The following is a 57,671-nucleotide window of genomic DNA, read 5'->3' as shown; positions in this document are numbered from 1 at the left end:
AAAAATCCTTGTTCAATAAATCTTCAAAAATTTCTAATCCTTACAGTAACAAAGAATTTAATGATATTTCAATAGACGAAAGTTTGACACATCAAAGCCAAAAGATTATTCTTAGCGAGGCAACAACTTTTATGCAGAGGGAGAAAAATGGATAATCCACTTCAACTTGTCGTAATTGCAATACTTGCAGTTGGCGTTCTTTTTCTTGGAAGTGCAATATTAAAATCAATCATAAAGCCAAAAAAATTGGATTCCATCACAAAACTTATAAAATCAGGAAAGTACAGTGCTGCCGAAAAATTGGCAAAGGCTGTGATAGCACGAGAGCCTAGAAATTATTTGGCTCACTATTATTTAGGAAAAGCGTATATCGCAGACAAAAAAAATGAACTCGCTCTTATGGAATACAAAGTTGTAAATCAGAATGCAATTTTTGACGCTAAAATTCCAGAAACAGAGTTTAGAAAGCAGCTTTCGCAGTTGTATCTAAAATTCAATCAAAACGACGAGGCTTTAAAAGAGTTTTTACTCTTGACAAAACTCGAACCTACAAACGCAGAAAATTATTACAACTGCGGAAAAATCTACGAACAAAAAAGCAGAGCGGATTCTGCCTTGGGATTTTATCAAAAAGCGATTCAATTAAATCGCCGCCACGTAAAAGCACACGCTGCAATGGGTTTACTCTTATTCCGTGCAAAGCAGTTTGCAGAAGCAAAAAAAGAAATCGACCTTGCAATATCTTTAAGTCCACAAACTTATTCTTCATACTACTATCTTGGAAAAATATTAAAAGAAAACAAAGATTATCCAGGAGCGGTAAACGCATTCGAAAAAGCACTTAGAGATCCAGAATTTAAACAGAGAGCGCTTTTAGAAAGAGGCTCCTGTTATATGATGGCAAAATCTTTTGACAATGCATTGGCAGAATTTGACAGAGCTGTAAAAGCTTCAAAAGACGAAAAAGCTCAGGAAACTTTGTATGCAAGATATTTTCTTGCTTCCTGCTACGAAAGAAATAGAGATATAGACAAGGCAATAGAGCAGTGGCAAATAATTTATCAGCACAACCATTCATTTAGAGATGTTGCTGCAAAACTTTCTGAATATCGCGATTTGCAGTCAAACGACTCGTTAAAAGAGTTTTTAACCTGCTCACAGGAAGAATTTGTAGAAATCTGTAAAAAAGTTGCTATGAGTGGTTTTTCTATGGCTGCACAAAAAATAGATTCAAAAAAATGGGGCTGCATAATGACATGCACTGAACAAAAAAGCGACGACTGGATGAATGTAAGAAAACAGACCTATCTTTTGATTTTTAGCCGAGATACCGATGCCATTGAAGATTCTGCAATAAGAAAATTCTTGGATATGAGCAAACAGGCAAATTGCACTAAAGTTATAGTCTTTGCTTCTGCGGGTTTTACAAGTTCCGCATCTGGCTTTGCAGAAAACCGCCCGATTGAACTTGTGGGGAAAGAAAAACTCGAGCGAATTTTAGATAAAGCAGGAATTTAAACGATATATGAAAATTCTCTGCGTTTCAGATCAGATAGACCCGTTAGTATACAGCTCATTAGCAAAGGAAAGATTTTCAGACTGTGTTGCTGTTCTTAGTGCAGGTGATTTGCCGTCTGACTACATAGATTTTATAGTTTCAACCCTGAACAAGCCGACTTTTTTTATATTTGGCAACCACAATCTTTCGGAATTTGGCTACTATCACACCTTAAAAAAACGGAACAAGGGTCCACATCCAACAATTCAACCTGGAAGCAATCCTTTGGATATGAATGGAAGTTTTGGCGGAATCTATGTAGGATTTAAAAATATTCGCTACAAAAAGTTGATGATAACAGACCCAGACACAGGAAAAAGACGTCCGCTTCTAATATCTGGAATTTCTGGCTCTAAAAAATACAACAACGGCTTAAACCAATACAGCGAATTCCAGATGAAAATCGCCCTTATCAAAATGATTCCAGGTCTTTTATACAACAAAATGCGCTATGGAAAATATCTCGACATATTTTTAACTCACGCATCTCCTCGTCATATTCACGACAAAGAAGATGCCTGCCATCAGGGTTTTGAATGTTTTAATTCCTTTATAAAAAGATTCAGCCCATCCTATCTTATCCATGGGCATATTCACCTTTATGACGCAAACGAGCAACGAATTACCGCAGTAAAAAATCGAGCAGACAAAGAAACTTTGGTAATAAATGCATACAGCCACATAATTTTAAATCTTTTTGCAGATAAAAATGATGTAATTGGAGAAGCAAATGTCTGAATCGCTCTTATCGACAGAAACCAACGAAGACTTTGCAAAGGCTCGCAACAAAGCGCTTTTTAATGAAATTCAGCATTTTTTAAATCCAGAAGAAGCGACTTTGATTTCGTTTTCTGACATAAAAAAAATGTTAAAACCAGATAACGAAACCTATCTTGGAATGAAAACCGTTCCTGTAAAATATATTGTAGGAAGTGAATCTCGCTATTTGGATTTTGACAATAGATTTTTTCCAAAAAGAGCACACTTAAAAACAAGATGGGAGCATATAGATATGGCTAACATCAAAGATATAAACCTTCCGCCAATAAAACTCTACGAACTTGGTGGACTGTATTTTGTTCGCGATGGAAATCACAGAGTTTCTGTAGCAAAGGCAAAAGGAATTGAGTTTATAGATGCAGAAGTTGTAAGCCTTCAAAGTGAAATTCGCTTAACTCCTGGAGATTCATTTCAAAAGATGACAAAACAGGTTATCGCTTACGAAAAACGAATTTTTTACGGAAAAACAGGGTTTGGCGATGTAACAGATTACTGGTGCTTAGATTTTTCTGTTCCAGGTCAATACGACGTAATTTACAACCACATTTTGACGCACAAATATTACATCAATATGAACCGAACAGAAGAAATTGGAATGGACGAGGCTATTTTATCGTGGTTTAGAACAGTTTATCTTCCAGTTATAAAAGTCATAGACCGGCATAGGACTATGCGATTTTTTAAGGGCAGAACAAAAAGCGACATCTATGTATATATCATAAAATACTGGGATGAAATAAAAGAAAAATTTGGCAACGACTATAGCATAGACGAAGCAGCAGATTCGTTCACGCTAAAATTTGGCAGTAATTTTCGGAAGAGAATCTTAAACAAAATAAAAAAAATCATACTAAAAAAAGAAATTGAAAACTTCTTAGGTTGACGGGAGTTTTTCTCAATATTACAATGACGGTATTACATGTATAGTAAAACTGTTTTATCAAAAACGGAGAATTAAAAATTGTTCAATTCTGATGCAATAGCCTACATTCCTCTATTTATAACTGCTGGTTTATGTGCAGTGTTTTTTATCTTTCTTGCTATAATCAAAATTCGAAAAACAGCAAAGGTAAGTTTACTTTCATTTCTTTCAATCACTATCATCATAGCGGACTGCATTTACACTGCTTTAAATCCTAGCATTATGCGTTTCGTCGTAGTACTCCTTCTAGCCTCATTGATAATCCTTCCATATCTGATAATGCTTTCGTTTGGGAAACCTCGCAAAGAAACTCATAAAAAAGTTGTAGAAGAACAAAAAGAAGATAAAAAAGAAATTATAATTGAAGATGTGCGCCCAGAAGAGATAAACATCGTAGAAAAAGGTCGCTCATTTGCTCAATTAGCTTCCGATGCCTTTGGCAAAAAAGAAGGATTTCAGAATTTACTGGATACTATAAACAGGAGTTGCATAGAAGTAACAGGAGCAGATGGTGGAGCCATTTTAATGGTAGACGATTTTGAAGATTCCATAAACGTAAAATCATTTGTGGGAAACTTCCCTCCTCCTTATAAACTTCCAGATGAAATTCCACACAAGGAATTGAGAGTTTCAACAAGTTTTAAATTTGCAGCGTTTCCGCTTCGCGACAATATATTTGGCGAAGTTGCAAGTTCTGGTAAAGCAGAAATGATAAATGAACCTAAGACAGACTCCAGAATTTTTGAAAACCGGCCAGAAGAATTCTTAAAACTTGGCTCATACATTTTTATTCCAATTCACCTTAGGGGAAAAGGAATTGTAATAGGGCTTTTGGCTCTTTCTAAAAATTTAGGGAAAACTTTTACACAGCAGGAATTTGACCGTGCTTTGTTGTTAGCAAGTTTTGCAGAAGTAGCATTAAAAACTACTACAGATTTTGCAGAATTCTATGAAAAAAATGAAATTTCGAAAGAAAGCAAAATAGTTGAAGATTTACAAAATATTCTTCTTCCAAAAAAAACCGGTCAACTAGAAGGAATTTCTTTTGGGTCTTTTACAGAACACACAGAAGGTGTTTGTTCCGATGTATATGATGTATTGCAGGCAAGAAAGGATAGAATTTCATTTATCTTGATGGATGTTGCAGGAAAAGGAAAAAACTCATTTCTCGTGATGTCTATGATTCGTTCTATGGTTCGCCTATTGGTCAATACTCCGCAAAGTTCAGGGACAATATTAACTCTTGCAAACAAAGAAATCTGTGGCGAAACAAATTTTGAGCACTTTTCTTCGATTGCTCTGATAAATTACAATCCTGCAAGTAAAACCGTTCAATTTTCATCGGCAGGAACAACAGGTGTTTATCTTTATTCAAAAGAAAAAGGCAGTGTAGAAAGAAAATCTGCTTCTAATGAACCACTCGGCGTAGAAAAAACAACGACTTACAAGGATATTCAGTTTACAGTTTCTCAAGGGGATATTATAATTACATTCACTGACGGCTTGATTGAAGCGTTGGATTCTTCTGGAAAGCAATATTCCATGAGTCGTCTTTCAAATCTTATAAAAACAAACAATGCTTTATCGGGAACACTATTGGCGGACTTGATAAAGACTGATATGAAGAAGTTTGTCGGTTCACAAATGCTGTACGACGATCAGACACTTCTAATTATAAAAATTCAGTAAATAAAAAAGGAGTTTTTCTTATGGAACTGAAGATTCGTAAAAATGGAGAGGTTTATATCATTGATGTAAACGGTGAGATGGATCTTTACAATTCGTATAAATTAAAAGAACTAGTTATGAAAATGCTGGAAAAGAATGTAAAAAATTTCATCATAAATCTTGAACAGGTAGACTATATCGATTCATCAGGAATTGGCGCACTTATATACATCTGCTCTACAATAAAGAAGATGAATTTAAAATTGGCAATTTCAAACATTCACGGTTCTGTAAAAAAGGTTATCGAATTGACAAAGTTGATGGGGTATTTCCCAATCGCTAACAGCATCGAAGAAGCACTTTTGATGGTAAACGAATAGAGAGTTTGTAGAAAATACAAAATGGAGTAATAAGATGGAACTTTACAAAGAGTTACGCTCGGATGAAAATGACCCGCTTTTCGATACAACAAATATGCTTTACAAGGAATTTCCTTCCGATTTTCGCCAGATTCGTTATTTTACACTCTTGATAGTACAGTCGGCGCCTCTTGAAATAAAGGAAATAAACCTTCTTGAACAGCAAATTTCAGAAGTGATAAAAAATGCTGTAAAACACGGCAATAATTGCGACATCAACAAAAAAGTTAGAGTTTGGTATTCGTTCAGTCCGTCGCATGCACACCTGATTGTAAAAGATGAAGGAGAAGGCTTTAAAGAGCTTGAAAACTGGAACGAATTTAACAGAAAGCGAATAGATTGTTTGCAAAATCACAAATTTGAAGAACTTGCAAACTACGTTTCTTTTAGAACAAAAAAATCTGACGACCAGGATGGCGGAAACGCTTTGTTTGCAGCACTAGAATACTGGGACGGCGGTTACGTTTACAACGGAAAGAGAAATGGCGTTGCTATGTTAAAGAGATTTCAGCAAAAGCATCATGGCGTCGCTGTTGATGAAGAATAAATAATTTTTTTATATTAGAACACGAAGCCGAGTTTTGAGATTTGAACAAAATTCGGCTTTTTTATTTTGCAACGCTTTTTAAAACCTCAATAGTTTTTTCTGCAGTTTTATCCCAACTAAATCGCTTTGTCCACTCAATGCCACTAGCCTTCAATTTTTTTCGTAAAGCGGAGTCTACTGCCAGCAACTCTATAGCTTTTGCCATTTCTTCTATATCGTCGCTGTTAAAATAGAGTGCATTGTCGCCTGCAATTTCTGGGAGAGAGCCGGCATTTGAACAAGCAACAGGAATTCCAGTCGCAAGTGCTTCTAAAACAGGAAGCCCAACGCCTTCATTTATCGAAGGAAAAAGGCAGCCCTCTGAATTTGAATACAAAAGCGGAAAACTTTCGTGCGGGAAAAACCCCACAATAAAAATATCTTCTCTAAATTTTGATTTTAGAATTTCATTTTTTACATCTTGAGTAACATTTCCTTCTTTGCCTGTTAAAACTAGGCGGTGTCCAAGATGAGTTCTCTCTTTAAACAGATTGAATGCCCTTATCAATTCTACATGTTTTTTTGTTGCAGCAGACATTTGAGACGGATAAATAAAATAAGGTTTTTTTACAGAAAAAGGTTTTATATCCATCAATTCTGGCTCTAAATCTTCTCTTGGATAAAATTCAGAATGATTTATTCCGTTATAGACAACAACGATTTTTTCGTCTTTTACACCAAGTTTTATCAAATCGCGGCGGATAAAATGGCTTACTGCAATTATTTTGGAAGCATTTTTGAGGGAAAATATCACCCTAGCCTTTCTTCTTTCAGAACCGCCAGAAAGATAAAGTTCTGATACAACATCGTGCACAACCGCAACGCCAGGAATGCTGTAAAAAAAAGGAAGATAGCGAGCGCCAGCGGTATATAAAACAGCCGAATAATGCCTGCGTTTTGCAAAAAAATTCGCAAAAGCATAGTGCCAAAAAATTTCTGCGCGTTCGCTGTCTGGGAGTTTTACAGAAAAAAAGTTGAGTCCAGTTTCGCTACCGTAGGTGTATCTGTCGATTTCTGAACCAAAAAGTTCAAATTTGTTTTTATCGGTATTTTTTAACTGTGCAGAAAGTGAAGAAAGATATGAACCTAAACCTGTTTTTCCATGACCGCAGCCAAAAGTATCAATGCCGATATTCATGATGGTAAAAATTATAGCAAACATAATTTTTCTATGCTATAGTCTACGCATGGCTCAAGAAATCACTTTTCATTCCTTAAATATTTTAGAAGAACTCACAAAAAAACTCGAAGAAAATAACATAACAGTTCCAACAAAAGTTCAAATACAGGCGATTCCGCTTATACAAAACGGAACATCCATTCTTTTTCAAAGCGAAACAGGAACTGGAAAAACCTATGCATATCTTTTGCCTCTCCTGACAAAAATTCTTAGCGAAGAAGAATCAAAAGACATAAAATTGATGATTATTGCGCCAACTTTTGAACTTGCAAGCCAAATAAAAGCTCAAATTCAAAAAATCTCTTCAATAAAGACGGCACTTTTAATCGGTGGCGCTCCTATAAAACGGCAGATAGAAAATTTAAAGGAAAAACCCAATGTGATAATTGGCACTCCTGCAAGACTTTATGAACTTTTCAGCCTAAAAAAAATAAAACTTGAAAATCTCTGCGCAGTCGTTTTAGACGAAGTTGACCGATTGCTTGCTCCAGAGTTGAAAGATGAAACCCTTGCTCTTTTAAAATCGCCAAAAAAAAATGTGCAGATGATTGCATTGAGTGCAACTATAACAAAGTCCACTCAAAAAATTCTTTCCGACACAAAATTGCGTTCTGACGGAAATTTAGAACACAAGGTTGAAACGCTTTTTCTTCCGCCAGAAGATGTTTTAAAAAAACGAATAACTCATCTGGCGGTATTTGCGGAAAATCGCGATAAAATCGAAACTTTAAGAAAAATTTTGGTTGCAGAAAATCCTTCAAAATGTCTGATTTTTACGAGTAAACTCGATCAGGTGGAAAATATAGTTTCAAAATTGCGATATAAAGGAATTGATTGCTCTTATGTGCATGCAAAAATGGACAAAGTCGAGCGAAAATCAAATATTGACAGATTCAAAAGTGGAAAGATAAAAATTCTAGTTACAAGCGACTTATCTAGCCGAGGTTTAGATATTTTAGAAATCTCGCACATAATTCAGATGGATTTGCCTTCAAACGAGGATTTTTTTATTCACCGTGCAGGAAGAACTGCAAGAGCTGGAAAAACAGGAATAAACATAGTTATTGGCGATGTATTTGAAATGAAAAAATACGCTCAATTAGAAAAAAAACTCGGTATCATTGTATATCCCAAAATACTTTATAAAGGAAAACTTATTTCCCCAAACGGAATTGAAGAAGTCTAGGCCAACCTTTGCTTTTAATTGAAACGCAATTCTTTTATCGTTATAATTTGTAGGATATTTCAATTAAAATTATCTCGGAGTCTAAAAAGTGTTTCTAAAAAGTTTGGATATCTTCGGTTTTAAATCATTTGCCGACAGAACTCACATTGAATTTGCAGACGGAATAACAGCCTTGCTAGGTCCTAATGGGTGTGGAAAAAGCAATGTCGTAGATGCTGTAAAATGGGTTCTTGCAGAAAATAAGGCAAAAAATCTCCGAGCAGATACGATGGAATCTGTAATTTTTAATGGAACAGAAACACGCCCCGCGCTAAACATCGCAGAAGTTACACTCACTATTGCAAACGAAAACGGCTTGCTCCCCCTCGACGATTCGGAGATTGCACTAAAGAGGAGATTATATCGGTCAGGAGAAAACGAATACTACATCAACAACAGGCAGGTAGGTCCAACAGAAATCCGAAGGCTTTTTATGGACACTGGAGTTGGAAAAGCAGCCTACTCTGTAATGGAACAGGGAAAAATCGACCAGATACTCTCTTCAAAACCAGAAGATCGCCGCTATCTTTTTGAAGAAGCCGCAGGAATAAGCAGGTCAAAAGCCGAATGTGCAGAAGCCGAACGAGAACTGATGCGCACAAGGCAAAATCTTGCACAAATTGAAATCGCGCTCGTTGAAAATAAGCGAAATTACGAAACTTTAAAAGTTCAAAGCCAAAAAACAATACAATATAGAAAATTAAAAGATGATATTTTCAATTATGAACTCGATATTCAACTTTTGCGCCTAAAATCGTTTACTCAAGACAAAGCTAGGCAAGAAGCTGTAAAGGCAGAACTTGAAGCCAAGCGCGCAAAAATTCAAGATGAAATAAAACAGGTTCAGTCTTCCCTTTTTGAAAATAACGACAAGATAAAAGATTTGCAGACAAAAATGAATTCTCTTCAAGTTGAACTTGCAACCGTCCAGACAGAAAAGACGAATAAACTTCAGCGGGCACAGGAATACAACCTTAGAGCAAATCAGATAAAAGAAAAAATTGGCATTTTGGAAGTAAAACAAAATTCAATTCAAGAAAAAATCGATACGTTCAACGAAGAAATTGACGAGAGAGAAGCCGACCTCCATTCTAAAAATCGCGGACTCGACAGCATACAAGAAAATATGGAAGCCGTAAGCCAGAACATAAACTCTGCAAATACGAAGATGGAACAAAATGACAGATTTGCAGATGAAAATTCAAAAAGAATTGAAGAATTAAACGATGAAATCTCAAATCAACAGAAAAAATTAGGCGAAATAACAGAAGATATCGTAAAAGAGCTCGATGCAAAATTAAAAGAGTCCGGATTTTCTTCAAACGCTGCAAAGCAGGCAAAAGATGAATTGATAGAATCGCTTGCAAAATTAAAAATCTTTGCTGAAGGACGAAAAAACATAATTTCAGATTACTTTTCGATGGCAAATCATTCCTCAGAAGAAAATGAAAAGATGATTGAATCTGCGATAAAAGCTTTTACCGAAGTAAAATCGCTTGCAGAATCTGTGGAAAAATCTTTATCAAAATACGAAAAAGCGATGCCAAACTTTTTTGAAGAATTTGTTTCTCCACAGGGAATCATCACAAAAAAACGCGCAATCGATAACGAAATTGAAACTTTAAAAGGGCAAATTGTAAAAGTTCAGGAGCATATTCATTCTTTAAGGGACGAAAATTCTTCTTTGATAAAAAAAATTGAAGAATACCGCGAAAATTTAAATCAGCTTAAAGTTACACAGGCTTCGATGCAACAAGCAATTTTTGGAGTAAAGCAAAACGTCGACCTTTTAAAACGCTCGCTGGTGAATGAGCAGAACAATTTCCGTCAAAATGAGCAGGAACTTGAAGAAGAACAACGCCGTCAAGAAGAATTAAAAGACCAGATTGTAGAAATTCAAGGCGAATTGGCTTCTATAGAAAGGCGTGGGCAAAAATGTGCCGAAGAAATGGCGGATATTAACAATCAGATTGTGCTTTGCAATTCTTCCGTAAGCGGAACTCAGGAAAAACTGGACAAAAAATTAGAAGAACAGCGAAAAAACCAAAATCAATACGAAAAACTTACGATGGATTTGGTAACAAGCGATAACGACATAAGAAATATAAAACAGAACTTTATAGATACGCACAGCCGAGATTTGATGGAATTTGAAGAGCGGATGTACAAAATAACAGAGTCGTCGGCTTCTCTAAAAGAAAAATTGAATCAATCGCGGGAAGATTTGAAGAATTTGGGTTCTGTAAACTTGATGGCACCAGAAGAATTTGAAGAGCAAAAAGAACGATATGAAAAATTGCAGGCAAGTTATGACGACACAAATAAATCGCTGGAAAATCTTATAAGGGTTTCAGAAGAAATAAAAACAAAATCCACAGAGATGTTTTTGGACACATACAACAAGATAAAAAAGAATTTTCACAATATGTTCCGAAAACTTTTTGGTGGCGGAAAAGGAGAACTGCGTCTCGTAGATCCTCAAAATGTTCTAGTTTCCGGCATAGATATTTATGCAGAGCCTCCTGGAAAAAAATTGCAAAATATTGCGTTGCTCTCTGGCGGCGAAAAAACGATGACTGCTGTCGCACTGCTATTTGCAACCTATCAGGTAAGGCCGAGTCCGTTCTGTCTTTTGGACGAAATCGATGCAGCGCTTGACGACAAAAACGTTTCAAGTTTTGTAACTGCCTTGCGTTCTTTTTCAAGGCTTTCTCAATACATCGTAATTACGCACAACAAAAAAACAGTTACTGGCGCTAACACGATGCTTGGTGTTACGATGCAGGAATCTGGTGTAAGCAAAGTTATGACGATGCGCCTTGATAAAGAAATTAAAATTGAAAAAGAAGACGGCGAAGAGGATTTTATTGAAGAAGAAGTTGAGCCAGAGCCAAATGTTTATATTCCTCCTAGACCTGCAAAAAGGATTCACAATCCAGACGGAAGTATAACAGATCCAGAAATCGAAAAGATAAAAGAAGAATCAAAACTTGCAAGCCAAAGAGCAATGGATTCTCTAAAGGCAGAAAAGAATGATTGATTTTGAAGAATTAAAAGACAATTTTTTTGAACTTTTTCATAAAAAACCTCTCTACTCCTTGGGACTATTGATTATCCTTTTATTTTTTTTGATTGCACTCATCGTCATCTTTATACAATCATCAAAGCCAAAACAAAAAACGTATCAAAAAACCGATTTTGTTTTAGATGCAAAACCACTTTTGCCAGAAGGGCCAGAAATTGAAAAAAATTATTATCCTGAGCGAAGTTTAAAAAAGCAGTGGAGCCAACAGGAAATTGAACAATGGTTTACAAAACCAGATTCGACGATTTTAAAAGAACTCGAACGAACAAACGACAAAATAGTAAAAGAAATTACAGGGGCAGCTCCGTGAGCAAAATGAAATCGAAAAAAATTTTTAAATACGTATCTTTAATTTTTTCTTTTCTTGTTTTTTCATCCTGTCTTTCTACAAAAAAAATTGAAGAAGTTGCTCCAGCGACACAAACGCCAATCGAAGATATTTCTCAAAAAGATATTTCTCAAGATGAAGAAAATCATGAAAAAAATTATGATTCTGTCGAGATTGAAGAAACAGAACCTTCAAACACAAAAGAATCGCTTGAAGAACTTGAAGAAAACGCAGAAAAAATCGACGAAAATGATATAATTCCAAATCCTGTAAAAGAAGACAGCGAAGAAACTTTTAGTGAGCCAGATATTTTTGACGCAGCGCCAAAAGATGAATTTCCTTTGCAAAAAGAAACACGGCCAGAAGATGAAAAAACTCAAGTTCAAGATACAAAAGAGCAGGACTTTCAAATAACACAAAATCTCTCCGTACAAAATGTCGAAGGCGAGATAAATGCTATTCAAGAAGAAAGTTCTAAGAAAATCGAAACCGAAAACAACGAAACAAAATTAGAAAGCGATGCAATAAAACAGCCAGAAGATGAAAAACCTTTGGAAGATTTGCATAAAGATTTTGACGCACAAGAAACTTCAAAAACAGAATCTGAAGTGGATTTTCAAAATAAGACATCAGCGATAACGCCTTCTCGAGCGATGGCTGTCAAAAACAATCAATATGTAGATGTTATATATCCAGGAAGCGGCTGGATTTACATAGGAGAAGTCGAAAATCAAAATCTATTCAGATATTTTGGAAGAAAACTTGGCAGCAAAGACACAATATTTACGCTTCGCTCTTATAAAAAAGGAAAAACCTTGCTACATTTTTATAAAAACGATATTTTAACTTCCCAATATATAGACGATTATCTTGAAGTTACAGTTGAAGAAGATTCTGCAAAATCAGGAGAAAAAGTTGTTGCGCCTTCTTATGCGCTAGTAGTTCCGCCAAAGCCAGTTAGAAACGAAGAGCATTTTTCTAAAGGAAAAAATAGTAACGCTAAAAAAATAAATGCGGAAGAGAACTCGACTATTACTCAAAAAGATACAGAAAATTCCTTATCGGTTTCTGTACCTCTAAGCGAAAAGAAACAGGACGATAATCTTAAAACCGTAATTCAAACAACTGACAAAAATAGAACTTTCTCCTCTGCCCCATTATCAAATGGTCAATCACAAAATTCAGCAAATCAAAATCAAAAAAACGATGATATTTCAGATTTTTCACAAGTTAAAAATCCAGCTGTAAATCTTCTTGACGAGGCAAAAAAATCATACGAAGCAAAGGAATACGAAAAGGCACTTAGTCAAATTCAAGAATATCTGGACAGCGAAAACACAAAGATTGACGAAGCACTCTTTGTTCAAGCACAAATTTTAGAAGCGGACAGCACAATCAAAAATATAAAAAGTGCACTCGATTCATACGAGGCGATAATAAAAAAATACCCAACGAGCAGATTCTGGCAAAATGCGAACAGGAGAAAAATCTATCTTGAACGCTATTATATAAATATTTATTAAAAATCTGCGTTGCAGATAAAAAAAATTAAATTCATTGGAGATAAAAAATGAAACTTTTAAAGACAATATCTTTTATTTCAGTAACACTTTTTTTGAGCGCTTGTACCATAAAAACTATGGAAAATAATAGGCGCACAGTAAGCGTAAGCGGAACAGGAACGGTAGAAGTTGAAGCAGACAATGCAACTATAATCCTTTCTGTAAACACTCGCGGAAAAGATGTTTTAAAGGCAAGCGAAGAAAACGCACAAAAAATGACGAAAGTTCAGGACGCTGTGGTTAACGCTGGAATTTCAAAAGAAAATATTTCAACACAGCGTTATACAGTTTATCAAGAATCAAATTATTCAAGCGGAAGGTCGATTCCTGGCGATTATGTCGTTTCAAACAATATAAAAATCTTCGTAAAGGATTTATCGCTTACAAGTGCTGTAATCGACTCTGCTCTCAAATCTGGCGCAAACGAACTTTCGTCGCTTGAATACGGAATAAGCAAAAATGATGTTTATGTAAAACAGGCTAGAACGCTTGCAGTTCAAAATGCACACGATACAGCAAATCTAATCGTAACAACAGATGGTGCAATGCTTGGAAAACTTATTTCCATAAATGAACATCAAAATAATTACGGAGTTTACAGAACCTATGCGGCAAAAAATCTAATGGCAGATGCAGAAGCTTCGAGTATTTCCGTTTCAACCCCTGTAAGCGCAGGAAAATCAACCATAAGTTTTACAGTAGATGCAGTTTACGAAATAAAATAACGGCGATTTTTACTTTAGCGATAAAAATCAGTTTGATTGAAAAATTCGTATCAAATCAATAAAATATTTTAGAATGTTTCACTTTTGTGGCATTACGAGGAAAAAATGTTAGACCTTAAATTTGTAAAAGAACACTTGGATGAAGTAAAACAAAACATAAAAAATCGCAACATGGTCGCAGATGCAGACTTAGTTGTAAAACTTTATGACGAAAGAACTGCCCTGGTAACAGAACTTCAGTCTTTACAGCAAAAAAGAAATCAAAATGCCACAAATATGAAGCAAAAACTGGACGCACAGACAAGGCAAAACTTCATAGAAGAGGGTAAAAAGATAAAAGAAGAAGTTGCAGAAGCAGAAAAACGCCTTGCAGAAGTTGAAGAAAAATTAGACGATGCTGCTCGCCAACTTCCTAATATGTGCCATCCAGACACTCCCATTGGAAAACTCGACACTGAAAATCTGGAAGTAAAAAAAGTTGGGACACCTCGAAAATTTACATTCAAGCCAAAAACTCACGTGGAGTTGGGCGAAGAATTGGATTTGATAGATTTTGAAAGAGGAACAAAGGTTTCTGGTTCTAAATTTTACTATCTAAAAAACGAAGCGGTTTTCTTGGAGCAGGCGCTCATAATGTACGCCCTTAATATATTGCGAAAACACGGCTTTACAACTTTTATAACTCCAGATGTTGCAAAAGAAGAAATTTTAAAAGGAATAGGTTTTAATCCGCGCGGGAATGAATCGAATGTTTATTCGATAGAAGATGAAGGTACTTGCCTTGTTGCAACTGCGGAAATTACTCTAGGCGGCTACCATTCAGACGAAATTTTGGATAAAGCTTCCCTTCCACTTTTCTATTGTGGTCTTTCACACTGTTTTAGAAGAGAAGCAGGCGCTGCGGGGCAATTTTCAAAGGGGCTTTACAGAGTTCACCAGTTTGACAAGGTAGAAATGTTCGTATACTGCCTTCCAGAAGATTCTGATAAGATTCACGAAAAACTTCGCCTAATTGAAGAAGAGATTTTTACAGGATTGGGACTTGCCTTCCATGTTGTAGATACTTGCACAGGAGATTTGGGTGCTCCTGCATACAGAAAGTGGGATATAGAAGCCTGGATGCCAAGCCGAGCAACAGACGAAAAACCAAATGGCGACTATGGAGAAGTAACTTCAACTTCTAACTGCACAGATTACCAATCGCGTAGGTTAAATGTAAAATACCACGATGATGACGGTAAAAATAAATATGTTCACATGTTAAACGGAACGGCGATTGCAGTAGGAAGAGCGATGCTTGCAATAATGGAAAACTATCAAAACGAAGACGGCTCCATAACAGTTCCAGAAGTTTTAGTTCCACTTTGCGGATTTGAAAAAATCGGTCCTAAAAAAGAAATAAAAGACCCTGTTTACCATGCAGCAAAAAAGTAATTAAAATCGTTATGGAATAAAAAAACTCCACAAGATTTTTATAAAAGAAAAAGCACCACTAAAGGCTGATAGAAAAGATTAGTTTTTACAGGTGCTTTTTTCTTTATTTTAGATTTTATCTGTCAATATTCTTTTTATCCTGCAAATATCTTGCATCCTCTTCTTTTATGCTTGTATAACGACAGATTGCACAAAATTTTTGCGAAGAATCATCACAAAAAATATTTTCTGCTCTAAAGTTTGCATAAACGGTTCTCTCTTTTATAGGACCAGTGGGAATGGGAAATCCCAAAACAATAGCATAATCAAAACCTTCTTTTATGATGAGATTATCTTTGCTCATCGCAAAAACGAGCCTCTGCTCATCAATATATATTAAAGCAGGAGGATTTTTTCGCTCCTGAATTGGAGATTTTTCCTCATTATTTTCTGCAAGATACCTGCACACACTGATTAAAAAAAGCCCATTTCTTATCGGTTTTCCATCAGAACGGCATTGCATCACAAAACGCTCAAGATAATTTCTAGTGCTCAACTGATTTTGCTCTTCAACATCCGACCAAGCAGGCAAAACAAAAAGTGGAAATCTCTCAAAAAATGCACATTCAGTTGCACTTTCCATAGAATTTGGAGAATAATATAAAATCGCCTTTAAGTTTTCTGACTTTTTCTTCGGAGCTTCTTCAATTTTTCTTATAACAGACGGAATCTCCAGCGCAAGCCCAGAATTTACAGATTTTACCTCTGTAATAAAATAAAGACCGAGCTTGTTAAAATAAAATTGAACACGAACAGATTTTCCGTCAAAAGATTTTACACTTTCAGGCGGATTTTTTAATAGGATTATATTTTGCTTTAAAACTGTAAGCCTATCTTTAGGAAGCGCAACAGGAAATACACCGACCGAAACACTCTTAACGGTGTTTCCGTTTTTATCCTGCACATTTCCTTTTTGATTTTCAATTTCTTCAGTTAAAGTGACAGGAACATTTGCATCCATCAAATACTGGAGAACCAACTGCCTTTCAATTCCTGTAAGCTCGTTCATGATTTTTCTCCCCTATCCATCTTTAAAATTTGAAGTTGGTTTATCTTCCAAGAATCAGTTTTTTTAATAAAGAAAATCATTACATCAACATAACCTTGCTTTTCGCGCAAAAATCTTACAGGCACTTCGTAAAGACCATTCATCTCGTAAGGGCAGCCAATCACAAAAGATGAAAAAAGTGTCTCATTTTTCTCCGCTAGTTTTTTCTCGCCCACCTTTGAATCTGCCTGCACTTTTGATTTATCATCCTTCTTTGAATCTGACTGCAAGTCTGATTTTTCGCCACCTGATTGCGATTTTTCATCGCTTGCCTGCAATTTCTCTGGTGAAATTTTGTGTTCATCCGTTTTTGAATTTGACTCTTCCTCAGAATCGCCTTCTTTTAATGGGAATTCCTCTTTGAACACAGAAAACCATTCTTCCTGTAAATCATTAAAAAAAAGAGCCGCCTCAAAAATGTCTTCACTTTCAAAAATCGAATCCTTAATCTGTCCTTCGCAAAGAGCAATCGAAAATTCTTTGGTCAAAGATTTTACTTCTGGCAAAAAATTCGTCAAATCAAGCGAAGTAAAGCCCTCGAGGCTTGGATAAACGCTTGCAAGATTTTTAGAATAAGTTGAGTTTATCAAAACTTGGGGCAAAATCCTCACACCTTTATCAACGGTTTCTATCGACGAAATATCGCGAGTAAGCCTTTCTTTTTCAATTTCGCTGACCCAAAAAGTGTCGTTATAGAGTTTTTCCGCTTGCGCTTTTAGAGAATCCTGCGCAATTTCGCCTTCGTTTTTTTGAAAATTTGCACATGAAAAAAAGCACCAAACAAAGATAAAAATTGCTAAAAAAAATGCGCCCTTTTGAAACATCTTAACGCATTTTACCACAAGAAGTTACAAAGTTGAATATCAATTATTTGACGAAAAAACTTCTAGCACCAGGCAAATCTTAAAGAAAATTGGGCGTTCCGGCACAAGTTTTGTCCGCTTTGCTTGCAAAACTTGCGCCGTCGGCTGTTCCGCCATTGCGCTATCGCTCCAGCCTCCTCGCTAACGTCCGTTTGCTGCGGTGGCCGCCTTTGGCGTGGCTCCATAGCCTAACGCTAAAAATCTCCGCCAACGCATACAATTTCTCTTATAACTGCAATTTTTTTCTCCAACTTGAAAACCCAGATTTAAATCAATATACTTTTGTAGATATTTCCAATCGATAAAATGCTAAACGAGGTACATTTATGGCACTTACACTTTCTGAAAAAATCATTCAAGAGCACATTGTCGCTGCTGCCTGCCCAAATATAAACTTTAAAAAAGGAATGCAAATTCCGCGTGGGGAAGATATCGCCTTAAAAATTGACCAAACTTTAACACAAGATGCAACTGGCACTATGGCATATCTTCAATTTGAAACGATAGGAATTCCTCGCGTAAAAACAGAACTTTCGGTTTCTTACATTGACCACAACACTCTTCAAACAGATTTTAAAAATATGGACGATCACAGGTATCTTCAATCCGTTGCACAAAAATACGGTCTTTATTTTTCTCGTCCTGGAAACGGAATTTGCCATCAGGTTCATCTAGAATTTTTCGGCAAACCTGGAAAAACTCTCCTCGGTTCAGACAGCCACACTCCAACAGGTGGTGGAATCGGAATGATTGCGATTGGCGCAGGCGGTCTTGATGTTGCAGTTGCCATGGGTGGAGGAGCGTTCCACACTCCCATGCCTAAAATTTTTGGCGTAAAATTAACTGGCAAATTAAAAAGAGGCGTTAGTGCAAAAGATATAATCCTAGAAGTTTTGAGACGAGAAACCGTAAAGGGCGGAACCGGTGCAATCTATGAATATTTTGGTGAAGGAGTCGCTTCTTTAACAGTTCCTCAAAGAGCAACAATAACAAACATGGGTGCAGAATTGGGAGCAACCTGTTCAATATTCCCATCAGACGAAAAGACAAAAAACTTTCTTGAGTCCATGGGTCGCGTTCAAGATTGGAGCGAGCAAAAGGCAGATGAAGGTGCAGTCTATGATAAGACTATCGAAATCAATTTAGATGAATTAGAAGCACTTGCAGCTTGTCCTCATAATCCAGATGTAATAGATTCTGTAAAAAATCTTTCTGGGAAAAAAGTTACCCAAGTTGTAATAGGCTCGTGCACAAATTCTTCTTTGGACGATTTAGAAAGTGTCGCCGCAATAGTAAAAGGTCATCATGTGGCTCCAGGTGTTGAAGCAGGAATCGCTCCAGGAAGCAGAACTACTCTTTTAATGGCAAGCAAATCCGGAATCCTTGAAACTTTAATAGAAGCAGGCTTTCGCATTTTGGAAAGCGCCTGTGGTCCATGCTTAGGACAGGGATTTGCTCCAAATTCAAAAGGTGTTACCTTAAGAACTTTCAACAGAAACTTTAAAGGTCGTTCTGGAACAGCAGATGCAGACGTTTATCTGGTTTCGCCAGAAACTGCGGCAGCAGCATCGATTACAGGCGTATTTACGGAAGCTAAAACTTTGGACTATGAAGATCCTGCATACACAAAAGAAGTTAGAGTTTCTATGCTCGAAGGCAAAGACTCAAGGCTTTCCAAATCAATGATTTTATCTTGCACTACAAACCACGGCATGATTGTTCCTCCACTTGAACAAGAAAAAGCAAAAGATATTGAAATAATTCGAGGTCCTAATATAAAGCCTTGTCCGCCTTGCCGCGAATATAAGTCAAATTTAAACCTTCCTGTTCGTTTAAAAGCGCAGGACAATGTATCTACAGACGACATAATGCCAGCAGGAGCAAAAGTTCTTCCATTGAGGTCGAATATTCCTGAAATTTCAAAATTTACACTCACAAGACTTGATGAAACTTTCTACACAAGAAGCGAGCAGGAAAATTTTGCAGACTGCTGTGTAGTTGGGGGCGAAAATTACGGGCAGGGTTCAAGCCGCGAGCATGCAGCCTTAGGTCCTATGTATTTGGGTGTTAGGGCAGTTATTACAAAGTCATTTGCAAGAATCCACAAAGCAAATCTTATCAACTATGGAATAATTCCTATGACATTTAAAAATCCAACAGATTACGACAGGATAAATCAAGGAGATACGCTAGAACTTAAAGATTTAGACAACTCTTTGATGAATGGAACACCATTTAAAGTTTTAATAAACGGAAAAACTGAAATTGAGTGCGTAAACGATATAGCATCGCGTTCTGCACAGATTTTGATGGCTGGCGGACTTGCTGCTTACACGAGAAAAGGTGGAAATTAAATCAATAAAAAAAACTTCATTTGCGTTCCTCATTTTTATGATTTATAATTAGTCAACCTTGATATAAAAGAGAGGGTTGAAAAATGAATATACATAATTTGATGGAAGAAGTTGTAATAAATCGCGTAAACGATCTTTACGAGCAGGTAAAACAGGTCAATGCAACTTGGCTCACTTGCGATTGTGAAAATTGCCGCTTGGATGCAATAAGTTATGTTTTAAATCGTATACCGCCAAAATATGTCGTAAGTGGCAGGGGTGCGTTGCATACAAACGACGAGCTTGAATCTCCACAGATAAAGGCTGATATAGATTCGATTGGAATGGAAGGCATACGAATTGTAAGTACGACAAAACGCCCTTTCCATATTGAACCTAGAGAAAATAAGGCAAATTCGAACAGTAAATTGCCACGTTTTAATTTTCCTATGATACAAGGAACAGTATTGGATGGAAGTACATTTGAACCACTTACAGATGTCACAATCTATCTAAAACAAGACGGAAAAATAGTTGAAATGGCGGATGCAACTTGGCACAATCCAACACAAACCTACCACAGCACAAATGGGACCTATAGTTTCTGGCCAAAAGCTGTTATAGCAGAAAAAGAGGACGAAACAAAAAAGTTTTCATTTACGGTTGAAGTTTCTTGCACTGGTTATGAATCTGTAACCTGTTCTTTTGATGTTTCTATAGTTTCAGAAGCTATTGAACGAACAAAACTGGATTCATCTTTTTCTATGAAGATAAAAAATTTGGTTATGTTCAAGAGCGAAATTCAAAACGAAATGGACAGAGCGATAATATAATAAAAAATATACAATATTGAAAGAAAAACTATTGAACAAAAACTTTCAATTTGGTATATTTACCGAGTCGCTTGACAAGAAAATGGGCAGTTAGCTCAGTTGGTAGAGCCCCTGGTTTACACCCAGATTGTCGGGAGTTCGAGTCTCTCACTGCCCATATTTTTTTTAGAAAGCACAAAACGGACGGTTAGCTCAGTTGGTAGAGCCCCTGGTTTACACCCAGATTGTCGGGAGTTCGAGTCTCTCACCGTCCATTGTTACGGGATGTAGCGCAGCTGGTAGCGCGCTTGGTTTGGGACCAAGATGTCGCAGGTTCGATCCCTGTCATCCCGATAAACTCACTCATTTTGGGTGAGTTTTTTTTATTTTAAACAGATGATTGTCAATTTGACGAAAGCCGAAAGCAGAGAGTGCAGCTAAATGAGCACGCCGACAGCTTAAAAAAAGTTAGGTTGATGGCTTACGTTACTTATTGTGAATAAGGAAAATCTTCCAGCATATTTTCTTAAAAAAAAATCGAAGGAGGATTTTATGTCAGAAACAAAAAAATGTATTGAATGCAGTGAAGAAATTTCTGTAAATGCAGAGATATGTCCAAAATGTGGCGTTCGCCAAACGCAAATTGTAGAAACAAAATTTTGTAAGGATTGTGGGGCAAAAATTTCAAAACAAGCTGAAATATGTCCAAAATGCGGTGTTAGACAAATGAATTCTGATTCATCAACATTAACAAATATAAACTCAGATAAAGATAAAACTGTCGCAGGTGTTCTTGCTATATTGCTTGGAGATATTGGGATTCACAAGTTCTATTTTGGTCAAACTGGCAAAGGAATTCTTTACCTACTATTCTGTTGGACTTTGATTCCTGCAATTATTGCACTTATTGAAGGTATACAAATACTTTGCATGAGTGATGAAAAATTTCAAAAAAAATATTTTAGCAATAAATAAGATTAAATTGATTATTAAGAGAAAAAATTTAGGGAGTATTTTATTATGAAGAAATTATCTTTAATGGCTGTTTTAATTTTATTTTGTACTTTGCTTTGTTTTGCAAAAAAACCAGTTTATCGTTATGCAATCATTGGAGAACAATCTTGTATAATCGTTGATTATTCAGAGAAAATTCCAGAAGAAAGACTTAGCACCTCATTGCTTTCGTTAAATACAAAGGAGGAACGCTTTATTGGAGAAGCTGGATTTAAGGAGGTACGTTCATTTTTTTACCAAGGATTTCCTTTTATATATGCCGATGCAACAAAAGATGAAAATAATCCTGATATGACATATATTGATACTTGGGATGATGTCATCGCTTATGTAAGAGGAAAAAAATAATGAAAGTTGAACATATTGAAAAAGCCAAAAATGATTCAGATTGTGAAATTCGATTAGGTCAAGCTAGTTGGGATAGTTCTAAAAAATCGATAAAGTATACATGGTTTGACATCAATGGGAAACCTACACGAGGTGGAGAATTTCCAGTTGAGGCTTTACCTCAAATGTTGGATTTTGCCATAAGAAAGGGATACATAAGTTTATTCTAAAATAAAAGAGTAGTTCAATTAAGCAATATTTTGGGAACTACTCTTTTTTTATGAGCAACTTGTAAATAATAATGCTCCACATTTCTTTTAAAACTTGCAGAATTTTATAGTTTTTCATCCAGCGTTAACACTACAAGGTTTTAGGGGCTGTGCCCCTAGGAGAAGGGGTAGGATGCAACGAAGTGCAGCCGCAGGGGAAGGCTTTTCCCTCCTATATTAAGCAAAAAAAATGCGAAGGAGCAAAAATTATCGCTTCTTCGCAAATCATTAAACATTTTTCGATTTTAGTTAAAGATGAACGACCAAAGGTTGTATTCTGCAAATACGCTTACTGCAACCAAAGATACAGTTGACATTATCTTGATGAATATGTCCATGCAAGGTCCTACTGTGTCTTTTAGCGGGTCGCCTACGGTGTCGCCTACGATTGCTGCATCATGTACGGCTGTACCTTTGCCTGTTCCTGGAATTCCGCCCTGCTCTATGTATTTTTTTCCGTTATCCCAAGCACCGCCTGCGTTTCCTGTAAAAACGGCTATCATTATTGAACAGATTGTTGAACCGATTAAAATTCCGCCGACAAAATGCGCTCCAAACAAGAGTCCGCATACAACTGGTATTACAACTGCCATCAATGCTGGAACTTTCATCTGATTTATTGCACCTTCTGTAGAAATCTTTATACATTGGTTGTGGTCAGGGTCTTCTTTCTTTTCAAGAATTCCTGGATGTTCTTTAAACTGCCTTCTGACTTCATCTACCATTTTTCTTGCTGCAACTGCAACTGCGTCTATGAGCATTCCAGAGAACAAGAACGGAAGCGCGCCTCCAACGATTGCACCTGCTAAGGTCATTGGTTCCATTATGTTCAAAGTTGGCAATCCGTTTACTATGGATTCTCCAGGAAGCGAATACATATAAGAAAGCATCAATGCAAGAGCTGCAAGTCCTCCCGAGCCTATCGCAAATCCTTTGCCAATTGCTGCTGTTGTATTTCCAACTGCATCCAAAGTATCTGTTATATTGCGAACATCTTGTGGAAGTTCCGACATTTCTGCAATTCCACCTGCGTTATCGGAAATCGGTCCGTAAGTGTCTACAGAAACTGTAAGAGCAACAAAAGAGAGCATTCCCATTGCAGACATTGCAACGCCGTAAAGTCCAGAAAGATAATAAGAAACTATTATTCCAAGCCCCAATATCATACAAGGAGCCATGCAACTTCTCATTCCGAGGGCAAGCCCTGTTGTTATTGTAAGAGCAGGCCCTTCCTTAGACGCTTCTGCCAAAATTTTTGTTGGCATGTAATCCGAAGAAGTGTAGTATTCAGCAAAAATTCCAATCAAAATTCCTGCAACAATTCCTACAGCAGCACCAACCCAAGGAGAAGCAGCACCAAGTCTAAAGCCAAGATTTGTAAGCTCTACATCTTTAAAAAGGTATATAGAAAGTGCAAAACCTGCAACAAAGGTAACTCCAGCTCCGAACCATGTAGCTCCATTTAATTGAGCGTGAACTTTTTTTGATTTTGAAAGATCTCTAACCAAAAGAGAAGCTACTCCTAAAACGCAAGCTATAAGACCAATAGCAGCAAATGCGAGAGGGAAAGTATATAAAGCAGTCAATGAGCGTTCTGCAACATTAGCATGCTTTATGATATTGTAGCCAAGTGCGATTGCGGCAACTATGGAAGCAACATAAGATTCCAAAAGGTCAGAGCCTAAACCTGCAACATCGCCAACATTATCGCCGACATTGTCTGCAATGGTCGCGGGATTTCTAGGGTCGTCTTCTGGAATGTGTACTTCTGTTTTTCCGACAAGGTCTGCACCCATATCAGCGGCTTTTGTGTATATGCCGCCTCCAACACGGTTAAACATAGCAACAAGGGAGCATCCCAAAGCATAACCAGACAGAGCATTAGGGAATCGTATAATTTCAATCTTAGTGAGCCAGCACTTTGCAACATCCATGCTTTCGACCCAGCCCAAGAGTCTTCCAAAAACAATGTATACGATTACCAATCCAAAAAGAGCAAAGCCTGCAACACAAAGACCCATAACAGAGCCACCACGAAATGCAACTTTTAAAGTCTTTCCAATATTTTTAGTCGTATTTGCTTCGTTCGTTACGCGGACATTTGCATAAGTTGCAATCTTCATTCCAACAAGGCCAGCAGTAGCAGACATAAAGGAGCCAATAAGGAGAGCTACCGCAACATACCAATCCAAACTAAGCCATACTATAGCAGCAACAACAATTACAACAATCGAAAGCACTTTGTACTCAATATTCATAAAAGTGTTAGCACCGCCACGGATGTACGATGCAATTTTTTGCATCAACGGGTTGCCTTCTTCAAGTTTTTTAACTTTAAAGAAGTTGAATGCTGCATAACAAATGGCAAGAATCGAAGCGAACAACAGCAAAATCGAAAGTGACATAAAAATTACCCCCACAAAAACTCAATTAACAAGACACAACTTGCGATGAGAGTTTTTAGCAAGCCGCCAACACAAATGCTAAAGCGGCATTAAAAAAGTTTGCAACGCAAACTCGCAATAAACTTTGACAAAATTTTATGCAAAGCCTTATTACCTTCTTCTATATGATAATGTAATTTCACGGTTTACGCTCAAAAAATATTTTGGATAATATTGTCATTTTTTATAAAACTAAGGACGAAAATTTATGGTCTCGACCGCAGTTCCAGGGTTCCGCTATCGCTACATTGGCTACGCCAACGCTACGCGCCCTTCCACCACGGCGTAGGTATTATTGTTCCATAAAAAGTTTTTTTGCCTCGTTTAACACTTTTCTCTTGTTTAACGCCCATTCTGGTGCAAGTGCAATTTTTTTTGGCGGATCGCCTGTAAATCTGTGCAAAACCGCATTTTCTGGCAAAAGTTTTAAAGCCTTTTGCAAGGCATAAAAATATTCGTCTTGTGTTAAACATTCAAAATGTTTTTCTAAAAACAGCTTTTCTAAAGCGGTATCTTTTAAAACATAGAGATTTGTAATCTTTATTCCAAAAAATTTTTTATCGCTTTTACGATTGTTCACCTTGCAGACAAAACGCACAGAATCAATCATATCTTCTATATTTTCATTTGGAAGCCCAAAAATTAAATGTGTTACTATATGTGCAGAAGGCAGTCTATTTTGTAAAAGAGCAATCGCATTTTCGTAATCCCTATCTGTATAGCAGCGGTTTATAACATTTCCTGTTTTTTCATTTGAAGTTTGAAGCCCCAGTTCTATCTGTAAAAAATATTTTTCACTTATCTCGCTAAAAAAATCTATAAATCGCTCGCCAAGGCAATCTGCTCTGGTTGCAATCGCAAGTCCTGCAACTCCATCCATTGAAAGTGCTTCTAAAAATTCACTCTTTAATATTTCAAAATCGCCATAGGTAGAAGAAAAACTTTGAAAATACGGCAAATACAAAACTCGATTACTGACACTTCTTCCTTTTGCTTTTTTTTCAACGAGTGATTTTCCGTTAATAAATTGCTCGCTTATGGATTTTGACTTTGCGATAAAATCTCCACTCCCCTTTTGACTGCAAAAAATGCAACCTCCAAAACCTTTGCTACCATCGCGATTAGGGCAGGAACAACTTGCACAAAGAGAAACTTTATAAACCTTGCAGCCAAATATTTTTTTATAAAAATCAGATAATAAAATCATAGAAACTAATTATATAAAAAAACCGCACCATGTTTTTGGTGCGGCTCGCTTTTTAACACTATATTTTTTACATAGCATTTAATTTCATCATTTTACTACACCAAAAATCAAATTTGGTAACCACAAACTTATCTGAGGAATGAATACCAAAAGAATAACAACCATTATCACGGCAAGGAAGAATGGCAGCGATGCTTTTGTTGTATCTTCTGGGGAACATCCCAATATCGAAGAAGTTGTATACAATGCAGTTCCGACAGGTGGAGTGTTAATTCCAGAAGTGGTAACCGTCATCATTATTACTCCAAAGTGAACAGGGTCAATTCCAAGCGACTTTACAACAGGAAGCAATATCGGTGTCATGAGCAATGTAATAACAGTGGTTTCCATAAACATTCCCATAACTAAAAGCAGTGCAATTATAATCAGAAGCATTATAGTTGAGTTTTGAGTTATTCCGAGCAGCCCAGATGCCATAGCCTGAGGAATGCTGTCGTATACAATACCGTAACCAAAAATACCGCTCAATGCCAAAATCAGCGTAACGATTGCAATGTCTTTTGTACTGTCTTTAAGAGTTTTGATCAAAACCTCAAGAGACATCTCTCTATAGATTACTGTTCCTACAAAGATTGCATAAACTGCGGCAAAAGCTCCAGATTCAGATGGGGTCATAATTCCAAAGCGAATGAATACAATCAGCATAATTGGAAAAAGAAGCGCCCAAATGCCGTCCTTTAAAGCAGACATAACTTCGCGGAATGAAGCAGGCTTTTTTCTATCTGGAATATAATTTCTTTTGTGTGCAGAAATCGAAGTTGCACTCATCAAAAATATCATCATCAGTAAACCTGGAATCATTCCAGCGGCAAAGAGGCGTCCAATCGAAACTTCTCCAATGGAACCGTAAATGATAAATCCCATAGAAGGAGGAATTGTGCAGACAATCATAGATGACCATGCATTTATTGCAGCAGACCAGCCTCTGTCGTATCCTCTACGAATCATTTCTGGACCTAAAACGCGAGATTCCATCGCAGCGTCGGCATTTGCAGAACCAGAAACGCCACCCATCAGAGTGGAAAGTACGCAAGATACCTGAGCAATGTTGCCGTACATGTGTCCAGTTAGAACATCTGCAAGTTTTATAAGGCGCTTTGTTATGCCTGTATTGTTCATTAGATTTCCGGCAAATATAAAAAGCGGAATCGCAAGCATCGTAAACGATTGTGTCGTAGACAGAGCCTTTTGAACTACGATCGTATAAGGCAGACCTTCAGTTATTAAGAAAAACAATAATCCAGAAATACCAATCGAAAAAGCAACTGGCATTCCCAACAAAAGCAAAATCAAAAATGCTATAACAACTATTCCCATGCCACTCATACAACTGCCCTCTCTTTTGTGCTCCATGCGGAAGCTGGAGTTTTTATAATCTCATGAATTTTTATGCAGGATGAGATTGCCATGAAAAAACAACCAACAGGAACACAGACTGTACACCAGCTGTAACTTATTGGCAAAACTTGGAAAAGTCGTTTTGTGTTTTCTGCTGATAGTTTAATTCCGAAAATAGTAAGGAAAAGACAAAATGCAATGATAAGGCAGAAAAATATGAGAGAAAGAGCCTTCTGCATTCTTACAGGCAACTTGTCGGTTAAGATTTCAACTCCAATCAGTTTGGTATTTCTAACAGCAATGTCTCCGCCCAAAAAAACTTCCCATGCAAAAAGCAAAAGCGAAAAATCAACTGCCCAGTTTATCGGATGATGCAAGGTTCTTGCTACCGCGGATAAAAAAACCAACGCAGTAATCGCTATAAGAAAGAGATTTGTCAAAAACTCTTCGATTTTAGTAAATTTTTTATAACACAATGCGATATATTTCATCGGATATATTCCTTTTTGTAAAAATCACTTGCGCTAGACGAAATACATCCGCACAAGAATGCTATAAAAGTTTGTTTGGGACAGCCATAATTTGACCGTCCCAAACTTTTTAAATTATTAAAAATGTAAAAATGATTTTTTTTAATCTATCAAATCTTATTTTCCGATTTCTTGATAGATTTGTTTGCGCAAGGCTGTAAAGCCAAGTTTATCGTATGCTTTATCAGCGGCTTTTTTAAATGGCTCTTTATCAACGGTTACAACTGTTATGCCCTGACGAACAAGTTCTTTTTCGAGTTCAGCAGCTTTTGATTCAACTAGACGTGCATTTTTTTCACCTGCAGCCTGAGTCTCTTTTATGAGCAAATCTTTTAAATCGTCTGGAAGAGTATTAAACCATTTAGTTCCTACGATAAGACCGTTGATAAGATGGAAGTGTTCTGTTTTATCGAGGTATTTTACAACTTCATACAGTCTGGCAGGAACAGCAGATGTAAGTTGAACTTCGCATCCGTCAAGTGCTTTAGACTGAATTCCACTGTATGTATCGTTCCAAGGCATTGCGATTGGCGTAGCGCCTAGAGCCGCAATGCTTTCTGCCCATGCAGGAGCTCCAGGAGTGCGGATTCTAAGTCCTTTGAGATCTTCAGGAGTATTTACAGGCTTGTGTGTATAAAAAGAGCGAGCTCCGTCATACCAGTTGAAAGAAAGTATCTGGATATTGTCTTCGCTTGCAAGTTTTTTTACCCAACCGTCAAAAGTTTTGCCCTTCGTAACTTTTAAAACATCATCATAATTGTCTGCAAAATATGCCATACCGATGATACCGATATCTTTTACATAATTTCCCATGCGACCACCGTCGGTAAGAACGCAAACATTAACACCTTGTATAGCCTGTTCGATAACGTCTTCATCGGTACCAAGCTGAGCAGAAGGATAAACTTGTATTACTAAACGTCCGTTAGACTTTGTTTTTACATTTTCTGCAAGTTCTTTAAATCCTTGAACCATAATTGATGTTTCGTTGAGCTGTGTCGAAAGTTTCAAAGTATACTTTTTTGAATTGTTATTTTTGCGTGCAGCAAACACGCCAAATAGAGCAATCAAAAACAAAGAAACAACAATAATCTTTTTTTTCATAAAATCCTCCAAAAATAAAGATGTGTTTAAAGATATCGTATTTCACAAGTTTTTGGTTGTCAAAAAAAATCGTAAAAAAAAATTGTTATCTTAATCGTAAAAGTCCAAATCTAAATCAGAATCGTAATATTTATATATTTTTTTGAGATTTTGGAAATCTATCAAGAATGTTTTTCTTGAAAATTGATAAAATTGAAGACCGAAAAAGGATTTGGAACTTTTTGAGCGATGAAAAGGAGAACTAAAAGGAGCAAGTATTTTTTTTACAATATTCTATTGTGTCAATTTTGAGCTTTAAAATGTGGCAAGCCTACTTGTAACCTCACTACCTGCCTGCGAGCTTCCAGTGGCAAGGGATTGGAAGGACGGCAAAGCCGTTCCGAAGCGTAGCGGAGGAATGGAGCGATAGCGGAATCCTGAAAAGCCCGGTTTTTGCGAAATGAAACGAAGTGAAATGCAGCAAAAAGCCACCCGAAGCAAAAAAAACTCGATTTTTAGCCTATTTATCTTTAATGATAGGCATGGAACCAAGGTCTAAAACCAAACTGTATGTATTAGAAAGCGATTCGCCATCAAAGGCAATTCCTACGGCAAAAAATTGAACATAATAAGTGTCGTCTTTTGAAGCCGTTGAATTATGAACATAATCTGTATCTCCATCATTTGGTTTTACATTCCTAGTGTTATTGGTATTTTGGTCATCGAAAAAATCAAAGGATTTACCATCGTAGCGTGCAGGAACTGCAAGTGTTATATCCGAATAATTAACCGTTATGTAAGTCCCACCAATCGAATCAGAATGACTCCAGGTGTTTAAAGCACTGTCGTATTTTAAATATCTTGGTTCTGTGTAACCGTTTACAAATCCTCTAAAATCATCATTACCGTTTCCAAATCTTATAAACGCTCTAAACGATTGAAACGAATCTCCAACATAATCCTCGTTTCCTTTATACGTTTTAGGTCTAAAAGCAATTCTTTTATCATTATTTGAAGAAGGAACAAAAAGCGTCTGTTTTATTTCTGGAAAAGTTTTTAAAGGTTGGTATTTATGGGTTTCTATCATTCTTGTTGCCGCTTCAATGTTATTCGAAGCAGTATTCACATTTAAAATTGAATTTCTTTGGGAAATTAAATCATTATAATTGTTATATATTTTATAATAGACTTCTGTTCCACTGAAAGAGCTTTCTTGTCCAGTCTCTTTTGTGGCAAACTCACAATACCAATCGGTAAAATCATCTCCAGAATACAAAGACGAATTATAACTGGTAACAGGCGGTTCTACATTTATTATCTCTTGCATGCCACAAGAAAATAAAAAAAATCCTGACATTACAAAACCTATAAAAGAAAATATTTTGTAAAAATGCCAGAATTTTTTCATACATTGTTAACTATTTTTTTTAATAAAAGTTACATTATTTAGAAGAGGATTCTATTGCTATTATGCGACTCTTAGCAACGCCTGCCCAAGTCGAAGAAGGATGAATCTCTTCAATTTTTTTATAAGCGGCCTTTGCATCATCGTAAAGACCTTTTATTTCGTTCACACGTCCCAAACTAAAATAAGCATGATCTACAAGATAAAAATCTTCCGCTTCAACCGATTTTTTGTAATAAGATATTGCACCGTCCAAATCGCCCAAATTTTCACAGCAAACCGCAGCATTGTAATTGCAGATAGGCGCAGTGTAAATTTGTTTTTTCAAATTCGCAGCTTTTGACCATGCAGCTAAGCTTTTTTCATAATCTTTTTTCTCAAAGAGAATTTCGCCTTTTAGCATATTAGCTCGAACGCCTACAATTCCGCCTTTACCAGCAAATTCTTCCAAATCCAAAAGTGCCTTGTCCTGACGAGAAGCGAAGTCTGTTTCAGAAATTGATTCGCTATCTTTTCTTAAAACATATTCAACCGAATCAAGACCTGCAAGCCCCTTTTCAATAGATTTAGTTTTTACAAAATTTACTGCAACAATTACAGCAACAAAAACCAAAAGGATTGCGATAAATCCAAGTAAAAGTTTTACGTTTTTTTCAAGAAATAAATTGATTTTTTCTACCGAAGTGGTAGATTCATTATTTTTCATAATAAACACCTCATTTTTCTATATTCATCTTAGCGTATGTTCAATTCGTTTAACAAACGAGAAACATAAGTTCGCTGAATTCCTAAAATTTTACCCGCTTCTGTTTGATTCCATGAAGTTTCGTTCAAAATCTGTTTAACGTAAGCCGTTTTAAATTTTGTAATTGCAGTTTTTAGAGAACGATCACCATCAGCAGGATTTGCAAATTCTTCTGCAATAATTGAATAGCTATTGCCGATTTCGTCTTTGTCTTTAGGAGGATTTTGAGCAGACAAATAGTTTATCCTCAAATCTTCGCCCTGTATAAGCGGAGGAATACCTAAAACACAGGCGCGTTCTATTGAATTTTCAAGTTCACGGACATTTCCTGGCCAATAATATTCAAGCAGAATTCTCTCTGCCGCAGAAGAAAATCCTTCAAAACTCTTTTTTGTTTCAATTCCAAATTTTGAAAGAAAAAATTTAGCAAGTGGCAGTATATCTTCTTTTCGCTCTCTTAAAGGCGGAATATTCAAGGGCATTACATTTAAGCGATAATATAAATCCGCTCTAAACGAGCCATCGTTCACCATTTTTTCAAGATTTCGATTCGTTGCGACAACAATTCGAACATCAACCGTTATAGAATCACTCGAACCAACTCTTTCAAAAGTTCGGCTTTGCAAAACTCTTAAAAGTTTTGATTGCAGTTCAATGGGAAGTTCTCCAATTTCATCAAGAAATAAAGTTCCCTTATCTGCTGCCTCAAACCTTCCCTTTCTATCTGTAACAGCATCCGTAAAAGCGCCTTTTACATGCCCAAAAAGTTCGCTTTCAAGCAGAGAAGGAGAAAGTGCTGCACAATTTACACGTATAAAAGGTTTGTCGCTCCTGTTTGATCGCAAATGTATCTGCTCTGCAAACAATTCTTTCCCAACTCCGCTCTCGCCAGTTATCAAAATAGTAGTGTTGGCCCGAGCAACTTCGTCAATTACATGCAACAAATCCAAAACTGATGAACTTTTTGCGACAAAGGAATGATAGTCAATCCCATTTTCAATATTGCTTTGTAATATGGAAATTTTATCTTGGGCAGCACGAAAAGAATCTGCATTTGAATAGGCAATTCCTGCTTGATTAGAAAGCAATTCAAGAATTTCAAGGTCAGCTTTATCGAAAAGTCTTCCATCTAGTTTATTTATGAGTTCGATAACACCAATGCACTTTCCCTTAACTTTCATAGGAATTGCAATCATCGTTTTTGTAATATAACCGGTTTTATCTTGCACGGTTTTAGAAAAACGAGGATCTTTCGCGGCATTATTTACTATCAAATACTTGTTATTTTCGACTACCCAGCCAGCAATGCTGTTTTTTTCGACCAAAATATTTTTGGCTTCCACACCTTTAGGTCCTAAAGCAACCATAAAGCGCAATGTTTCGTCTTCTTTGTTTACAAGGAGAATAGATGAAGCTTCGCATTCAACTAAACGCATTGCGGATTCAAGTATATAAACCAGCAATGCGTTTATGTCCGAATAGTTGGAATTTATTCGATCGTTAATCTCGATGAGTGTCTTAAGCTTTTCTAAACTGAGAGAATTCATATCACTCATCGAAAATTATCAGTTTTTCTTCTGGTCGTTAAGCATATCGCCAAGTGTATAAGCTCCACCACCATTATCAGAAGACATATACTGGTTAATTTCTTTGCGAGCCTGAGCCTTTTTAAATTCCTTAACAGAAAAACCAACTTTTTCTTTTTCAACATTTATGTCTATAACATAAACATTTATTTTATCGCCTACGTTGTATTTTTTTACCGCTTCTTCGTAAGGAACTTCTTTGTCATCGCTCAAATTTGATTTGTTTACAAGTCCTTCAATTCCTTCAGGAGCTTTTACAAAAATCCCAAATTCAGTTATAGACGTAACTTCACCTTCAAGGGTTGAGCCAACAGAATACTTGTCAGCAAAAGCCTTCCAAGGATTATCTGTAAGCTGTTTTATACCAACAGTAATACGATGTTGTTCTGCATTTACATCAAGAATCTTTACATCGAGTTCCTGACCTACAGTTAATTCACTTCCAGGATGTTTTACTTTCTTTGTCCAAGAAATATCTTCAGCTCTCAAAAAGCCGTCGATTCCTTCTTCAAGCTCCACAAAAGCACCTGCGTTTGTAACTTTTACAATCTTTCCGTGAACGACAGAATCCACAACGTATTTTTCAGAAATTGTATCCCAAGGATTAGGTGTAACCTGTTTAAGTCCCAAAGAAACTCTACCAGCCTGAATATCGTATCCCAAAATCATGCACTTAACTTTGTCGCCGATTTTAACCATATCAGACGCTTTGTTTACTTTTTTTGTCCAACTGAATTCTGAAATATGAACAAGACCTTCAATTCCTTCTTCCAATTCGATGAAGGCACCAAAATCAGTAAGTTTTGTAACAGTTCCTTCAACAATGCTTTCTACGTGATACTTGTCTTCAAAGTGCATCCAAGGGTCTTCTGTAAAATGCTTGAGTGAGAGATTTATTCTCTTATCTTCAGGATTTAAAGCGATAACCTTAAGTTCAATTTCCTGTCCTTTTTTTACAAAATCTTTTGGACGAGTTACATGACCCCAACTCATATCATTTATATGAAGAAGTCCATCAAATCCGCCTAGGTCGATAAAAGCACCAAAACTTGTAAATGACTTTACAACGCCTTTAACGTTATCACCAACTTGTGCCTTTGCAAAAAAGTCATCGCGTGCTTTGTTCATCTCTTCTTCGAGATATTTTCTGCGGTTTACAACAACATTTGCTTTGTTATCAGAATACAAACGTTCGATATAGAACTTAGAAACAGTTCCAATCAATTTTTTAGGATCTTCAACCTTTGTGCTGTCAGACTGACTTATAGGAAGGAAAGCGTGAATATCGCCACCAAGGTTTACATCAAAACCGCCCTTTACTTCTTTTTCAATTTTCCCTTCAATAGCAGTTTTTTCATCTGCAGCTTTTCTCAAATCTTTCCAAAGTTGCTTTGACTGTGCCTTTGTGTAAGAAACTTCAGGACCACCACGACCGTTGAGTTTTACAAGCACCACAACTAAAACATCGCCAACTTTTGGCAATTTTCCAGCAAATTCTTGAACAGAGATTTTTCCCTCTGATTTTGCACCAATATCAATAAAAACAAGTTCGTCAGTAACTGCGATTACAGTTCCTTCAACAAGCTGACCATCTTCAAGAGTTTTAAAACTCCTAAGAGACTCCTCTAATTGTGTTTGGATTGAGCTTTTTGCGTCTTCCTTTTCCACTTCCATCTGTTCCATAGTAAACCCTTTATTGTGAATTTTAGTTAGGATTATCTCACAAACCTGTTCTATCGTCAAGATTGAAGTATCTATATAAAAAGCGTCTTGAGCTCTCTTGAGAGCACCTTCTTTTTTGTTTTTATCAATTTCATCGCGCTTGATTATCGCCTGTTTTACTTCTTCCAAAGTCATATTGGAAACGCCCTGATCAAATCTTCTCTGAGCTTGAACATCTATAGAAGCGTCAAGATAGAACTTATACTGCGCATCTGGAAAAACGACTGTTGTCATATCGCGTCCTTCGCAGACTATATCCAGAGATTTTGTGATTTCCCTCATGCGCTGATTTACAAGATGGCGAATCTCCACAATAGAAGAAAGTTGTGCAACTTTCGCACTTACCGAATCTGAATGCAATAAATTCTCTACATCTTTTCCATTTAGGATAAGCCTCGAATTTTTGTATTCAAGATTTTGTTTTTTGCAGAAATCGACAACAGCATTCGAATCGCTTAAATCGATATTTGCTTCGTTAACCGCTAAAGTAAGCGCCCTATAAAAACTTCCGCTATTCAAATAAGTTATGTTCAGTTTTTTTGCGATAAGACCTGCAATCGTAGATTTTCCAGTTCCAGCAGGACCGTCCATGGCGATAATCATATATTCAATTCCCCTTTAAGATTTTAATTTTTGCACAAAGATAAAAGTCCCTTTACTTCAAAATCCGTAAGCTCTCTAAATTCTCCCTCTTTTAGATTACCCAAACCAAGATTTCCAATTCTTACTCGCTGAAGACTTCTTATTGAACTTCCAGCATCTGCAAAAACTCGACGGATTTCTCTGTTTTTTCCTTCTATAAGAATGACTTTCATTTTGTGAGTATTTATTATTTTTGTTTGTTTTGCTTTGTAAAAAATTCCTTCGACTCGAATGCCTTTTAAAAATCTCTGATCCAATCCCTCCGGAAGCGGATAACTCGTTTCCACAAGATATTCTTTTTCAATTTCGCTTGAAGGATGGCTCAACTTTGCAGCAAAATCTCCGTCGTTTGTAAAAATGACAGCACCACGGCTAAACATGTCGAGCCTGCCAACATTATAAAGGCGCTGTGAATATTTTTGTTTTAAAAGATCTACTGCCACAGGTCTACCTTTTTCGTCAGATTGGCTACACACGAGTCCCGAAGGTTTATTGAGCAAAATATAGATTTTACGATTTTCCAAGTTTACTTTTTTTCCATCGACACAAATCTCATCATCAACGCTTACCTTTGTGCCGAGTTCTGTTACAACATCACCGTTTACCGTAACGCGCCCTTCTACGATTATTTTTTCTGAAGAACGCCTGCTTGCAACTCCGCAGTGAGCCAGAAACGCTTGCAACCGCTGTTTTTCTTTAGGCTTATCTTGCAAGTTCAAACCTCTCAGATTCTTTTTCATCAAGACGAGGTAAATCTGCAATGGAATTTAAACCGAAAAACTTTAAAAAATCCTTTGTAGTTCCAAACTGACTCGGTCTTCCAGGAGCATCTTTTTTACCAACTTCTTTAACCAAAAGCCTTTCTTCCAAAAGGCGAATCATATTGTCAGGAGGAACTCCGCGTATAGATTCTATTTCTGCACGAGTAATTGGCTGCTTATACGCTATTATCGAAAGCACTTCCATTGCGGAGCGACTTAAACGACCTGCATTTTTGTTGCCATAACGTTCTTTTAAAACTTCCCAAAATTCTTTTTTTGGAGTAAGAGTCCAACCACCTGTAATCTTTGAAAGTTCAATTCCTGAATTTTCACTCGTGTATTTTTCTTTTAAACTTTCAAGGCACTGTTCTACAACATCCTGCGACAATGATGAAATTTTTGAAATTGTCGCAAGGGTAAGAGGCTCGCTGTCTAAAAAAAGCACAGTTTCTACAAGCCCCATTTCTTTTTCGAGATTGACATCCATGTGTTTCATTATGCCGTATTTTTAAATAATTTTTAACAGATTTTTGCTTAAGCCGCAGTATTTTTGCAAATTTTTATGTCGCCAAACATTCTATTTTGCATTACCGTTGCCATTTTAAACTTAACCGCTTCTAAAAGAGCCATAAAAGCACAGATTACATCGAGCATATTTCCTTTGCGAATAATCAAATCCGTAAACATGCATTCATTTTTTTCTTCCAAAAGCTCATTCATCAAAGTGATTTTTTCATTGACGGAGATTTCTTCGTACATATCGATGATTTTGCTGTCAGAATATTGAGAGATCATCGTTTGAAAAATCTTTTGCATCTGCTGCAATAAATCCCAAGTGTCAACAGCTTCCCACATATTTTCATCTTCAAAAGGAAGAACTCGCTGAATTTTCTTTCGTTCAAAATTCCATTCGTTTTCGTCTTCTCTGTCTTCCATAAGATTGGAAAGTTTTTTAAATTTTTGGTATTCAATCAGTTTATCAACCAATTCTTCCCTTGGGTCATCAAAATCAAAATCGTCATCAACTTTAATTTCCACAGGCAACATCATTCTGCTTTTTATATATAAAAGTCTCGCCGCCATATTGTAAAACTCAGAAAGGTCTCCAAGTTCAACTTGAGAAGCGTAATCCAAATATTCCAAGAATTGCTCTGTTATCTGTGCAATGGGAATGTCGTATATATTTATCTTATTGTCGCGAATCAAAGCCCAAAGTAAATCAAGCGGACCTTCAAATTCTCCAGCGGTATACTTTCTATTGCTGTCGCTTGCAATCTCTTCTTTGTTTTTTACCTGTAAATCAACTTCCTGTCCCATATTGCGCCTTTAAATTTAAAAATTCCTGAGCAGAAAGATATTTTTCTACTCCTTGGGAACCCTTTTCGTTTACATAATGAACAAAAACATCCCTGCTTATAAAATCGGCAGATTCATTTAAAATCTCAAGCATAGGAATTAGAACAAAGGCTCTCTCAAAAATGCGTGGGTGCGGAATTTGCAAATCTTTAGTAACGACAGCTGTGTTGCCAAAAAACTCTATATCTATGTCTATACTTCTAGGTCCGTTTCTAATTTCTTTTGTTCTGTCTCGCCCTAGAGATTCTTCTATCTTATGAATTTTAAAAAGCAAATCTTGTGGCGGTAAAGATGAATCGATTTTTCCTCGAACAAAAAGATTAAAAAAATCCTCCTGTTCTGTATAATACATAGGTTTTGTGCGGTAGACAGAAGAAGCCGTTATTCCTGAAAGCAACAAAGAAAGTTTATCAAAAGCCATCTTTAAGATGATTTCGCAGGATTTGTCTTTCCAAGTTTTGTTTGAACCAAGCCCAAGAATAACGTCTGTCATAATTTATTTATCTCTAAAAAAGTGCATCCTTTGCAGACGGAATTACTTCTTCAGAAAAAGAAGCCGAACTTTCCTTTGCAGGTTTTTCTGAAGTTTTAGAAGCTTCTTTTGCAGATTTTGCCTGCTCTGGATAAACTGGAACTCCCTCTTTTGTTTTTAAAACTTGACCTGGGAATACTTCTGAACGAATTTGAGATTCAATCTGTTTTGCGTACTCAGGGTTTTGCTCAAGAAAGTTGATGGCGTTTTCTTTACCTTGACCAATTTTTTCTTCCCCGCGAGTATACCACGCACCTCTTTTATCGATTATTCCGTGCTTAACCGCAGAATCCAAAAGAGAAGCCGTTGCAGAAATTCCTTTTCCAAAATAAACGTCGAGTTCAACCTTACGGAAAGGAGGCGCAACCTTGTTTTTTACAACCTTTACCCTTACCTTGTTTCCAATCGCTTCGTCTTCGCCCTTGCCGTCTATAGATTCTATGCGGCGAATCTCCAAACGAACAGATGAATAAAACTTTAAGGCATTTCCACCTGTCGTCGTTTCTGGATTTCCAAACATAACGCCAATTTTCATTCGGATTTGATTGATAAAAACGATTGTGCACTTGCTTTTGTTTACGATTGCGGTGAGTTTCCTGAGTGCCTGACTCATAAGTCGAGCCTGCAAGCCCATCATTGCGTCTCCCATATCGCCTTCAATTTCTTTTTGAGGAGTCAAAGCGGCAACAGAATCTACAACGATTATATCAACCGCGCCAGAGCGAACAAGGCTTTCTGTAATTTCAAGAGCCTGTTCTCCTGTATCTGGCTGCGAAACCCAAAGTTCATCGATATTTACACCGAGATTTTTTGCGTAGATAGGATCCAATGCGTGTTCTGCGTCGACAAAGGCTGCTATTCCACCAAGTTTTTGCGCTTCTGCAATCGCATGCAAAGCCAAAGTCGTCTTTCCAGAACTTTCAGGCCCGTACATTTCGATTATACGCCCTCTTGGATAGCCTCCAACTCCCAGTGCTTCATCGAGCAAAATCGAACCAGAGGGAATAACATCAATTCCTTTAGAATCTGGTTGAGTTCCGAGTTTCATAATTGCGCCTGCACCAAATTGTTTTTCAATTTGAAGGCGAGCCGCTTCAAGAGCCTTTAATTTTTCCGACATTTCAGTCGGCTGAGTAAATTCCGTCGTTTTCGCCATTTTAGCCACCTTATCCTCCCACTACTTTATATAGAGTCTAAAATTCATTTTTTACACATTTTATCAATTTTTTTTCGTTTTTTTTATTTTTTACGCAGCGGTTGATACACTGCTCGTCCATAAAGAGAGATTTTTCCACCTTCAATTCCGATTTTTCCTAAAATTTTTACCGCTCTATCGCCTTCTATTGCGGGAGTTGGCGCAGGAGAAAAATACACAGAAACGATTCCATCAACCCTTTCCAAATTTTCGTATCCAACCAGAAGATCGCATCCGTATGAATCTTCCTGAAGCCTTGCATTTGAAATTCTACCAGACCAAGAAACCCAACAACCGATATACAAGAGAGGATCCATTGCAACTTGATTATAAGAAAAATTCTCTTCGCCATGTTCTATAAATGTATCAAAAGTGGGTTCTTCGAGATACGAAAAAAGAAGATTCGCTTTTGCTTTTACAGACGAAGACGCATTTGAATTTAAAAGCCTGTTAATTTCAACACGACATGAATTATCCCTATAGTCTTGAAAATAAAGCCGCGCCAATTCGTAGGATTTTTCTATCTGCGCTTCGGAAAGTATATAACGGTAAACTCCATTTGAAAGATCTTTTTCTTGAAGATTGGATTTTTCTTCGGAAGAAAGATTTAATTCCGCAATCGCTGCACGTTTTGGAATATTAGAAGAATTCGGTTTGATAAAATGAAGAATCAAAAATGCAACAGCAAGACCTGCAAGACAAGAAATCAGAATTCTAAAAAAACTTCCATGATTTTTTGCGATAGGCGGATAAAATGTTTCTATCTTTCCTGAATCAACCCATTTTAAAATCGTTTCGTAATCGCCATTTTCGCGTATAAAGCGCATCGCTTTTTTTGCACATTTGTTTTCTGGATCCAATTCAAGAACTTCAAGATAATACTGCACTGCCAAATCAGTATCTCCACGGCGCAAAAATATAGCAGCCTGCCCGAGCAAAAGCCTTGTATCCTTTAGTTTTATGTGCCTCGCTTCCTGAAAATATCTACTAGAATTTCCAGTGTCGCCAGCGTAAAGACAGGCAGTTGCAAGCGTTATATAATATTCAAAACTTTCGTGGTAAATTTCTCTTGCATTTTCGAGAAGTAAAATCGCTTTTCCAAATTGTCTGCGTTGAAAAAGAGAATTTGCGCGGTCAATAGCAGATTTTTTCATTTTGACTCTGGCCGCCTTATCCTTTCCAGTATTGAATCGAGTTCCGCATTTAAAAGGCGAATTTCATTAAAATCGACTAATGCAGGGTCAGACTGTAAAGAGTTAATCCTGTTTATAAGATTTTGAACATAAACAGGATCAAGTTGTTCCTGCGTTATAGGGGGAACTATAAAATCTATGTCTGGCTTTTTTATCAGGTTTAAATTATCTAGTTTTTTTTCATCAACATTTGCATCAGGATTTTCTGAATCTTGTTTTAGCGCTTCAATATTTTCTTCATTTCCCAACACATAGTCTATAAACGAAAGGCCTTCAGGCATTGCACTTTCTAAACCTGTGGCAAAATAAAAAACTATCGAAGAAGTTTCACCTTTTTTTAACTTTTTTGAAGCCCAATTCACGCTTACAGCAGAATTGTTATAAGAAACCGCCGAATTAAAACTCCTGCCTTCCACTATTACAGGAACCCAAGGGCCTTCTAAAAGCGAGCGAACTTCGGAAAAAGAAACTTGCTCTGGAGAAGAAACCGATTTACCATCCAAAACAATTTGCAAAGAAGTTTTTCCATCTGTAGAAATGATGGAGCGGTCTTGTTTAAAAGACGAAAATTGCTTTTCAGAAGAAATTTTATTTCCAGCTGTTGTTACAAAATGAAAATCCGTTCCTTCACCCAAAATAGTATCTATTACGGCTTTTACAGAAATATCTTGAACTTCATTAAAAATATTTGTCGAAAAAATGCTGACTTTTACAATATCAGTTTTTTTCCCAGGAAAAGATGAAATAGGTTCAAACTGAACTGCAATCTGTGTTTTTCCTGCAATATTGTATACGAGTTGAGCACCCGAAGGTATTTTTCTGAGCTCTTTTTTTACGGCAGCATCTTTGTTTAAGCGATAGATTGTTCCATCAACCTTTGCAAAAAACGAAGTCGAAATCGAATCGCTGTATTGACTAAAAAGAGGAATCTGTTTTTTTTGAGAATCGAATGCATAAAAAGAAAAAGTTCCAGTTCCTGCCCTAAAAGAAAGTTTTATATCATCTTTAACAATTTCGTATTCTTTTTTCGGCACATAAATCGTTCCCAGATATTTGTCGGTTTTCTGCTTAGCTTTTTCCTTTGCCAAAAGTTTTGCTTGTTTTTGTTGATTTTTTAATTTTGCTTTTTGCTCTTGTGTTAATTTTGCAGAATCGTTTTTATCATTTTTTTTGCTTTCTTCTTTTACAGAAGAATTTTCATTTAAAACTTGACCTGAAACAATTCCTTTATCGTTAATCGAATTTTCGTTTTCCTGCGCAAAAAAAGGTTGTGTAAAAACAAAAAACAGAAGTGTAAGAAAGATAAAATTAAAATGTTTTTTTTGAGATTTTAAATTTTTTCCTATAATAAAAAATCGCTTTTCTTTGGAACAAATCATAAATCACCTCTTATTTGACTTTTGCTCATCAAGAAGATATTGAAGATAAGATGCCTTTTTCTTTAATGCTTCAACTGCAGGATCTGCAATTACAGAAGGATAAGATGGATTGTAGACTGAAGGAGATTTTTCGTTTGTTACATCTTTATCGTTTTGAGATTTTATTTTAGATTCTGAAATGAACGCATCTTTTTCATTCTGCAAAGCAGTATTTTGAGAGACAAGATTTTTATTTTCTTCTAAAAGCCTTGTATTTTCTTCATTTTTAGATAGAAGTTCTTCTTCAAGTTCTTTTATCTTTAACTGCGCATCAGAAAGAGATTTTTTTAAGCCTAAGTTATCTTGCGTTTTAAAAATTTTTAATTGCCTCTCGTAATCTTCTCTCGTAGCAAGATTTTCTTCGCTAGTAACTTTTAAAAGATACAAGAGTTTTTCTTCTCGTTCCCGTTGAGCAATCATCTCGACCCTGTAGCGAGCATCCGAAGCCTTAGAATCATCAGGAAAATCATAAATTATCCTTTCGTAAAGAGCGCGAGAAGAGTCAAAATTGTATTCGGCATAAAAGCATTCTGCAATCCAATACAAAGCAGATGCGTAAAGTTCTGAATTTTGATTTTGATGGCAAAAATCGCTTAAAACCAAAACGGCTTCTTCGTTGCGGCCAAGAAAATGGAGAGCTTTTCCTCTATAAAAATGAATGTAAGATGCATATTTGCTAGAATTGAATTTTTCAAGGAAAAGATTGCAATCGTCCAAACCAGAAGAATAATCTCCAGAATTTATTTCGCTCATTATAAGAAGATAAAGAGTTTCATCGTTAAATCCGATGTCAGACGAAACCGCTTTTCTGAGAAACAAAATTGCAGAAATCCAGTCGCCTTTTCGAAAAGCGTCAAAACCTTTTTCCTGCTCTAAATTATATTTTTGTGAAAAAAGACAAAGGCTAATCGAAAAAAAAAGCACAGTTGCCGACAAAGTTATTTTACAACAAAAAAATGATGACATCGCGGAGTTAATTCGTTTTTTCATCATAAAACCTCCCAATTAAGAGCGCCATTAAAAAATGCAGCCCCAGAAACTACAACGTCTGCTCCTGCTTCTAAAACGCTTTGAACATTCTGTTCGTTTATTCCGCCGTCTACAGAAATTAGATAATTGTATTTTTTTTCTTTTCTCATTGAATCCAAAAGACAAACTTTTTCAAGGCAATAAGGAATAAATTTTTGCCCGCCAAAACCAGGATTTACGCTCATAACCAAAACCAAATCCACAAGAGGAAGCACATTTTCTATTGCACTTATAGGAGTTGAAGGAACAACTGAAATTCCAGCTTTTTTCCCAAGTTGATGAATGCGAGATATAAGCCTATCTATATGCACTGTCGCTTCTTGATGAAAAGTTATCCAGTCTGCACCAGATTCTGCAAAAGATTCTACACACTCTTCTGGGCGTTCAACCATAAGATGAACATCGAAAGGAAGTGAAGTTAATTTTTTTATAGATTTTATCACTGGCTGCCCGTATGAAATTTGTGGAACAAAATGCCCATCCATTACATCTATGTGTATAAAACCTGCTTTTTTTTCTTCGCAAAATTTTATCGCTTTTGACAAATCCGAAAAATCCGCAGAGAGCAACGATGGAGATAAAATTTTATCCTTCATATCTCCACAATATTAACAAAACATACGGATAAAAACAACAACATATTTATTTCAAAAATTAACAGAAAAAACTATTGACAGATTTTATTAAGTAAAGTATAAACTTTATCCCATTTTTTCTAAAATTTATCAACTTTTATTGACTTCTCACCTTTAATTTTGATATAATCCAAAATATGCTATGAGTAATCAGTCGGAAGAAGGATTAAAAAAGGCTTATTCACTGCTTGAAGAAGGCAAGGCAGAAGATGCAAAATCGATTCTGGCAAGCACATTGGAATTTAATCTCGAAAACGCAGAGATTGACTTTGCAATATGGACTTGCTCTTATTGGATTGATTTTATCAGGAAATCTGAAAATCTTGAGCCTTACGAAAGAGGAGAAAATCTTATTCTTCAATGGAAATCCTTTGAAGAGGCACTGAATAGAAAAAAAAAGATCTATGCAAGAACAATTTTTTCTATCCAAACTGGTGTTTTTACGCTGGCTTTAAAAAGTTATTCTTTAGTTCCTAACGAAAGCCAAAAACTTCCTATGCAAAAAGCAAATTTGCTTTTAAAACAAGGAATTTGCAATAAAAAACTGGGAAAGTACGATGTGGCAAGAACGGAACTTACAGAAGCTAACAAACTTTCAGGCGATTCTGCTCAGATAATAGCAGAAATGGCGGATTGTTTTGCACTTTGTGGAATGGAAAATGAGGCTAAAGTTCTTTTTAGGGAAGCTTTTTTTATTGATGCAAAAAAAATCGATTTGGCTCTTCTCGACTGTGAACTTATAAAATGCCTTATAAATCGCGTTCGTAAGGAACAAGGCTATTCTGGAGCAGAACTCCAATTTTGGATTCCAGTTTATGCAGTTTTGTACGGAGTGTTCAATATAAAAAGGGAACTTAGGAGTACGGAATTTTTTAATTTGCGGCAGGATATATACGAGATTGAAAACGAAATAAAAAATCCTGCAAACAATGAAAAACAACTAAAACCTAAACTCATATATATGTATTTTAGGCTGATAGATTATTATGCGCAAAAAAATCAGACAGGAAAAGAGATAAGCGATATTTTGCTTAAACTTAAAATCCTCGATAAGGATGTATACGAGTTATACATAAAATAAAAATTTAAACGGCAGAGGTTTTTAAGGCTTAAGCAACTGCTCGTTTTATATAAAAGTGGCTACGAGCCAAAGAACATACAGGAGTAAAACATGTCCGCAGAAATCGTTACAAAAGTTCAAGAAATGCTCAAAGAAGAAACTTGGACTAGGGCTGCCATCAGCAACTACACAAAGAACAATCTTATTGAATTGTCCGAAATCGTAGAAAAAGCAAAAGCAGAAAATTGTGCTGATGAAATAAAATCAATCTGTGACGAACAACTTTCGCATTCAAAAGAAAGCATAATCGCCCTTTATATTTCAGGAATGTTTAGCTTAAAGCAGGGAAAACTCGACAACTCATATCTCGTAGGACTTGTAGACATCTTTCAGAAAAACCACAAAGAACCAATCGTAACCTACCTTTGCGAAACAATCCTCGATATTGATCCAAACAATAAATTTGCATTGCGCACTTTGGCAGATATCTATCGCAGCGCAAATGATCCAAAAGCGTGGGAAATATACGAAAAAATCGTAAAAAGCGACATAGAAGAAGCAGAAATTGCAAAAATTCTTGCAGAACACTATGAAGCAGAAGGCGATTTAAAAAATGCGATAGCATATTACAAAAAGTCACTATTGCGTTTTGTAAACATAAACAATATGACCGCTGTAAAAGAAGTTTGGTCAAAACTTGTTTACTTAATTCCAGAAGAAATCGACTTTTTTCTTTTGGTGCAGAGAAAAGTTGAAAAGAGCATAAGCCAAGAAAAAAGTGCTCTACTTTTGCACGACCTCTATCCTTATTACAAAGACAATGCTCCAAAAGATTCTAAAAAATGGGATACTGCAATCCAGATTTTAAAAATCATCCTTACGATTGATCCTAAAGACAGTTGGGCAAGAAACGAAATTGCAACTTGTTTCCAAGGCAAACACTCTGACAATGCGCACGTCGAAGAATATATCCGTGCATCAAACCTTACACAGAGTTTTCGCAACGTATTTGAAGCGATTAACGACTTTGAAAAACACATCGCTTTTGGCATAAGAAACTTTGTTTATCATCGCACTTGGAGCGTAGGTATAATAACAAAAGTAGAAAACGACACTTTAACGATAAACTTTGGCAAAAAAACAGGCGTAAAGCAGATGTCTTTGAAGATGGCCGTTAGCGCTTTGCAGCCACTTGCTTCGGATCACATTTGGGTATTAAAAGCGACAAAGGCAAAATCAGATTTGTTAAAGATTTTTAAAGAACCAAAGGATAAATCCGACGCTCTTAAAATCATAATCAAATCTTTTGGAAACAGCTGCGATTTTAAACGCATAAAGGCAGAATTAGTTCCTTCAATCTTAACGCCTGGCGAATGGACCAGCTGGAACAGCGCAGCAAAAAAAGCGCTTGAAACAAACCCAATCTTTGGGGTTAATCCAAACAACATAAATGAATACGTGGTTAGAGATGCCAAAATTTCGACGGAAGAAAAACTCAACAACGAATTTAAAGCGCAGAAAAACTTTATGCCACGCGTAGACGTATTTATGAAATTCTTAAACGACGAAGAAGCAGACAAAGACAGCGAAATGTTTGCAGAAATGTATTCTTACTTTAAAGGATTTTTAAAAGCTTTCTCTCAGGTAAACGAACAGGTAGTCGCTTCGTATCTCGTTGTTCAGAAGGTAAGTTCTGAAATTCCTGCTTTAGCGTTTAAACCTTCATTCTCTTTTGCAGAGCTCTATTCAGAAATTCAAAATCCAAGAGAGATGTACACACTTCTTAAAGACACAAAAAATACGACTTTGCAGGAAGACTTTTTAACAGCAATAAAAATGCTTCCAGACTGGACAGATAAATACATTGAATTATTCCCTACAGTTTTAAGCAAAAAGATGCTCAAAGATTTAATCGATGCTGGCGAAACAGAAAAAATCCAAAAACTCGTCGTAAAAGCATTCGACAACTTTAAAGATTATAGAGGCGCAGTTCTCTTCTTCTTTGAAGAATGCCGAAACGATGAATGGTTTAAGGAAGCTGGAGTTTCTTACCAAAAGCAGTTGATAACGATAATAAACTTGATTGAGCAAACTTACAGAGAAATCGAAAACCATGTAGACACTACTGAAAACAAAAAATTAAACAAGAATGCAAAAAAACTTGTCTTTGGCGAAAAAGACGAAAAAAATGTTTATGCAGACTTTATGCTTGCAAGCGACACAGAAACAATGACACATCTCTACACTCTCGTAGACGACATTGCATTCCTTGAGCCTTCTTACAAACAGACTTTAAGAAATAGAATTCTAGAAAAATATCCGTCTTACAAATTCCGTGCAAAAGAAGAAAAATCTCTTGCACCAAAAGGAATGCTCGTAACAAAGGCAAAACTCGACGAAAAGAAAGCGCTCGAAGCAAAAATGACAACCGTAGATATTCCAGAAATTGCAAGAGAAGTTGCAGAAGCAAAGGAAAAAGGCGACTTAAAAGAAAATGCCGAATACATAGCTGCAAAAGAAGCTCAGCATAAGTTGAACAACGACCTAAAACGACTCCAAGGCGAATTAAGCCGCGCAGTGATTTTTGACCCAACAACAGCGACAACATCGATGATTTCTTTTGGAACAGAAGTTACTCTAACAAACAACAACACTGGCAAAGATGAAAAGTATGTAATAATGGGACCTTGGGAATCTGACCCGGACGCAGGAATAATCTCTTACATGTCGCCATTTGGAAACGCAATTTTGGATTCAAAAGTTGGCGAAAAACTTGAGTTTACGATAAACGAAAACAAAAACAGTTACACTGTAAAAGAAATAAAACTTGCAAAATAAGCGGCAGTGATAGCAAGGGTGAGCGAAAGCGAAAACAAACGCAACGGCAAATCAATCTAGGCCGTTGCGTTTGGTCGTAGCCGTAAGGCGAAGCCCTGAATAGCACGTTTTTTGCGAAACGCAAGTGGAGCAAAAAGCCGCCCAAATAAAATTCTTATTTTTTTAAAATCTTTTCGATAGCACGCACGAGATGGGTATTTTCTTCGTGATTTTTTATTGAAACTCTATACCAACTAGAATCCATGCCGTAAAAATCTGAACAACCGCGAATAACGATCTTAAAAGTTCCAAGCGCCTGACAAAGCGGTGCTCGAAACGGATTCGGAGAATCTTCTTCAGCCAAGTCCATTGAAACTTCATTTACGAGCGACTGTTTTTTAGGTCCGTTGTGGCCTTTTTTTTCTTTTTCGTGTACATAACTGCCTGCAAAATCCAAGGCAATTTTTTGATGAGTTTCGCTTAATTGAATCAGGATATAATTTCCTTCGCCGTTTAAAACTTTTATTCCCAAATTTTCAAAAACTCTAGAAAGATATGTCCTCTCCTCTTCCACGAGTTTTCGCATCTGCTTGTGCCAGCTGTCGCTTTCTATTTCTGACTTTATAACAGCGACTCCTGTAACTTGTGCATCGGTGCTTATTGTCCAAGGACGCATAGCGTTTACAAGCGGATTGTAAATTTGTGAACTAAAGCAAAGCGCATAGCCAAGTCGTAATCCAGCCATTCCGTAGAATTTTGTAAATGCGTTTAGGATTATCAAATGAGGAAATTCATCTGTTCGTTTTATCAAAGCGCGCACATTGTCTTCTGCCAATTTTGAAAACTGACAAAAACACGAATCCAAAACAAAAACCGTGTTCCACTGCTCGCAGAGTTTTGCAATTCGTTCAATCATTTCAAACGGAAGGACGTTCCCTGCTGGATTTGAAGGACTTGCCATAAACATCAGAGGAACTCCGCCAGAAAGGATTTTTTCAAGGCGTTTAAAATCTTCTTCTGTAAACTTAAATTCGTTTTTTTCGTGCAGGGTAAGGTGCAGGATTTTTTCTTCATCGCAAGCCATCAACAAAGCGTTTTCGTATTCTGAAAAAGCAGGCTCTACTATCAAATTAAATGCAGTTCCTGAAACATTTTTTCCAAAAACCATCGAAATCAGTTGTGTTAAATCCGCCGCTCCTGAACCGCAAAGAATGGGACCATCAAATTCCCAATATTTTGCAAGAACTTCTTTTAATTCGCTGCAAGCAGGGTCTGGATAAGATGCTAAAATTCCAGGATCTAAAGACAATGCCAAAAGCGCTCTTGAAGCGGCTTTGTGAACACCCAACGGACTTGTATTTGCAGAAAAATCTAAATAATCATCAAGCCTTCTTGAATTTGTGCCACCGTGAAAAAACATGCTGTTATTATAACACTTTCACACAGCAAATTGCAATTAACATCTTTTTTTGATAGATTAAACCATTCAGATGTTACGTTTGGGATGACCTTTAGGCATCAGCAAGTATATCAATGACAACATATATTCTCTTTTTTTTGGAGGACGTTATGAATAAATACGTCAGACGGTATCTTATTGATGCAATGAGCGGAATGGCTCAAGGATTGTTCGCTTCTCTTTTAATCGGAACAATCATAAAAACTCTTGGACAGCAAATTTTAAAACTTGGCGAAAATACGATTGCAAGTTTTCTTGTTGAAGCAGGAAATTTTGCAACCGATGCGCACGTGGTTGGTGCTGCGATGGCAGTTGGAATCGGCTATGCGATGAAAGAACCTGCTCTCGTTCTTTTTTCTCTTGCCTGCGTAGGAAGTGCGGCAAATATCTGTGGCGGAGCAGGAGGTCCTTTAGCGGTTTTAGTTGTTGCAGTAGTTGCGGCAGAACTTGGAAATTTGGTAAGCAAAAAGACAAAAGTTGACATCATCGTAACTCCACTCGTAACAATTCTTTCTGGAGTTTTAATAACTTTTCTTACAGCAAAATACATAGGAATGATAGCGAGTTCCTTCGGCAACTTAATAATATGGGCGACGACTTTGCGTCCTTTTTTGATGGGAATGCTGATTTCGCTCATCGTTGGAATTCTTTTAACTCTTCCGGTGAGTTCTGCTGCGGTATGTGCAGCGCTCGGTCTTACAGGGCTTGCAGGTGGAGCGGCAGTTGCTGGATGCTGTGCACAGATGGTTGGTTTTGCGTTTCTAAGTTTTAAGGAAAACCGCTGGCAAGGGCTTTTAAGTCAAGGATTGGGAACAAGCATGCTACAGATGCCAAATATAATAAAAAATCCAAAAATATGGCTTCCTGCCTGCTTAACATCTTTGATAACAGGCCCGCTTTCAACTTGTTTTTTTAAAATGGAAATGAACGGAGCGTCTGTAAGTGCAGGAATGGGAACCTGCGGTCTTGTAGGGCAAATCGGCGTAATCTCTGGCTGGTATAATCCTTCAAAAGTTGCGATTGAGCACGGCTTAACTGCAATTCAACCGAGCGTTTTCAACTGGCTCGGGCTGATTTTTATATGCTTTGTTCTTCCAGCAATTTTAAGCCTTGCCTTTGGCTTTGTATTCAGAAAAATCGGCTGGATAAAAGACGGCGACCTTGCGTTAAGCAAATAGTTTTATAATTTTAATAATCTGTTTTATAATTATGTTGATTATTTTGCTCAAATTGGAATTTCAATACCTAAAGTCAAAACAAAAAAAATGAATGCAAGAGCAAAAATACAAAATCTCATAAATAAAACGGAAGCACAATGGAAGGAAAAACTAAATCTTTAGAAAAACTTACACAGCACATTTTCATTCTGCCGTTGGCAACAAACATAGGCGTGATTGCAATCCCTCAAAAAGATTCAAGCACAAATGTTTATTTAATAGACAGCGGCGAAGGTGAAAATCACGCAAAGTCCATAATAAAATCTTTAGAAGCAAGTTTTTCCTCTCCAAAAATCAAACTGATAATCAATACTCACTCGCATGCAGACCACTGCGGCGGAAATATCTTTTTAAAAGAAAAAACAGGTTGTCAAATTTGGGCAAGCACTGGCGAAGGGGCAATAATGCAATGTCCAGAAATTGAAACCGGTTTAATTTGGGGCGGAATGCCTGTAAAAGAATTAAAAACGCCTTATTTTGAAGCAAAAAGGTGTCGAGTAGACCGCAGTTTTAAAAATGACGAAGAATTTTCGCTTGAAAATCTCATATCCGTAAAATCTATTTCACTAAAAGGGCATTATATAGACCAAACAGGTTTTTTGCTTTGCGATACAGACAACAAGAAAGTACTTTTTGCAGGCGATGCATTGAGCGGAAGAAATGTCATAAAACGCTACTGGATACAATATCTTTTTAACGAAAGCCTGACAAAACAATCGCTGATGAATCTCTTGCAAATACAGGCCGATTTTTACATTCCAGGTCATGGGCAGAGCGTTACACAAATAGAAGGTCTTGTAGAACTAAATCTAATCGCACTGCTTGAAACAGAAAACATGATACTCGACGAGTTAAAAACGCCAAAAACTTTTGAGCAAATCTTAAAAGCTGTGGCAGACAGAAATTCCATAGACTTAAGATTGAGCCAATACGCACTGATCGGCTGCACCCTTCGCTCATATTTAAGCGCCCTCTGCGACGAACAAAAAATCGCTTACGAAATAAAAGACAACCTAATGTTTTGGAAAAAGGTTTAAAAGATTAAGGGGGGAAGTCTCCCCCTCGCTACCAAGTCCTCGTCGCTTTGCTCCTGTGGTCTTGTCCGCTACCCCCTCCAGCGGGGACACCCCGCAACGCCCCGATTAGAAGGCACAAGCAAAATGCAGAATTTTCCCCATCAGAAAAAATAGCAAAGCCGTTTTACAACTTTTAACTTACATTCATCTTTCAATTTTTAAAAGCGTCATTTTTTTTGACCAGGTGCTTTTTGACTCGGTTAAAATGCCTGTAAGGATTACAGTTTTTCCGTCGAGTTCCCTGCATTGTTCTTCCAAATCTTCTGGAATTTCAACTACAAAGGAAACTCTGTTTTTTCCATCTGGATTTTCAACAAGCACACAGGGATTTCCATAAGCAAAAAGCCCCGTAACTGTAATTTGAGAACCTTCATCCTTCTCTTTTAAAAACGAGTGGTCTGATATTTGCTGCAAACTTCCACCATTTACAGCAAAACCGTTTGCACTTTGTAAATCAAAACTTTGTGATGCAGACTGTTCAACTTTATTTTCCTGCACTCCAGTTTTTTTTGCAGAAGCACAGGAAAAAATTACTAACACTGATAGCCCCCAAAGAGTACAAACAATCAGCTTTTTCAATTTGATTCTCCAAATTCATGGAACCAGTCGTACAAAAGTTGTCCCCATTTACAGTCATTACCAAAGGCAAGTTCAGTTTTATACCAAGAAGGATATTTCTCTTGTGCAGGATAAGCTTTTCCACCGCTTGTAGTAATTTCGACAGAACCACCGCTTATAGTAAGCCCAGATATTGTATTCGATCCTTCATACAAAGAGTTTCCCTTAAAGCCGTCTCTCCATGCATAAACATTCGCGGATTTTAAAGCTGCAAGTACACCATCTGCAGCAGTGTTTAAGTCTGCCCATGCGTTAGGATTAGCAGACCCGTCTGCAAGATTCGCATCAGATAAACTATTTGCATTAAGGAAAAGGTATCCGCTGTCATAAAGCCAGGTAAAAGTTCCAAGATAACTAAACATGTTACCGTCATAAGAGGCATTCAATTCTCTAAGGGCTTCCCAGTAGGTTACAGGTCGTGTATTTGAAGATGAAGTTATGGTATATAATTTTTTTACAGTATCGTAGTACAAGCCTTTGAATTCTTTTGTTTTGGCATCCGTAATTACAACATTTGCAAAAGCATCTATAGCGATTTTTACCGCTTCCAATTTTGAGAGATCTACAAGGGTCAAAGTAGAACATTTTGAATTTAATATTGACATTGTAAATTTATTTTGAGCTGTTGGATTTGATGTATCTATGCCAAAGTTGGAAGCTAAAGCAGAACTATTGTCGCTCATCCATGTATCCCAGACAGAATCTTTAATCGCATAATCTTCTTTGTATTTTGCAATAATGGATTGTCCAACGCTTTCCATAGTCGCATCAGTCGTAAAACTTTTGATTACGGTTATATAGTCAAGTCCTCTTCCAGGCTCGTTGTTAGGAGAAGCTAAAAAGTATTTTGCATAATCTTTTAACTGATATGCTTCTTCTATAGAACCTCCAAGACAGACATCTTCAATAATCATGGAAAGTTTACCAGAAGAATAACCGCAGTCTTCCAGCACGCTGGAAACGTCGCTCGTCTTTAAGAAAGTATTTCCGCTAGAGTCTTCGTCCCAGCACATAGATCTCCTGCCACTAATTCCTGGACGCTCGTAAGTCATGCCGTTTTCAAGAGTTATTGTATTTGCAACATAAGAGCGAGGCCCGCCACCATGGTTTGAAAACTGCAAGATAACATCTGTTGCTTCATAGCGTGCTTTAACCCATTCCAAAAAGTTTTTGAGCGTATCTTTGGAAGACATATCAACTTCGCCATTTGCAAGCCAAGGATTCGAAGTTCCACTTTCTGCGGTGTAACTTAAATCTTTCGTTTTTGAAGAAAGCACACAACCACTTGAAGATGTATAAGTTGTATTAAAAGAAGAATCTGTGCCGAGTTCGTATATAAACGATCCACTGTGTTTTAACTGCGGATTTTCTGTTGAATTGCCCCTCCAGCCGTCCCAAAGAGCAACGACATTAACGCTTTTATAGTTGGACTCTGGAGTTCCATCAAGTTTTCGAATTTGATAAAGACCGTATTCAACTTCATTCATATCAAGATATATCGCATCGTTTAAGTTGTTATCGCCGTCCATATACATAATCATCAATACATCAGAAGTCTTTTTGGTGATTTTCGGAGTCGCTTTTACAGGCTCACTTTCCTTTTCTTCAGAAGAAGAGTTAATCGCTTTTACCTTAAAGGTGTATTCAGCTCCGTTTTCAAGACCTTTTATATCACATTTATTAGAATAAACCGTTTTTATTTTTGAAGAAGTTATGTCAGAAAATTTATAGTAAGTAACTTCATATCTAAAAGCAGCATAAACTTCATCCCAGCTAAGGCTCACCATAGAATCCTGTACTGAAGCAACAAGATTTTCAGGAGAATCAAAAAATTTTACATCGAAATCTTTAGAAGCACTTTCTTCACCGTTAGTTACAGTAACGGTGTAAGTTGCTTTCTCATTCGTATTAAAAGGTTCAAATTTAAAATAAGAATAATAATCCCATCCTGAATAATATTCATCAAATGTCAATTGCAAAGGCTTTGTTTCGCTTTCGCCCTTCTTTAAATAAGTTGCAGAAATCTCGGAGCAGTCGACTTTCTTTATGTTTTTTGCATATCCATTATCAAGTCTTATAGTACCGTTTTTTAATTCCTTGATAAAACTAATTTTTACGTTCCATTTTGCATTCAACTCAAAGGAAGAAGTTACTGGAGTTTTAAAATCATAAGGCGTTTTATAGTCGTCTTTGTACCAATAAGAAAAATAGCAATCTGTTCTTTCTGGTGTTGGAAGTATAGAACTCAAGTATTCGCCACTTTTTACTTTTACCGATTTAATTGGAGTTCCTCCAGCTGTGTCAAAGGTTACAGTGCAATAACCATCGTCATCATCTGCTGCGTCCGCACACGAAACAAATATTACAGACATAGCAACAAGCAAAATGAAGCTTGCGAGTTTCATAAACTTTTTAAACATATTTCCTCCATTGTTTTAAAGATTTTGAAAACTAAACATAAATGAAATTTCACATTATCTTTTTTGTGAAAAACTTAACTTTATAACTGTATTTTATAATGCCATTTAAACAAAAGTATAGTCGTAATTGCCAGATTTTCCCAAAATTTTAAATTTTTCTTTATATTTATAAAGATTTAGTTATTTTTTTTATACGAAGCACCCATAAAAAAGGGCGCCCGCACATCGCAGAACGCCCATTTTTCTTTACAAAAACTATTCAACTTCTTTGAACATATCTTTTCCTACACCACAAACCGGGCAAACCCAGTCATCTGGTAAGTCTTCAAAAGCTGTTCCTGCTGGAATTCCTGAATCAGGGTCTCCTACGGCAGGATCATAGATATGACCACAGATTGTGCATTCGTATTTTTTCATACGTACCTCCTAGATGTTTGCGAAATTTATTAAACTTCGCTGATTATTTTTATTCCGGCTGAACAACCAAGCCTTGTCGCACCGGCATTTATCATTTGTAAAGCATCCTCCAAAGAGCGAATTCCACCGCTAGCTTTTACGCCCATATCGTTGCCAACTGTTTCTCTCATAAGTTTTACGGCATGGACGCTCGCTCCAGAAGTTGCAAATCCTGTAGAAGTCTTTACAAAATCCGCACCTGCTTTTTTTGCCTGCAAACAACATTCAACTATTTCGTTATCTGTAAGGTAGCAAGTTTCAAGAATCACCTTTACAACAATTTTTTTATTGCTTCCTGTATCAATATCATCAACTGCACAGCGTACTGCATAAATTTCTTCAAAAACGTCTTCCCATAAACCGTCTTTTACGCAGCCTAAATTTACGACCATATCAACTTCGTCTGCACCTTCGCTCACACACATGGCCGCCTGGCTTGCTTTATCATCTATAGAAGATGAACCCAAAGGAAACGAAATTACAGTGCATACTTTGACATCGCTTCCTTCCAATTGTTCTGCTACAAATGGAACATAATAGGGATTTACACAGCAACTGCAAAATCCGTATAGCTTTGCTTCGTCACACAATTTTTTTATATCGTCTTTCGTTGCACAGGCAGAAAGTTGAGTGTGGTCAATCATAGATGCCAGTTCTTTTTTACTGATTTTATCCATACGATGATTAGATTATCACGGTAACCTCAATTAGCCTATGCTAAATCGTACAGAAGATTGGGATTTTTTCTTGTTCTCGAAATTTTTATGTGATACAGTTATATAAGAAAGAGTTATAGGAGGTACACTATGGCTTATAAAATCGATTCTACTGCATGTGTAAACTGCGGTACTTGTGAACCTGACTGCCCAGTTCAGGCAATCAGCGAAAATGACGGACATCGTGAAATTGAATCTGCAAAATGCGTTAGCTGTGGCACCTGCGCAAGCGAATGCCCTACTTCTGCAATTTCAGAAGAATAATTTTACGAAAAACAGTCAATCAGTCAGAAATCTGCATAGGCTAAAGACCCTTGCAGATTTTTTTTTGTCCGTTTATATTAGCCCTATGCTAAAAAAAATTATAAAAGGTTATGCAGAAATTTTATCTTCCATTTCAAAAGTGATAATACTCTTAGCGCTGTGCCTCGGAATTGGACTCGCTTTTGTGTATCCGCTCTGGTATTTTGCAACAAATTTTCCGCACACATACACATTTTTTCTTTTAGCAATCGCGGTTGTTTTCATTTTTATTTGGGCTTTAAAAAAAATAAAACGAGTTGGTTTAAGCGCATCCTTGTTTTTTTTGGCGAAAATTTTGCTCATCGCTTTTAGCGCTACAATCTTCGTTATTTTAGTTTTTAATGGCAAAAGATTTTTAACGATTCCGCTCGTAATAGCGAGCCTTTTAATCTACGGTTTTTTATCTTTAAATTCGAAAAATCATTTACGAAAATCAAATGAAGAGCCAGTTGAAGAATAGGTTTTTATTTTTTTTTATAATATTTTTCAATTTTTTTTTAACTGCCCAAGCAAGTGATGAAATACATAAGAATGATATTTTTAAAATCGAAACCCAAAAAATCGCTTTTATAGAAAATCCGTCTTCAAAAAATCTTATCTTTCGACAATTTTTAGAAGACGCTTCGTTCAACAATAAAATTTTACCAGAAAATCTTTCTCAAAAAACTCAAAATGAAGATGATTTCATCCTTTCGTTTTACAAAATCAAAGTGCCAGAAAATATGGATTTTATTTGGTTTTCTTCGAGAGTAAGTCCAGTTTACAAAGATACGATTTCAACTTTAAACAGACTTTCATCGGCAGACGCAGACATAGCAGGAAAAATCTTACTAGTTCCGTCTTTTTCGGGACTTTTTATTCCTGAAAAACCAAAATCTCCTTGGGAGCAGCTTCTTTACAAGGAATTTATAACGGACGGCTCTTTAAGGAATACAAAAGTTTTTGTTATCGATGGAGAAAAATTTTATTTTTTACAGAAAAAACGACTTTCTCCCACAATGTCGTTATTTTTTTTAGACACAAATATGGTTTCTCCTCTAAAATCCAGCGTTTTAACAAGCGATTTTGGATACAGAATAAGTCCAATTTCTGGCAAGTGGAAATTTCATTCAGGAATTGACCTTGCCTCGCCTGAAGGAGCAGATGTTTTTGCCTGCAAAAGCGGTGAAATAAGCCAGACAGGTTTTAACCTTACCTATGGCAACTACATAATAATCACACATTACAATTCCATGACAAGCGTTTATGCTCACCTTTCAAAAATTTTAGTAGAAAAGGGGCAAAAGATTAACGCAGGTTCTTTAATCGGCAAAGTAGGAAGCACAGGAGCAAGCACAGGTTCTCACCTTCATTTTGAACTTAGAAAAAACGGAAGCCCGACAAATCCTGGTAAGTTGATAAACTTTTAAATATCTCCTACCTTGTCAATTATTTTAAGAAAATTTTAAATTTCTTCTAACTTCTTAGTGTACATAAAAATACTGTTCAACTATAATATGTAGTGAATTCCACTGTGTAAAAAATATGAAAACTATTTTTTTTAATTGCAAAAAAAAATTAATATTTTTTCTCTTTTTGATTTGCTTTGCAGTCTCTGCAGAAAATTTTCGTGTCGCAAAACTGCATTTAATGGAAATTTCTTTACAAAATAAAGAAGCAAGCACAACGAGCGGAATTTTTGATGCGATTTTCATAAAACTGCCTTCCGATAAAACTTTTATAACAGGAATCGAAGTGAACATAAAAGTTCCTCAATCTGTTGCAACCTGGAGAGATACGGTTGCCTACATACTTTACAAAGATGTTTCTCCATATCCATCAGAAAAAAACATCGATTATTCGGCAACTAGAATTTCGATAAATACGATTCCAGGAAGATTGAACCACAGTTTTTACATCCCAATAAGTTCAAAATTCAATGTAAAAGAAAGCCCTTACGCAAAAATCCTTGAAAATTTTAGCGTTGATTCTTCTGACGGCATATTTTTAAGGTTCATCCTCGCTATGAAAGGCGCTCCAGAAGAACTTGAAACTGCAAAACTTGAAATAACTGCAAAACCTGTTTTAAGCAACGAGGGATATTTTTCGCTTTTAATCGATAAGGCACAGGACAAAAAAGAAAATTACAGCGTATACATAGACGACACGCTGACTCAGGAACCTTTTTCAAATTTAATTTTAAAAACAGGCGAACATCACCTTTCTGTAACAAGCGAAGCGTATAGAAATGAAGTGCGTTCGTTTTTTGTAGAACAGGCAAAAAAAACTCAGTTAAAACTTACATTGCGCGGAATAGAGCCTGTTGTAAAAATCATTTCTCCTGAAAATTCAAAAGTTTTTTTTGACGGGCAAATGCTTACAAGTTTAAAAGAGCCGTTTACAGTTTTACAAGGAAATCACGTAGTAAAATTTATAATTGGCGATTATGAAATAACAAAAACCTTAAACGCTATAAATGGACGCTCCTACAC

Annotated in this window: 51 protein-coding genes and 3 tRNA genes; 28 read left to right on the top strand and 26 right to left on the bottom strand. The window is 36.6% G+C overall.

The genetic code is table 11. The features are described 5' to 3' along the window. Positions 1 to 147 precede the first annotated feature (147 nt). The 6 genes from FXX65_RS00270 (at position 148) to FXX65_RS00245 (ending at position 5,894) form a co-directional block, all read left to right on the top strand. The gene (locus FXX65_RS00270; RefSeq protein ID WP_147614591.1) at positions 148 to 1,518 is read left to right on the top strand and encodes a tetratricopeptide repeat protein; all 1,371 of its coding nucleotides are present in this window, start codon (positions 148 to 150) and stop codon (positions 1,516 to 1,518) included. A gap of 7 nt (positions 1,519 to 1,525) precedes the next feature. Beyond that, complete coding sequence (locus tag FXX65_RS00265; RefSeq protein WP_147614590.1) at positions 1,526 to 2,296, top strand: metallophosphoesterase; 771 nt, start codon at positions 1,526 to 1,528, stop codon at positions 2,294 to 2,296. Then, on the top strand, positions 2,289 to 3,221 hold the full coding sequence (locus FXX65_RS00260) for a transcriptional regulator (protein ID WP_147614589.1): 933 nt from the start codon (positions 2,289 to 2,291) through the stop codon (positions 3,219 to 3,221). The genes FXX65_RS00265 and FXX65_RS00260 overlap by 8 nt, the downstream gene beginning before the upstream one ends. A 78-nt stretch (positions 3,222 to 3,299) precedes the next feature. Next, on the top strand, positions 3,300 to 4,949 hold the full coding sequence (locus FXX65_RS00255) for a GAF domain-containing SpoIIE family protein phosphatase (RefSeq protein ID WP_147614588.1): 1,650 nt from the start codon (positions 3,300 to 3,302) through the stop codon (positions 4,947 to 4,949). Positions 4,950 to 4,969: 20 nt separating this feature from the next. After that, the gene (locus FXX65_RS00250) at positions 4,970 to 5,308 is read left to right on the top strand and encodes an anti-sigma factor antagonist (protein WP_147612666.1); all 339 of its coding nucleotides are present in this window, start codon (positions 4,970 to 4,972) and stop codon (positions 5,306 to 5,308) included. Between the two features lie 34 nt (positions 5,309 to 5,342). Beyond that, positions 5,343 to 5,894 carry an ATP-binding protein gene (locus FXX65_RS00245; protein ID WP_147614587.1) on the top strand — a complete coding sequence of 184 codons (552 nt, stop codon included), beginning with the start codon at positions 5,343 to 5,345 and terminating at the stop codon, positions 5,892 to 5,894. A 61-nt stretch (positions 5,895 to 5,955) separates the two neighbouring features. Here FXX65_RS00245 and FXX65_RS00240 read toward each other — a convergent pair whose 3' ends face one another. Then, on the bottom strand, positions 5,956 to 7,071 hold the full coding sequence (locus FXX65_RS00240; protein WP_147614586.1) for a glycosyltransferase family 4 protein: 1,116 nt from the start codon (positions 7,069 to 7,071) through the stop codon (positions 5,956 to 5,958). A gap of 49 nt (positions 7,072 to 7,120) precedes the next feature. On the opposite strand from FXX65_RS00240, the gene FXX65_RS00235 reads away from it, so the two are divergent. The 6 genes from FXX65_RS00235 to serS all read left to right on the top strand — a co-directional run bounded on the left by FXX65_RS00235 (position 7,121) and on the right by serS (position 15,472). Further along, positions 7,121 to 8,299: a DEAD/DEAH box helicase gene (locus FXX65_RS00235; RefSeq protein WP_147614585.1), complete on the top strand. Its 1,179-nt coding sequence runs from the start codon at positions 7,121 to 7,123 to the stop codon at positions 8,297 to 8,299. A gap of 88 nt (positions 8,300 to 8,387) precedes the next feature. Further along, positions 8,388 to 11,378, top strand: a complete 2,991-nt coding sequence (locus FXX65_RS00230; protein WP_147614584.1) for a chromosome segregation SMC family protein — start codon at positions 8,388 to 8,390, stop codon at positions 11,376 to 11,378. After that, on the top strand, positions 11,371 to 11,733 hold the full coding sequence (locus FXX65_RS00225; protein ID WP_147614583.1) for a hypothetical protein: 363 nt from the start codon (positions 11,371 to 11,373) through the stop codon (positions 11,731 to 11,733). The genes FXX65_RS00230 and FXX65_RS00225 overlap by 8 nt, the downstream gene beginning before the upstream one ends. A gap of 5 nt (positions 11,734 to 11,738) precedes the next feature. After that, entirely contained in the window at positions 11,739 to 13,274 is a 1,536-nt protein-coding gene (locus FXX65_RS00220; protein WP_147614582.1) for an outer membrane protein assembly factor BamD, read from the top strand. 47 nt (positions 13,275 to 13,321) lie between these two features. Next, positions 13,322 to 14,038, top strand: coding sequence for an SIMPL domain-containing protein (locus FXX65_RS00215; RefSeq protein ID WP_147614581.1), 717 nt, complete (start codon positions 13,322 to 13,324; stop codon positions 14,036 to 14,038). 105 nt (positions 14,039 to 14,143) lie between these two features. Next, positions 14,144 to 15,472, top strand: a complete 1,329-nt coding sequence (gene serS, locus FXX65_RS00210; protein ID WP_147612674.1) for a serine--tRNA ligase — start codon at positions 14,144 to 14,146, stop codon at positions 15,470 to 15,472. Between the two features lie 115 nt (positions 15,473 to 15,587). Here serS and FXX65_RS00205 read toward each other — a convergent pair whose 3' ends face one another. Both FXX65_RS00205 and FXX65_RS00200 read right to left on the bottom strand, forming a co-directional pair. Then, positions 15,588 to 16,520, bottom strand: coding sequence for a hypothetical protein (locus FXX65_RS00205; RefSeq protein WP_147614580.1), 933 nt, complete (start codon positions 16,518 to 16,520; stop codon positions 15,588 to 15,590). Further along, positions 16,517 to 17,383, bottom strand: coding sequence for a hypothetical protein (locus FXX65_RS00200; RefSeq protein ID WP_147614579.1), 867 nt, complete (start codon positions 17,381 to 17,383; stop codon positions 16,517 to 16,519). The genes FXX65_RS00205 and FXX65_RS00200 overlap by 4 nt, the downstream gene beginning before the upstream one ends. A 365-nt stretch (positions 17,384 to 17,748) precedes the next feature. On the opposite strand from FXX65_RS00200, the gene FXX65_RS00195 reads away from it, so the two are divergent. The 8 genes from FXX65_RS00195 (at position 17,749) to FXX65_RS00160 (ending at position 22,138) form a co-directional block, all read left to right on the top strand. Further along, positions 17,749 to 19,776: an aconitate hydratase gene (locus tag FXX65_RS00195; protein ID WP_147614578.1), complete on the top strand. Its 2,028-nt coding sequence runs from the start codon at positions 17,749 to 17,751 to the stop codon at positions 19,774 to 19,776. Between the two features lie 83 nt (positions 19,777 to 19,859). Further along, on the top strand, positions 19,860 to 20,588 hold the full coding sequence (locus FXX65_RS00190; RefSeq protein WP_147612678.1) for a late competence development ComFB family protein: 729 nt from the start codon (positions 19,860 to 19,862) through the stop codon (positions 20,586 to 20,588). An 84-nt stretch (positions 20,589 to 20,672) separates the two neighbouring features. Continuing rightward, positions 20,673 to 20,745, top strand: a tRNA-Val gene (locus FXX65_RS00185). A 24-nt stretch (positions 20,746 to 20,769) separates the two neighbouring features. Next, a tRNA-Val gene (locus FXX65_RS00180) sits at positions 20,770 to 20,842 on the top strand. Positions 20,843 to 20,848: 6 nt separating this feature from the next. Continuing rightward, positions 20,849 to 20,921, top strand: a tRNA-Pro gene (locus FXX65_RS00175). A 198-nt stretch (positions 20,922 to 21,119) separates the two neighbouring features. Continuing rightward, a complete protein-coding gene (locus tag FXX65_RS00170; RefSeq protein WP_147614577.1) occupies positions 21,120 to 21,542 on the top strand; it encodes a TM2 domain-containing protein in 423 nt (140 codons plus the stop codon). Between the two features lie 45 nt (positions 21,543 to 21,587). Beyond that, complete coding sequence (locus FXX65_RS00165) at positions 21,588 to 21,929, top strand: hypothetical protein (protein ID WP_147614576.1); 342 nt, start codon at positions 21,588 to 21,590, stop codon at positions 21,927 to 21,929. Then, entirely contained in the window at positions 21,929 to 22,138 is a 210-nt protein-coding gene (locus tag FXX65_RS00160; protein ID WP_147612681.1) for a hypothetical protein, read from the top strand. Before FXX65_RS00165 ends, FXX65_RS00160 begins: the two co-directional genes overlap by 1 nt. 284 nt (positions 22,139 to 22,422) lie before the next feature. On the opposite strand, the gene FXX65_RS00155 is transcribed toward FXX65_RS00160, so the two are convergent. From FXX65_RS00155 to rpe, 18 genes are all read right to left on the bottom strand, one after another. Further along, complete coding sequence (locus tag FXX65_RS00155) at positions 22,423 to 24,582, bottom strand: sodium-translocating pyrophosphatase (protein ID WP_147614575.1); 2,160 nt, start codon at positions 24,580 to 24,582, stop codon at positions 22,423 to 22,425. A gap of 331 nt (positions 24,583 to 24,913) precedes the next feature. After that, positions 24,914 to 25,828, bottom strand: a complete 915-nt coding sequence (locus FXX65_RS00150; protein ID WP_147614574.1) for a TIGR01212 family radical SAM protein — start codon at positions 25,826 to 25,828, stop codon at positions 24,914 to 24,916. Positions 25,829 to 25,915: 87 nt separating this feature from the next. Then, complete coding sequence (locus FXX65_RS00145; protein WP_456293458.1) at positions 25,916 to 27,214, bottom strand: TRAP transporter large permease; 1,299 nt, start codon at positions 27,212 to 27,214, stop codon at positions 25,916 to 25,918. After that, the gene (locus FXX65_RS00140; RefSeq protein ID WP_147614573.1) at positions 27,211 to 27,717 is read right to left on the bottom strand and encodes a TRAP transporter small permease; all 507 of its coding nucleotides are present in this window, start codon (positions 27,715 to 27,717) and stop codon (positions 27,211 to 27,213) included. The genes FXX65_RS00145 and FXX65_RS00140 overlap by 4 nt, the downstream gene beginning before the upstream one ends. Positions 27,718 to 27,873: 156 nt before the next feature. Next, a complete protein-coding gene (locus FXX65_RS00135) occupies positions 27,874 to 28,860 on the bottom strand; it encodes a C4-dicarboxylate TRAP transporter substrate-binding protein (protein ID WP_147614572.1) in 987 nt (328 codons plus the stop codon). 499 nt (positions 28,861 to 29,359) lie between these two features. Then, the gene (locus FXX65_RS00130) at positions 29,360 to 30,247 is read right to left on the bottom strand and encodes a hypothetical protein (RefSeq protein ID WP_147614571.1); all 888 of its coding nucleotides are present in this window, start codon (positions 30,245 to 30,247) and stop codon (positions 29,360 to 29,362) included. A 34-nt stretch (positions 30,248 to 30,281) separates the two neighbouring features. Continuing rightward, positions 30,282 to 30,950 (bottom strand): tetratricopeptide repeat protein, encoded by a 669-nt coding sequence (locus FXX65_RS00125; protein WP_147614570.1) that lies wholly within the window; start codon positions 30,948 to 30,950, stop codon positions 30,282 to 30,284. A 29-nt stretch (positions 30,951 to 30,979) separates the two neighbouring features. After that, positions 30,980 to 32,545, bottom strand: a complete 1,566-nt coding sequence (locus FXX65_RS00120; protein WP_147614569.1) for a sigma-54 interaction domain-containing protein — start codon at positions 32,543 to 32,545, stop codon at positions 30,980 to 30,982. A 9-nt stretch (positions 32,546 to 32,554) separates the two neighbouring features. Next, the gene (rpsA, locus tag FXX65_RS00115) at positions 32,555 to 34,900 is read right to left on the bottom strand and encodes a 30S ribosomal protein S1 (protein ID WP_147614568.1); all 2,346 of its coding nucleotides are present in this window, start codon (positions 34,898 to 34,900) and stop codon (positions 32,555 to 32,557) included. A gap of 23 nt (positions 34,901 to 34,923) precedes the next feature. Next, entirely contained in the window at positions 34,924 to 35,679 is a 756-nt protein-coding gene (locus FXX65_RS00110) for a pseudouridine synthase (protein WP_147614567.1), read from the bottom strand. After that, on the bottom strand, positions 35,642 to 36,196 hold the full coding sequence (gene scpB / locus FXX65_RS00105) for an SMC-Scp complex subunit ScpB (RefSeq protein WP_408057323.1): 555 nt from the start codon (positions 36,194 to 36,196) through the stop codon (positions 35,642 to 35,644). Before scpB ends, FXX65_RS00110 begins: the two co-directional genes overlap by 38 nt. Before the next feature lie 38 nt (positions 36,197 to 36,234). Beyond that, positions 36,235 to 37,017 carry a segregation and condensation protein A gene (locus tag FXX65_RS00100; RefSeq protein WP_147612690.1) on the bottom strand — a complete coding sequence of 261 codons (783 nt, stop codon included), beginning with the start codon at positions 37,015 to 37,017 and terminating at the stop codon, positions 36,235 to 36,237. Beyond that, positions 37,001 to 37,549 carry a 2-amino-4-hydroxy-6-hydroxymethyldihydropteridine diphosphokinase gene (gene folK, locus FXX65_RS00095; RefSeq protein ID WP_147614566.1) on the bottom strand — a complete coding sequence of 183 codons (549 nt, stop codon included), beginning with the start codon at positions 37,547 to 37,549 and terminating at the stop codon, positions 37,001 to 37,003. The genes FXX65_RS00100 and folK overlap by 17 nt, the downstream gene beginning before the upstream one ends. A 13-nt stretch (positions 37,550 to 37,562) precedes the next feature. Further along, complete coding sequence (gene recA, locus FXX65_RS00090; RefSeq protein ID WP_147614565.1) at positions 37,563 to 38,744, bottom strand: recombinase RecA; 1,182 nt, start codon at positions 38,742 to 38,744, stop codon at positions 37,563 to 37,565. Positions 38,745 to 38,827: 83 nt separating this feature from the next. After that, positions 38,828 to 39,937 (bottom strand): tetratricopeptide repeat protein, encoded by a 1,110-nt coding sequence (locus FXX65_RS00085; protein WP_147614564.1) that lies wholly within the window; start codon positions 39,935 to 39,937, stop codon positions 38,828 to 38,830. Beyond that, positions 39,934 to 41,355 (bottom strand): hypothetical protein, encoded by a 1,422-nt coding sequence (locus tag FXX65_RS00080; protein WP_147614563.1) that lies wholly within the window; start codon positions 41,353 to 41,355, stop codon positions 39,934 to 39,936. The genes FXX65_RS00085 and FXX65_RS00080 overlap by 4 nt, the downstream gene beginning before the upstream one ends. Positions 41,356 to 41,358: 3 nt before the next feature. Further along, a complete protein-coding gene (locus FXX65_RS00075) occupies positions 41,359 to 42,384 on the bottom strand; it encodes a tetratricopeptide repeat protein (protein ID WP_187116178.1) in 1,026 nt (341 codons plus the stop codon). After that, positions 42,384 to 43,019: a ribulose-phosphate 3-epimerase gene (gene rpe, locus FXX65_RS00070; protein ID WP_147614561.1), complete on the bottom strand. Its 636-nt coding sequence runs from the start codon at positions 43,017 to 43,019 to the stop codon at positions 42,384 to 42,386. The genes FXX65_RS00075 and rpe overlap by 1 nt, the downstream gene beginning before the upstream one ends. A 181-nt stretch (positions 43,020 to 43,200) precedes the next feature. Between rpe and FXX65_RS00065 the strand changes: the two genes are divergently transcribed. Then, on the top strand, positions 43,201 to 44,139 hold the full coding sequence (locus tag FXX65_RS00065; RefSeq protein ID WP_147612697.1) for a tetratricopeptide repeat protein: 939 nt from the start codon (positions 43,201 to 43,203) through the stop codon (positions 44,137 to 44,139). A 90-nt stretch (positions 44,140 to 44,229) separates the two neighbouring features. After that, the gene (greA, locus tag FXX65_RS00060) at positions 44,230 to 46,956 is read left to right on the top strand and encodes a transcription elongation factor GreA (protein WP_147612698.1); all 2,727 of its coding nucleotides are present in this window, start codon (positions 44,230 to 44,232) and stop codon (positions 46,954 to 46,956) included. 154 nt (positions 46,957 to 47,110) lie between these two features. Here greA and FXX65_RS00055 read toward each other — a convergent pair whose 3' ends face one another. Then, positions 47,111 to 48,355, bottom strand: a complete 1,245-nt coding sequence (locus FXX65_RS00055; protein WP_147614560.1) for a pyridoxal phosphate-dependent aminotransferase — start codon at positions 48,353 to 48,355, stop codon at positions 47,111 to 47,113. A gap of 149 nt (positions 48,356 to 48,504) precedes the next feature. On the opposite strand from FXX65_RS00055, the gene FXX65_RS00050 reads away from it, so the two are divergent. Both FXX65_RS00050 and FXX65_RS00045 read left to right on the top strand, forming a co-directional pair. Beyond that, positions 48,505 to 49,572: a PTS transporter subunit IIC gene (locus FXX65_RS00050; RefSeq protein WP_222704203.1), complete on the top strand. Its 1,068-nt coding sequence runs from the start codon at positions 48,505 to 48,507 to the stop codon at positions 49,570 to 49,572. 137 nt (positions 49,573 to 49,709) lie between these two features. Then, positions 49,710 to 50,648: an MBL fold metallo-hydrolase gene (locus FXX65_RS00045; protein ID WP_147614558.1), complete on the top strand. Its 939-nt coding sequence runs from the start codon at positions 49,710 to 49,712 to the stop codon at positions 50,646 to 50,648. A 183-nt stretch (positions 50,649 to 50,831) separates the two neighbouring features. Here the strand turns inward: FXX65_RS00045 and FXX65_RS00040 are convergent, their stop codons facing one another. The 4 genes from FXX65_RS00040 to deoC form a co-directional block, all read right to left on the bottom strand. After that, positions 50,832 to 51,227, bottom strand: a complete 396-nt coding sequence (locus FXX65_RS00040; RefSeq protein ID WP_147614557.1) for a hypothetical protein — start codon at positions 51,225 to 51,227, stop codon at positions 50,832 to 50,834. A gap of 35 nt (positions 51,228 to 51,262) precedes the next feature. Then, entirely contained in the window at positions 51,263 to 53,725 is a 2,463-nt protein-coding gene (locus FXX65_RS00035; protein WP_147614556.1) for a clostripain-related cysteine peptidase, read from the bottom strand. 255 nt (positions 53,726 to 53,980) lie between these two features. Further along, positions 53,981 to 54,142, bottom strand: coding sequence for a rubredoxin (gene rd, locus FXX65_RS00030; protein ID WP_147612704.1), 162 nt, complete (start codon positions 54,140 to 54,142; stop codon positions 53,981 to 53,983). A 29-nt stretch (positions 54,143 to 54,171) separates the two neighbouring features. Next, a complete protein-coding gene (deoC, locus tag FXX65_RS00025; protein ID WP_147614555.1) occupies positions 54,172 to 54,858 on the bottom strand; it encodes a deoxyribose-phosphate aldolase in 687 nt (228 codons plus the stop codon). A 129-nt stretch (positions 54,859 to 54,987) separates the two neighbouring features. Here deoC and FXX65_RS00020 point away from each other — a divergent pair, with 129 nt between their 5' ends. The 4 genes from FXX65_RS00020 to FXX65_RS00005 all read left to right on the top strand — a co-directional run. After that, positions 54,988 to 55,161, top strand: coding sequence for a 4Fe-4S binding protein (locus tag FXX65_RS00020; RefSeq protein ID WP_147612706.1), 174 nt, complete (start codon positions 54,988 to 54,990; stop codon positions 55,159 to 55,161). An 85-nt stretch (positions 55,162 to 55,246) separates the two neighbouring features. Beyond that, complete coding sequence (locus tag FXX65_RS00015; RefSeq protein WP_147612707.1) at positions 55,247 to 55,660, top strand: hypothetical protein; 414 nt, start codon at positions 55,247 to 55,249, stop codon at positions 55,658 to 55,660. Then, entirely contained in the window at positions 55,638 to 56,609 is a 972-nt protein-coding gene (locus tag FXX65_RS00010; protein ID WP_147614554.1) for a M23 family metallopeptidase, read from the top strand. The genes FXX65_RS00015 and FXX65_RS00010 overlap by 23 nt, the downstream gene beginning before the upstream one ends. A 220-nt stretch (positions 56,610 to 56,829) precedes the next feature. Beyond that, on the top strand, positions 56,830 to 57,671 hold an 842-nt coding region (locus FXX65_RS00005), incomplete at its 3' end, for a hypothetical protein (protein ID WP_147614553.1).

Origin of the sequence: Treponema pectinovorum, from assembly GCF_900497595.1 — a bacterium.
Lineage (GTDB): Bacteria > Spirochaetota > Spirochaetia > Treponematales > Treponemataceae > Treponema_D > Treponema_D pectinovorum.
This window is presented reverse-complemented; position numbering and strand designations above follow the sequence as displayed.

Excerpts from the sequence above, each read along its gene's own strand:
- FXX65_RS00270 (WP_147614591.1), top strand. The coding sequence starts at position 148 with ATGGATAATCCACTTCAACTTGTCGTAATTGCAATACTTGCAGTTGGC.
- FXX65_RS00265 (WP_147614590.1), top strand. The coding sequence starts at position 1,526 with ATGAAAATTCTCTGCGTTTCAGATCAGATAGACCCGTTAGTATACAGC.
- FXX65_RS00260 (WP_147614589.1), top strand. The coding sequence starts at position 2,289 with ATGTCTGAATCGCTCTTATCGACAGAAACCAACGAAGACTTTGCAAAG.
- FXX65_RS00250 (WP_147612666.1), top strand. The coding sequence starts at position 4,970 with ATGGAACTGAAGATTCGTAAAAATGGAGAGGTTTATATCATTGATGTA.
- FXX65_RS00245 (WP_147614587.1), top strand. The coding sequence starts at position 5,343 with ATGGAACTTTACAAAGAGTTACGCTCGGATGAAAATGACCCGCTTTTC.
- FXX65_RS00240 (WP_147614586.1), bottom strand. The coding sequence starts at position 7,071 with ATGAATATCGGCATTGATACTTTTGGCTGCGGTCATGGAAAAACAGGT.
- FXX65_RS00235 (WP_147614585.1), top strand. The coding sequence starts at position 7,121 with ATGGCTCAAGAAATCACTTTTCATTCCTTAAATATTTTAGAAGAACTC.
- FXX65_RS00225 (WP_147614583.1), top strand. The coding sequence starts at position 11,371 with ATGATTGATTTTGAAGAATTAAAAGACAATTTTTTTGAACTTTTTCAT.
- FXX65_RS00220 (WP_147614582.1), top strand. The coding sequence starts at position 11,739 with ATGAAATCGAAAAAAATTTTTAAATACGTATCTTTAATTTTTTCTTTT.
- FXX65_RS00215 (WP_147614581.1), top strand. The coding sequence starts at position 13,322 with ATGAAACTTTTAAAGACAATATCTTTTATTTCAGTAACACTTTTTTTG.
- serS (WP_147612674.1), top strand. The coding sequence starts at position 14,144 with ATGTTAGACCTTAAATTTGTAAAAGAACACTTGGATGAAGTAAAACAA.
- FXX65_RS00205 (WP_147614580.1), bottom strand. The coding sequence starts at position 16,520 with ATGAACGAGCTTACAGGAATTGAAAGGCAGTTGGTTCTCCAGTATTTG.
- FXX65_RS00200 (WP_147614579.1), bottom strand. The coding sequence starts at position 17,383 with ATGTTTCAAAAGGGCGCATTTTTTTTAGCAATTTTTATCTTTGTTTGG.
- FXX65_RS00195 (WP_147614578.1), top strand. The coding sequence starts at position 17,749 with ATGGCACTTACACTTTCTGAAAAAATCATTCAAGAGCACATTGTCGCT.
- FXX65_RS00190 (WP_147612678.1), top strand. The coding sequence starts at position 19,860 with ATGAATATACATAATTTGATGGAAGAAGTTGTAATAAATCGCGTAAAC.
- FXX65_RS00170 (WP_147614577.1), top strand. The coding sequence starts at position 21,120 with ATGTCAGAAACAAAAAAATGTATTGAATGCAGTGAAGAAATTTCTGTA.
- FXX65_RS00165 (WP_147614576.1), top strand. The coding sequence starts at position 21,588 with ATGAAGAAATTATCTTTAATGGCTGTTTTAATTTTATTTTGTACTTTG.
- FXX65_RS00160 (WP_147612681.1), top strand. The coding sequence starts at position 21,929 with ATGAAAGTTGAACATATTGAAAAAGCCAAAAATGATTCAGATTGTGAA.
- FXX65_RS00155 (WP_147614575.1), bottom strand. The coding sequence starts at position 24,582 with ATGTCACTTTCGATTTTGCTGTTGTTCGCTTCGATTCTTGCCATTTGT.
- FXX65_RS00150 (WP_147614574.1), bottom strand. The coding sequence starts at position 25,828 with ATGATTTTATTATCTGATTTTTATAAAAAAATATTTGGCTGCAAGGTT.
- FXX65_RS00145 (WP_456293458.1), bottom strand. The coding sequence starts at position 27,214 with ATGAGTGGCATGGGAATAGTTGTTATAGCATTTTTGATTTTGCTTTTG.
- FXX65_RS00140 (WP_147614573.1), bottom strand. The coding sequence starts at position 27,717 with ATGAAATATATCGCATTGTGTTATAAAAAATTTACTAAAATCGAAGAG.
- FXX65_RS00135 (WP_147614572.1), bottom strand. The coding sequence starts at position 28,860 with ATGAAAAAAAAGATTATTGTTGTTTCTTTGTTTTTGATTGCTCTATTT.
- FXX65_RS00130 (WP_147614571.1), bottom strand. The coding sequence starts at position 30,247 with ATGAAAAAATTCTGGCATTTTTACAAAATATTTTCTTTTATAGGTTTT.
- FXX65_RS00125 (WP_147614570.1), bottom strand. The coding sequence starts at position 30,950 with ATGAAAAATAATGAATCTACCACTTCGGTAGAAAAAATCAATTTATTT.
- FXX65_RS00120 (WP_147614569.1), bottom strand. The coding sequence starts at position 32,545 with ATGAGTGATATGAATTCTCTCAGTTTAGAAAAGCTTAAGACACTCATC.
- rpsA (WP_147614568.1), bottom strand. The coding sequence starts at position 34,900 with ATGATTATCGCCATGGACGGTCCTGCTGGAACTGGAAAATCTACGATT.
- FXX65_RS00110 (WP_147614567.1), bottom strand. The coding sequence starts at position 35,679 with ATGAAAAAGAATCTGAGAGGTTTGAACTTGCAAGATAAGCCTAAAGAA.
- scpB (WP_408057323.1), bottom strand. The coding sequence starts at position 36,196 with ATGAAACACATGGATGTCAATCTCGAAAAAGAAATGGGGCTTGTAGAA.
- FXX65_RS00100 (WP_147612690.1), bottom strand. The coding sequence starts at position 37,017 with ATGGGACAGGAAGTTGATTTACAGGTAAAAAACAAAGAAGAGATTGCA.
- folK (WP_147614566.1), bottom strand. The coding sequence starts at position 37,549 with ATGACAGACGTTATTCTTGGGCTTGGTTCAAACAAAACTTGGAAAGAC.
- recA (WP_147614565.1), bottom strand. The coding sequence starts at position 38,744 with ATGGCGAAAACGACGGAATTTACTCAGCCGACTGAAATGTCGGAAAAA.
- FXX65_RS00085 (WP_147614564.1), bottom strand. The coding sequence starts at position 39,937 with ATGAAAAAATCTGCTATTGACCGCGCAAATTCTCTTTTTCAACGCAGA.
- FXX65_RS00080 (WP_147614563.1), bottom strand. The coding sequence starts at position 41,355 with ATGATTTGTTCCAAAGAAAAGCGATTTTTTATTATAGGAAAAAATTTA.
- FXX65_RS00075 (WP_187116178.1), bottom strand. The coding sequence starts at position 42,384 with ATGAAAAAACGAATTAACTCCGCGATGTCATCATTTTTTTGTTGTAAA.
- rpe (WP_147614561.1), bottom strand. The coding sequence starts at position 43,019 with ATGAAGGATAAAATTTTATCTCCATCGTTGCTCTCTGCGGATTTTTCG.
- FXX65_RS00065 (WP_147612697.1), top strand. The coding sequence starts at position 43,201 with ATGAGTAATCAGTCGGAAGAAGGATTAAAAAAGGCTTATTCACTGCTT.
- greA (WP_147612698.1), top strand. The coding sequence starts at position 44,230 with ATGTCCGCAGAAATCGTTACAAAAGTTCAAGAAATGCTCAAAGAAGAA.
- FXX65_RS00055 (WP_147614560.1), bottom strand. The coding sequence starts at position 48,355 with ATGTTTTTTCACGGTGGCACAAATTCAAGAAGGCTTGATGATTATTTA.
- FXX65_RS00050 (WP_222704203.1), top strand. The coding sequence starts at position 48,505 with ATGAATAAATACGTCAGACGGTATCTTATTGATGCAATGAGCGGAATG.
- FXX65_RS00045 (WP_147614558.1), top strand. The coding sequence starts at position 49,710 with ATGGAAGGAAAAACTAAATCTTTAGAAAAACTTACACAGCACATTTTC.
- FXX65_RS00035 (WP_147614556.1), bottom strand. The coding sequence starts at position 53,725 with ATGTTTAAAAAGTTTATGAAACTCGCAAGCTTCATTTTGCTTGTTGCT.
- rd (WP_147612704.1), bottom strand. The coding sequence starts at position 54,142 with ATGAAAAAATACGAATGCACAATCTGTGGTCATATCTATGATCCTGCC.
- deoC (WP_147614555.1), bottom strand. The coding sequence starts at position 54,858 with ATGGATAAAATCAGTAAAAAAGAACTGGCATCTATGATTGACCACACT.
- FXX65_RS00020 (WP_147612706.1), top strand. The coding sequence starts at position 54,988 with ATGGCTTATAAAATCGATTCTACTGCATGTGTAAACTGCGGTACTTGT.
- FXX65_RS00015 (WP_147612707.1), top strand. The coding sequence starts at position 55,247 with ATGCTAAAAAAAATTATAAAAGGTTATGCAGAAATTTTATCTTCCATT.
- FXX65_RS00010 (WP_147614554.1), top strand. The coding sequence starts at position 55,638 with ATGAAGAGCCAGTTGAAGAATAGGTTTTTATTTTTTTTTATAATATTT.